Origin of the sequence: Bradyrhizobium sp. 1, assembly GCF_023073315.1 — a bacterium.
GTDB lineage: Bacteria > Pseudomonadota > Alphaproteobacteria > Rhizobiales > Xanthobacteraceae > Bradyrhizobium.
In genome coordinates this window covers 7678-61243 of the sequence record NZ_JADPJH010000029.1, presented here as the reverse complement: position 1 = coordinate 61243, position 53566 = coordinate 7678, and the positions used below count along the sequence as shown (strand labels likewise).

The 53566-nt window shown below is 64.8% G+C and carries 53 protein-coding genes, 1 tRNA gene, 1 pseudogene and 1 riboswitch; of the genes and pseudogenes, 39 read left to right on the top strand and 16 right to left on the bottom strand.

Annotated features, from left to right (window positions below):
- Positions 1–191 precede the first annotated feature (191 nt).
- The 3 genes from IVB29_RS24640 (at position 192) to boxB (ending at position 4422) form a co-directional block, all read left to right on the top strand.
- The gene (locus tag IVB29_RS24640; protein ID WP_247505997.1) at positions 192–1004 is read left to right on the top strand and encodes an alpha/beta hydrolase; all 813 of its coding nucleotides are present in this window, start codon (positions 192–194) and stop codon (positions 1002–1004) included.
- Between the two features lie 138 nt (positions 1005–1142).
- A complete protein-coding gene (gene boxC, locus IVB29_RS24635) occupies positions 1143–2831 on the top strand; it encodes a 2,3-epoxybenzoyl-CoA dihydrolase (RefSeq protein ID WP_247505996.1) in 1689 nt (562 codons plus the stop codon).
- A gap of 154 nt (positions 2832–2985) precedes the next feature.
- Positions 2986–4422, top strand: coding sequence for a benzoyl-CoA 2,3-epoxidase subunit BoxB (gene boxB, locus IVB29_RS24630; RefSeq protein ID WP_247506002.1), 1437 nt, complete (start codon positions 2986–2988; stop codon positions 4420–4422).
- A gap of 120 nt (positions 4423–4542) precedes the next feature.
- Here boxB and IVB29_RS24625 read toward each other — a convergent pair whose 3' ends face one another.
- Both IVB29_RS24625 and IVB29_RS24620 read right to left on the bottom strand, forming a co-directional pair.
- Positions 4543–5343, bottom strand: coding sequence for an SDR family oxidoreductase (locus tag IVB29_RS24625; protein WP_247505995.1), 801 nt, complete (start codon positions 5341–5343; stop codon positions 4543–4545).
- Positions 5344–5436: 93 nt separating this feature from the next.
- Positions 5437–6495: a polysaccharide deacetylase family protein gene (locus tag IVB29_RS24620; protein WP_247505994.1), complete on the bottom strand. Its 1059-nt coding sequence runs from the start codon at positions 6493–6495 to the stop codon at positions 5437–5439.
- 165 nt (positions 6496–6660) lie between these two features.
- Between IVB29_RS24620 and IVB29_RS24615 the strand changes: the two genes are divergently transcribed.
- Entirely contained in the window at positions 6661–8055 is a 1395-nt protein-coding gene (locus IVB29_RS24615; protein ID WP_247505993.1) for an OmpA family protein, read from the top strand.
- Positions 8056–8057: 2 nt separating this feature from the next.
- Complete coding sequence (locus tag IVB29_RS24610) at positions 8058–8354, top strand: hypothetical protein (RefSeq protein WP_247505992.1); 297 nt, start codon at positions 8058–8060, stop codon at positions 8352–8354.
- Between the two features lie 143 nt (positions 8355–8497).
- On the opposite strand, the gene IVB29_RS24605 is transcribed toward IVB29_RS24610, so the two are convergent.
- Positions 8498–8755: a hypothetical protein gene (locus tag IVB29_RS24605; RefSeq protein WP_247505991.1), complete on the bottom strand. Its 258-nt coding sequence runs from the start codon at positions 8753–8755 to the stop codon at positions 8498–8500.
- Positions 8756–9361: 606 nt separating this feature from the next.
- On the opposite strand from IVB29_RS24605, the gene IVB29_RS24600 reads away from it, so the two are divergent.
- The 8 genes from IVB29_RS24600 to phoB all read left to right on the top strand — a co-directional run bounded on the left by IVB29_RS24600 (position 9362) and on the right by phoB (position 17185).
- A complete protein-coding gene (locus IVB29_RS24600; protein WP_247505990.1) occupies positions 9362–10417 on the top strand; it encodes a lysylphosphatidylglycerol synthase domain-containing protein in 1056 nt (351 codons plus the stop codon).
- Positions 10418–10450: 33 nt separating this feature from the next.
- The gene (locus IVB29_RS24595) at positions 10451–11755 is read left to right on the top strand and encodes an ATP-binding protein (RefSeq protein WP_247505989.1); all 1305 of its coding nucleotides are present in this window, start codon (positions 10451–10453) and stop codon (positions 11753–11755) included.
- Between the two features lie 137 nt (positions 11756–11892).
- Positions 11893–12906 carry a phosphate ABC transporter substrate-binding protein PstS gene (gene pstS, locus IVB29_RS24590; RefSeq protein WP_247505988.1) on the top strand — a complete coding sequence of 338 codons (1014 nt, stop codon included), beginning with the start codon at positions 11893–11895 and terminating at the stop codon, positions 12904–12906.
- Positions 12907–13062: 156 nt separating this feature from the next.
- On the top strand, positions 13063–14052 hold the full coding sequence (gene pstC, locus IVB29_RS24585) for a phosphate ABC transporter permease subunit PstC (protein ID WP_247506001.1): 990 nt from the start codon (positions 13063–13065) through the stop codon (positions 14050–14052).
- A gap of 4 nt (positions 14053–14056) precedes the next feature.
- On the top strand, positions 14057–14908 hold the full coding sequence (gene pstA, locus IVB29_RS24580) for a phosphate ABC transporter permease PstA (protein ID WP_247505987.1): 852 nt from the start codon (positions 14057–14059) through the stop codon (positions 14906–14908).
- Entirely contained in the window at positions 14905–15726 is an 822-nt protein-coding gene (pstB, locus tag IVB29_RS24575) for a phosphate ABC transporter ATP-binding protein PstB (RefSeq protein ID WP_247505986.1), read from the top strand. Before pstA ends, pstB begins: the two co-directional genes overlap by 4 nt.
- Positions 15727–15737: 11 nt before the next feature.
- Entirely contained in the window at positions 15738–16454 is a 717-nt protein-coding gene (gene phoU, locus IVB29_RS24570; protein WP_247505985.1) for a phosphate signaling complex protein PhoU, read from the top strand.
- A gap of 23 nt (positions 16455–16477) precedes the next feature.
- Positions 16478–17185, top strand: a complete 708-nt coding sequence (gene phoB / locus IVB29_RS24565; RefSeq protein WP_014491300.1) for a phosphate regulon transcriptional regulator PhoB — start codon at positions 16478–16480, stop codon at positions 17183–17185.
- Positions 17186–17408: 223 nt separating this feature from the next.
- Here phoB and IVB29_RS24560 read toward each other — a convergent pair whose 3' ends face one another.
- Complete coding sequence (locus tag IVB29_RS24560) at positions 17409–17921, bottom strand: GcrA family cell cycle regulator (protein WP_247505984.1); 513 nt, start codon at positions 17919–17921, stop codon at positions 17409–17411.
- Positions 17922–18373: 452 nt separating this feature from the next.
- Here IVB29_RS24560 and IVB29_RS24555 point away from each other — a divergent pair, with 452 nt between their 5' ends.
- The 3 genes from IVB29_RS24555 to IVB29_RS24545 all read left to right on the top strand — a co-directional run bounded on the left by IVB29_RS24555 (position 18374) and on the right by IVB29_RS24545 (position 21643).
- Entirely contained in the window at positions 18374–19582 is a 1209-nt protein-coding gene (locus IVB29_RS24555) for an aspartate aminotransferase family protein (protein ID WP_247505983.1), read from the top strand.
- Positions 19582–20505 (top strand): ornithine carbamoyltransferase, encoded by a 924-nt coding sequence (gene argF / locus IVB29_RS24550; RefSeq protein ID WP_247505982.1) that lies wholly within the window; start codon positions 19582–19584, stop codon positions 20503–20505. Before IVB29_RS24555 ends, argF begins: the two co-directional genes overlap by 1 nt.
- Before the next feature lie 130 nt (positions 20506–20635).
- Positions 20636–21643, top strand: a complete 1008-nt coding sequence (locus IVB29_RS24545; RefSeq protein WP_247505981.1) for an Hsp33 family molecular chaperone — start codon at positions 20636–20638, stop codon at positions 21641–21643.
- A gap of 939 nt (positions 21644–22582) precedes the next feature.
- On the opposite strand, the gene apaG is transcribed toward IVB29_RS24545, so the two are convergent.
- Complete coding sequence (apaG, locus tag IVB29_RS24540; protein ID WP_247506000.1) at positions 22583–22975, bottom strand: Co2+/Mg2+ efflux protein ApaG; 393 nt, start codon at positions 22973–22975, stop codon at positions 22583–22585.
- A 182-nt stretch (positions 22976–23157) separates the two neighbouring features.
- On the opposite strand from apaG, the gene IVB29_RS24535 reads away from it, so the two are divergent.
- The 3 genes from IVB29_RS24535 to IVB29_RS24525 are packed head-to-tail and all read left to right on the top strand — an operon-like array spanning position 23158 to position 26183.
- Positions 23158–24408: an OpgC domain-containing protein gene (locus IVB29_RS24535; protein WP_247505980.1), complete on the top strand. Its 1251-nt coding sequence runs from the start codon at positions 23158–23160 to the stop codon at positions 24406–24408.
- Positions 24408–25187 carry an SGNH/GDSL hydrolase family protein gene (locus IVB29_RS24530; protein ID WP_247505979.1) on the top strand — a complete coding sequence of 260 codons (780 nt, stop codon included), beginning with the start codon at positions 24408–24410 and terminating at the stop codon, positions 25185–25187. Before IVB29_RS24535 ends, IVB29_RS24530 begins: the two co-directional genes overlap by 1 nt.
- A gap of 12 nt (positions 25188–25199) precedes the next feature.
- Positions 25200–26183 (top strand): SGNH/GDSL hydrolase family protein, encoded by a 984-nt coding sequence (locus IVB29_RS24525; RefSeq protein WP_247505978.1) that lies wholly within the window; start codon positions 25200–25202, stop codon positions 26181–26183.
- 140 nt (positions 26184–26323) lie between these two features.
- Here IVB29_RS24525 and IVB29_RS24520 read toward each other — a convergent pair whose 3' ends face one another.
- On the bottom strand, positions 26324–27520 hold the full coding sequence (locus IVB29_RS24520; RefSeq protein ID WP_247505977.1) for an O-succinylhomoserine sulfhydrylase: 1197 nt from the start codon (positions 27518–27520) through the stop codon (positions 26324–26326).
- A 70-nt stretch (positions 27521–27590) separates the two neighbouring features.
- A riboswitch (SAM riboswitch) is annotated at positions 27591–27670 on the bottom strand.
- Positions 27671–27780: 110 nt separating this feature from the next.
- On the opposite strand from IVB29_RS24520, the gene IVB29_RS24515 reads away from it, so the two are divergent.
- The 4 genes and pseudogenes from IVB29_RS24515 (at position 27781) to IVB29_RS24500 (ending at position 32473) form a co-directional block, all read left to right on the top strand.
- Complete coding sequence (locus tag IVB29_RS24515; RefSeq protein WP_247505999.1) at positions 27781–28887, top strand: 2'-deoxycytidine 5'-triphosphate deaminase; 1107 nt, start codon at positions 27781–27783, stop codon at positions 28885–28887.
- A gap of 102 nt (positions 28888–28989) precedes the next feature.
- A complete protein-coding gene (locus IVB29_RS24510) occupies positions 28990–30042 on the top strand; it encodes a hypothetical protein (protein ID WP_247505976.1) in 1053 nt (350 codons plus the stop codon).
- 165 nt (positions 30043–30207) lie between these two features.
- Positions 30208–31652, top strand: a pseudogene (locus tag IVB29_RS24505) (MATE family efflux transporter).
- A gap of 146 nt (positions 31653–31798) precedes the next feature.
- Positions 31799–32473 carry a hypothetical protein gene (locus tag IVB29_RS24500; RefSeq protein ID WP_247505975.1) on the top strand — a complete coding sequence of 225 codons (675 nt, stop codon included), beginning with the start codon at positions 31799–31801 and terminating at the stop codon, positions 32471–32473.
- A 110-nt stretch (positions 32474–32583) separates the two neighbouring features.
- Here the strand turns inward: IVB29_RS24500 and IVB29_RS24495 are convergent, their stop codons facing one another.
- From IVB29_RS24495 to IVB29_RS24475, 5 genes are all read right to left on the bottom strand, one after another.
- Positions 32584–33078: a hypothetical protein gene (locus IVB29_RS24495; protein WP_247505974.1), complete on the bottom strand. Its 495-nt coding sequence runs from the start codon at positions 33076–33078 to the stop codon at positions 32584–32586.
- A gap of 128 nt (positions 33079–33206) precedes the next feature.
- Positions 33207–33608, bottom strand: coding sequence for an SRPBCC family protein (locus IVB29_RS24490; RefSeq protein ID WP_247505973.1), 402 nt, complete (start codon positions 33606–33608; stop codon positions 33207–33209).
- 145 nt (positions 33609–33753) lie between these two features.
- Positions 33754–34113, bottom strand: coding sequence for a VOC family protein (locus IVB29_RS24485; RefSeq protein ID WP_212432735.1), 360 nt, complete (start codon positions 34111–34113; stop codon positions 33754–33756).
- Positions 34114–34169: 56 nt separating this feature from the next.
- Entirely contained in the window at positions 34170–35009 is an 840-nt protein-coding gene (locus tag IVB29_RS24480) for an AraC family transcriptional regulator (protein ID WP_247505972.1), read from the bottom strand.
- A 9-nt stretch (positions 35010–35018) separates the two neighbouring features.
- Positions 35019–35597, bottom strand: coding sequence for a methylated-DNA--[protein]-cysteine S-methyltransferase (locus tag IVB29_RS24475; protein WP_247505971.1), 579 nt, complete (start codon positions 35595–35597; stop codon positions 35019–35021).
- Between the two features lie 172 nt (positions 35598–35769).
- Here IVB29_RS24475 and IVB29_RS24470 point away from each other — a divergent pair.
- The 4 genes from IVB29_RS24470 (at position 35770) to IVB29_RS24455 (ending at position 37584) form a co-directional block, all read left to right on the top strand.
- Positions 35770–35843, top strand: a tRNA-Gly gene (locus IVB29_RS24470).
- Positions 35844–36014: 171 nt separating this feature from the next.
- Positions 36015–36596: an XRE family transcriptional regulator gene (locus IVB29_RS24465; protein WP_247505970.1), complete on the top strand. Its 582-nt coding sequence runs from the start codon at positions 36015–36017 to the stop codon at positions 36594–36596.
- Positions 36596–37108, top strand: a complete 513-nt coding sequence (locus tag IVB29_RS24460; protein ID WP_247505969.1) for a GNAT family N-acetyltransferase — start codon at positions 36596–36598, stop codon at positions 37106–37108. The genes IVB29_RS24465 and IVB29_RS24460 overlap by 1 nt, the downstream gene beginning before the upstream one ends.
- Before the next feature lie 2 nt (positions 37109–37110).
- Positions 37111–37584: a GNAT family N-acetyltransferase gene (locus IVB29_RS24455; RefSeq protein WP_247505968.1), complete on the top strand. Its 474-nt coding sequence runs from the start codon at positions 37111–37113 to the stop codon at positions 37582–37584.
- Between the two features lies 1 nt (position 37585).
- Here the strand turns inward: IVB29_RS24455 and IVB29_RS24450 are convergent, their stop codons facing one another.
- Positions 37586–38113, bottom strand: coding sequence for a DUF1003 domain-containing protein (locus IVB29_RS24450; protein WP_247505967.1), 528 nt, complete (start codon positions 38111–38113; stop codon positions 37586–37588).
- Between the two features lie 112 nt (positions 38114–38225).
- Between IVB29_RS24450 and IVB29_RS24445 the strand changes: the two genes are divergently transcribed.
- The 8 genes from IVB29_RS24445 (at position 38226) to IVB29_RS24410 (ending at position 46938) form a co-directional block, all read left to right on the top strand.
- Positions 38226–39266, top strand: a complete 1041-nt coding sequence (locus IVB29_RS24445) for a LacI family DNA-binding transcriptional regulator (protein WP_247505966.1) — start codon at positions 38226–38228, stop codon at positions 39264–39266.
- A gap of 83 nt (positions 39267–39349) precedes the next feature.
- On the top strand, positions 39350–40807 hold the full coding sequence (xylB, locus tag IVB29_RS24440) for a xylulokinase (RefSeq protein WP_247505965.1): 1458 nt from the start codon (positions 39350–39352) through the stop codon (positions 40805–40807).
- On the top strand, positions 40804–42126 hold the full coding sequence (gene xylA, locus IVB29_RS24435) for a xylose isomerase (RefSeq protein WP_247505964.1): 1323 nt from the start codon (positions 40804–40806) through the stop codon (positions 42124–42126). Before xylB ends, xylA begins: the two co-directional genes overlap by 4 nt.
- A gap of 12 nt (positions 42127–42138) precedes the next feature.
- Complete coding sequence (locus IVB29_RS24430; protein ID WP_247505963.1) at positions 42139–42897, top strand: ATP-binding cassette domain-containing protein; 759 nt, start codon at positions 42139–42141, stop codon at positions 42895–42897.
- Positions 42897–43979, top strand: coding sequence for an ABC transporter permease (locus IVB29_RS24425; protein ID WP_247505962.1), 1083 nt, complete (start codon positions 42897–42899; stop codon positions 43977–43979). Before IVB29_RS24430 ends, IVB29_RS24425 begins: the two co-directional genes overlap by 1 nt.
- Positions 43980–44074: 95 nt before the next feature.
- Entirely contained in the window at positions 44075–45007 is a 933-nt protein-coding gene (locus IVB29_RS24420; protein WP_247505961.1) for a sugar-binding protein, read from the top strand.
- Between the two features lie 101 nt (positions 45008–45108).
- Positions 45109–46086: an aldo/keto reductase gene (locus IVB29_RS24415; protein WP_247505960.1), complete on the top strand. Its 978-nt coding sequence runs from the start codon at positions 45109–45111 to the stop codon at positions 46084–46086.
- A gap of 3 nt (positions 46087–46089) precedes the next feature.
- On the top strand, positions 46090–46938 hold the full coding sequence (locus IVB29_RS24410) for an amidohydrolase family protein (protein ID WP_247505959.1): 849 nt from the start codon (positions 46090–46092) through the stop codon (positions 46936–46938).
- A 197-nt stretch (positions 46939–47135) separates the two neighbouring features.
- Here IVB29_RS24410 and IVB29_RS24405 read toward each other — a convergent pair whose 3' ends face one another.
- The 4 genes from IVB29_RS24405 to IVB29_RS24390 all read right to left on the bottom strand — a co-directional run bounded on the left by IVB29_RS24405 (position 47136) and on the right by IVB29_RS24390 (position 50721).
- Positions 47136–47501 (bottom strand): nuclear transport factor 2 family protein, encoded by a 366-nt coding sequence (locus IVB29_RS24405; protein WP_247505958.1) that lies wholly within the window; start codon positions 47499–47501, stop codon positions 47136–47138.
- A gap of 158 nt (positions 47502–47659) precedes the next feature.
- Entirely contained in the window at positions 47660–48010 is a 351-nt protein-coding gene (locus tag IVB29_RS24400; protein WP_247505957.1) for a RidA family protein, read from the bottom strand.
- A 132-nt stretch (positions 48011–48142) separates the two neighbouring features.
- Positions 48143–49060: a PHB depolymerase family esterase gene (locus IVB29_RS24395; protein WP_247505956.1), complete on the bottom strand. Its 918-nt coding sequence runs from the start codon at positions 49058–49060 to the stop codon at positions 48143–48145.
- 2 nt (positions 49061–49062) lie between these two features.
- Positions 49063–50721: an FAD-binding dehydrogenase gene (locus IVB29_RS24390; RefSeq protein WP_247505955.1), complete on the bottom strand. Its 1659-nt coding sequence runs from the start codon at positions 50719–50721 to the stop codon at positions 49063–49065.
- Positions 50722–50988: 267 nt separating this feature from the next.
- Here IVB29_RS24390 and IVB29_RS24385 point away from each other — a divergent pair, with 267 nt between their 5' ends.
- The 4 genes from IVB29_RS24385 to IVB29_RS24370 all read left to right on the top strand — a co-directional run bounded on the left by IVB29_RS24385 (position 50989) and on the right by IVB29_RS24370 (position 53551).
- Positions 50989–51459 (top strand): hypothetical protein, encoded by a 471-nt coding sequence (locus IVB29_RS24385; protein WP_247505954.1) that lies wholly within the window; start codon positions 50989–50991, stop codon positions 51457–51459.
- Positions 51460–51647: 188 nt separating this feature from the next.
- Positions 51648–51842: a hypothetical protein gene (locus IVB29_RS24380; RefSeq protein ID WP_247505953.1), complete on the top strand. Its 195-nt coding sequence runs from the start codon at positions 51648–51650 to the stop codon at positions 51840–51842.
- 24 nt (positions 51843–51866) lie between these two features.
- Positions 51867–52457, top strand: a complete 591-nt coding sequence (locus tag IVB29_RS24375) for an SCO family protein (protein ID WP_247505952.1) — start codon at positions 51867–51869, stop codon at positions 52455–52457.
- 146 nt (positions 52458–52603) lie between these two features.
- Complete coding sequence (locus tag IVB29_RS24370) at positions 52604–53551, top strand: transporter substrate-binding domain-containing protein (RefSeq protein ID WP_247505998.1); 948 nt, start codon at positions 52604–52606, stop codon at positions 53549–53551.
- Positions 53552–53566: the final 15 nt, after the last annotated feature.

The window sequence follows — 53566 nt, the reverse complement described above, 5'->3', positions numbered from 1 at the left end:
TTGTGGGGGAGGGCGGGGGAGAGGGGTAGCCCAGCAAAGGGTGTTCGCTTTCGCGCGCTAGGTGTTCTTCGTCATACTCAGAGTCCCTGCGTGGCACCCCTCTCCCTAGCCCTCCCCCACAAGGGGGGAGGGAACGACTGAGCCAGCGGCCGCGTCTCGTTCCAAATACGGGCGCGAAGAAGAGTGACAACATGACCAACCTCCTCCCCACAGGCTTCCTCAACGTCAGTGGCGCCAGCCTCGAATACAAATGGCTGGCGCCGCAATCCGCTGACGCCCCCACCATCGTCATGCTGCACGAAGGCCTCGGCTCGGTCGGTCTCTGGAATGATTTTCCGGAAAAGCTGCAGCAAGCCACCGGCGCCGGCATCTTCGTCTATTCCCGCGCAGGCTACGGCCAGTCGAGCAAGGTCGCGCTGCCGCGCCCGCTCGACTACATGCAGCGCGAGGCGCTGGATGTGCTGCCGAAAATTCTCGATGCGATCGGCTTCAGGCGTGGCCTGCTGCTCGGCCATTCCGACGGCGCCTCGATTGCGACGATCTATGCCGGCGCGCATCAGGATCGCCGGCTGCAAGGCCTCGTGCTGATCGCGCCGCATTTCATCGTGGAAGACATTTCCGTGAAGTCCATCGCCGCGATCAAGACCGCCTTCGAGACCGGCGATCTCAAGCCGAAGCTGGCGCGCTGGCACAAGGACGTCGACAACGCCTTCCATGGCTGGAACGGCGCCTGGCTCGATCCTAAATTCCGCGACTGGGACATTTCGGAATATCTCGCCTATATCCGCGTGCCGGTTATCGTCGTGCAGGGCATGGACGACCAGTACGGGACGATGCGCCAGGTCGAGATCGCGCAGGAGGAGTGTTACTGCCCCGTCGACCTGAAAATCATTCCGGGGGCGGGGCATTCTCCGCATCGTGAAGCGCCTGGAGTGACGCTCGAGGCGCTTGAGCAATTTGCAAAAGCCGCCCTGCGCGACGATCGCGGACTTCAGGCGGCATGAAGGGTGGATGGCATCGGTGCGCGGTTGGCATGCCGATGAAGCAAAGTGCATGTTCAGCTTAAATTAGGCTGGACGCGGGCGTAAAGATGCATTATTGTGCATCTAACGGTAAATCCGAAACGAACCCAAGGGTGGCCCATGGCCGGGGAAGATCGGCGCCTCGCAGGCGGCGCGACATTCATCGATTTCCAGACCGAACCGTCCCGCTACCGGCACTGGAAGCTCGCGGTCGACGGCGATGTCGCCACCCTGACCATGGATGTCGACGAGAATGGCGGCCTGTTCGAGGGCTATCTGCTCAAGCTCAATTCCTACGATCTCAGCGTCGACATCGAGCTTGCCGACGTGGTGCAGAGGCTGCGTTTTGAGCATCCCGAGGTGAAAGTCGTGGTGATGCGCTCGGCCAAGAACCGCGTGTTCTGCGCTGGCGCCAACATCCGCATGCTCGCGGGCTCCACCCACGCCCACAAGGTGAACTTCTGCAAGTTCACCAACGAGACCCGCAACGGCATGGAAGACTCCTCGGAGAACTCCGGCCAGCGCTTCATCACGGTGGTGAACGGCTCCGCCGCCGGTGGCGGCTATGAACTGGCGCTGGCGACCGACCACATCATCCTCGCTGACGACGGCGCCTCGGCTGTGTCGCTGCCCGAAGTGCCGCTGCTCGCGGTGCTGCCCGGCACCGGCGGTCTCACGCGCGTCGTCGACAAGCGAAAAGTGCGCCGCGACCACGCAGACTTTTTCTGCACCATCGAGGAAGGCGTGAAGGGCAAGCGCGCCGTGCAATGGCGCCTTGTCGACGAGATCGCGCCGAATTCGAAGCTCGAGGCCAAGGTCGTCGAGCGCGCCAGGGAATTCGCAGCCGCCTCGAAGCGCGCCGGCAACGGCAAGGGCATCGCGCTGACGCCGCTCAAGCGCGTCATCGACGAGACCAGCCTCCGCTATGGCTTCGTCACGGTCGACATTGATCGCACCGCGCGCATCGCCACCATCTCGATCAAGGCGCCGGAAGCCGCAGCACCCGCCGACATCGACGGCATGATGGCGCAGGGGGCCTCGTTCTGGCCGTTGCAAGTGGCGCGCGAGCTGGACGACGCCATCCTGCATCTGCGCATCAATGAGCTCGAGATCGCGATGCTGGTGTTCAAGAGCCATGGCGACCGCGCCCATGTGCTCGCATCCGACGCCTTCCTCGAAGCCAACAAGGCGCACTGGCTGGTCAACGAGATCCGCCACTATTGGAAGCGTGTGCTCAAGCGCATCGATGTCACCTCGCGTACGCTGGTGACGCTGGTCGAGCCCGGCTCCTGCTTTGCCGGCACCTTGGCCGAACTCGTCTTCGCCGCCGACCGCTCCTATATGCTGATCGGCACGCGCCAGGGCGACAACCGCCCCCCGCCGTCGATCGAACTCTCCGCGATGAATTTCGGCCCCTATCCGATGAGCCATGGTCTGACGCGGCTTTCGTCGCGGTTCCAGGCCGACCCGTCCGACGTGGAGCGCGCGGAAACCACGATGGGCACCGCGCTCGATGCCGAGCAGGCGGAAGAACTCGGCCTCGTCACCTTTGCGCTCGACGATATCGATTGGGACGACGAAGTCCGCGTGTTCCTCGAGGAGCGCGCCAGCTTCTCGCCCGACAGTCTCACCGGCATGGAAGCGAGCCTGCGCTTCGTCGGCCCCGAGACGATGGAATCAAAAATCTTTTCGCGCCTGACTGCGTGGCAGAACTGGATCTTCCAGCGCCCCAACGCGGTAGGCGAGGAAGGCGCGCTGCGCCGCTACGGCAGCGGCCAGAAGCCGAAATTCGATATGACGCGAGTCTAGCTATCGTGTCCCGGGCGCGCTGCGGCATGAAATGCCGCTGCGCAGAACCGGGACCCACAGGACCGAACAATGGGTCCCGGCTCTGCAGCGCACCGCTTCGCGCCGCACTGCGTCCGGGACACGAGACGGAGCAAGGAGCACGGCCATGAACATCATGAACGTCGACTACTCGACCAAGATTCCGAACAACGTCAATCTCGCCGAAGACCGCCAGGTGCTGAAGGCGCTGGAAGGCTGGCATCCCGGCTACATGGACTGGTGGAGCGACATGGGGCCGGAAGGCTTCCAGGAATCGCTGGTCTATCTGCGCACCGCCTACTCCGTCGATCCGCGCGGCTGGGCCAAGTTCGATTATGTCCGCATGCCCGACTATCGCTGGGGCATTCTCCTTGCTCCCCAGGAAGAGAATCGCGTCGTGCCGTTCGGCGAGCATCTTGGCGAGCCGGCCTGGCAGGAAGTCCCGGGCGAATATCGCGCCATGTTGCGCCGCCTGATCGTGATCCAGGGCGATACTGAGCCTGCCTCGGTCGAGCAGCAGCGCCACCTCGGCAAGACTGCGCCCTCCCTCTACGACATGCGCAATCTGTTCCAGGTCAATGTCGAGGAAGGCCGTCATCTCTGGGCGATGGTCTACCTGCTCCAGAAGTATTTTGGCCGCGACGGTCGTGAAGAAGCCGATGATTTGCTGCGTCGTCGCTCCGGCGATGCCGATGCGCCGCGCATGCTCGGCGCCTTCAACGAGGCGACGCCGGATTGGCTGTCCTTCTTCATGTTCACCTACTTCACCGACCGCGACGGCAAGATGCAGCTGCACAGCCTCGCGCAGTCGGGCTTTGATCCGCTGTCGCGCACCTGCCGCTTCATGCTGACCGAAGAAGCGCACCACATGTTCGTCGGCGAGACCGGCATCACCCGCGTCGTGCAGCGCACTTGCGATGCCATGCGCGAAGCCGGCATCACCGATCCCTCGGATATCGCCAAGGTCCGTGCGCTCGGCGTGATCGATCTTCCGACCATCCAGAAGAAGCTGAACCTGCACTACACGCTGTCGCTTGATCTCTTCGGCTCGGAAGTCTCCACCAACGCGGCCAATGCCTTCAACACCGGCATCAAGGGCCGCTATCACGAGACCCAGATCGACGACGATCACCAGCTCAAGAACGCGACCTATCCGGTGCTCAAGTTCATCGACGGCGAGATCAAGCTGGTCGATGAGCCGGCGCTGACCGCGCTCAACATGCGCCTGCGCGACGATTACAGCCAGGATTGCGTCAAGGGCATGCTGCGCTGGAACAAGGTGATCTCGACCTCGGGCTACGACTTCCAGCTCAAGCTGCCCAACGTCGCCTTCCATCGCCACATCGGCGAGTTCAAGAACATCCACGCGACGCCGGATGGTCTTTTGATCGACGATGCCTCCTGGGCGAAGCGCAAGGATGATTGGCTGCCCTCGACCGCGGACGGCGACTTCATCACCTCGCTGATGCAGCCCGTCACCGAGACCGGCGTGTTCGCCTCCTGGATCTCGCCGCCGAAAGTCGGCATCGACAACAAGCCGGGTGACTTCGAGTACGTGAAGATCGAGTCGTAAGCGTCTTCTTCACCTCTCCCCGCTTGCGGGGAGAGGTCGGATCGCTCTTGCGATCCGGGTGAGGGGGTACAGGTCTCTCGGAAATCTCACGTGTGGGGAGAGGCCCCTAGCCAGCGATCCCTACCCCGCGATCTCCAGCCCCGCGTTCGCGTACACCACGCCGCCATCCACCGCGATGGTGTTGCCGACCACGTAATCGCCCGCACGCGAGGCGAGATAGATCGCGACCCCTGCCATGTCCTCTTCGGTTCCGATGCGCCGCGCCGGAATGCGCTTTGCGACCTCGTCAGAGTGATCGCGCGCGGCGCGGTTCATGTCGGACTTGAATGCGCCCGGCGCGATCGCGGTGACGTTGATGTTGTCCTTGATCAGTTTCGTCGCCATGCGCCGCGTCAGATGGATCACGGCGGCCTTGCTGGCGGCGTAGGAATAGGTCTCGCCCGGATTGACGAAGATGCCGTCGACCGAGGCGATGTTGATCACCTTCGCCGGACGTTCTGCGCTTGCGCCCGCGCGCAGCGGTTTCGCCAGCGCCTTGGTCAGGAAGAACAGCGACTTGACGTTGAGGTCCATCACCTTGTCCCAGCCGCTCTCCGGGAATTCGTCGAACTCCGCGCCCCAGGCAGCGCCCGCATTGTTGACGAGGATGTCGAGCTTCGGCTCCAGCTTGATGAGTTCGCCGGCGAGCTTGTCGCAGCCTTCGACGGTCGAGATGTCGATCGGCAGCGCGATGCATTCGCCGCCATATTGGGCTGACAGCTCTTTCGCCGTCGCCTCGCAGGGACCTGCCTTGCGCGCGGTGATGTAGACCTTCGCCGCGCCAGCGCTGAGGAAGCCCGCCGCGATCATCTTGCCGATGCCGCGCGAGCCGCCGGTCACGAGTGCGACGCGGCCTTTGAGCGAGAACAGATCGTTGAACATGGTGCCTCCCTTGATTTGGCGCCCGTTGTGAGCGGGGCGGGCAGGGGAGTCAAGGAATGCGCCGGTGTGCGGCGCGGCAGCGGAGATCAGGGCTTACGCCGCCGCGATTCGGCGAAAGCCGTTCCACATCGCGGTCGCGGCGCCCGAGGTCAGCACCGGCAAAATCCGCGCATCCTGATAATTGCCGTTGAGCGAGACGCGCGGCAGCGCGGTCATGTGGCGCCCGTTCTCGGCGAACAGCATGCCGGGCCTTGTCGTCACCGCGGTCTTGAAGCCGGCGGCTGCGGCGAGCTTGAATTCGCGCTCCCCCGCCGCCTCGCGGTCGCCATAGGGGTAGGCGAAATGCTGCACCTTGCGCCCGAGCGCCTGCTCGATCCGTGCGCGGCTGACCGCCATCTCCTGCGCGGCGATCTCCTCGCTTTGCCTCGCGAGATTGCAATGGCTGATGGTGTGCGCGCCGATCGTCACCAGCGGATCTGCGGCGAACTGCTTCACCCCGTCCCAGGACAGGCAGAGGCTTCGGCACAGCGCTTCCATGTCGACGCCGTGCCTCGTGCAAAGCGCGGCGATCTCGCGCATCAGATCATGCTCGCCCGGCAGCGCGCGCAGCCAGTCGTGCAGGCGGTCGAAAGCCGCCTGTTTTGCGGCCGGCGTCGTCGCATCGAGCCGCAGCGCGGAATTCCCGATGCTGACCTCGATCTGCTCGGCCCCGGCGATCACGGCCTCCAGTGCCGCCCACCACAGCCGTCCGGTGCCTTCGGCAAAATCGCTGGCGACATAGACCGTCAAAGGCGCGTCAAATTCGCGCAGCACCGGCAGCGCAAACTCGAAATTATCGCGATAGCCGTCGTCGAGCGTGAAGGCGGCGAGGCGGCGCTCGAACCGGCCCTGCACCAGCCGCTCATGCAGCTCATCCATGCTGACGATGTCGATGTCGCGCGAGCGCAGATGGCTCAGCGTCGCGCGCAGGAAATCGGGGGTGACTTCGAGGTGCCGGTTTGGCTGGAACGCGCCCTCGCGGGCCGGCCGCACGTGATGCAGCATGAAAATAGCGCCCACGCCCGACAAAAGCGGGCGCAGCAGGTGGTGCGCCCCGCTGAAATAGAGTGCTCCCAGCCCGGCGCGGATGACGTTGTTACGGAGTTGTTTCATGACCGGCTGGCCGACCCCTGGCATTCCGCCCTCAACTTAGGGTGTGACCCTTGAAGAAAAAGTTATTCCAATTGTCCAGGTGAGGGGCCCGTATGGGCCCCATTTCCGGTTTGACAGCCTGCCAAGGGTTTGTTTTGTCTCCGGTTCCAGAGTTCGGGTCGTCGGATGCAAAAGCTTTTCAGGTGGGCCAGCAAATGGTGGCCGGGGTTGATCCCCCTGGCCGTCATGTGGGGATTTGCGGTCTGGAATAACACCTTGCCGGTCGAGGCCGACCTGTCGGCCCGCAGTTCGGCCGCCCTCAAGGACACCGTCCTGGACAAGACCCGGATCGCGGTGGACGGCCGCGACGTCAGCCTGGCCGCGGACGCCTTTTCCGAGGAGGGGCGCCGCGATGCGGTCATGACAGTCGAGCTGGTCCCCGGCGTGCGCCTGGTCGACGACCGCACCCGGCTGGTTCCCGAGGCAAAGCCCTTCGTCTGGAACGCCGAACGCGACGTGGTCCGGGTAACGCTATCAGGCTCCGCGCCCCTGCCGTCGATGAAGACCCGCCTGACCGAGGCGGCCCGCAAGGAGGTCGGCGGCGTCGAGGTGGCCGATCAGATGGGGCTGGCGCGTGGCGCGCCGCCGCGCTTCGAAGCGGCCGCGACGCTGTTGCTGGACCAGATCGGCAAGCTCAAGGACGGCAAGATCACGATCACAGACACCCAGGTCAATCTGTCGGGCATGGCGCGCGACCTCGGCGGCCGGGAGGCGATTGCTGCCGCGCTGAAGAATTTGCCTGAGGGTTTCTCGATCGCCGCCAACGACGTCAAGGCGCCGCCCTACATCTTCCAGGCTTACAAGGATCCGGTTGCCGCGACGGTGACGCTGACCGGCTACGTTCCCGACAACAATGTCCATGCGGCGGTCGTGACCAGCGCGTCGCGAAAATTCTTCACCGAGAAGGTCGTGGACAATCTCAAGGCCAGCATCGGCGCGCCGGCCTCCTTCAACACGGCCGCGGTCGCAGCGCTCGGGGCGCTGTCGCGGCTGTCGACCGGCACGCTCGTGGTGTCCGACCGCGAGGTGAAGCTGTCGGGCGATGCGCTCTATGAAGGCGCCGCCAACGACATTCGCGCAGGCCTCGGCAAGGACTTCCCGAAAAACTGGCAATACAAGCCGGAGATCACGGTGAAGCCCGCGGCAGGCCCGGTTGACGGCACGGTCTGCCAGCAATTGTTCTCCGAGCTCCTGACCAAGGGCAAGATCCGCTTCGCCACCAAGCGCGCCGACATCGATCCGGATTCCGCAGGCATTCTCGATCATCTGATCGAGACGGCGCTGCGTTGCCCCACCTCCGATATCGAGGTTGCAGGCCACACCGACGCCGACGGCGAGGACTCCTTCAACCAGGCTCTGTCGGAGAAGCGCGCGCAGGCAGTGATCGACTATCTGGTCAAGGCGGGCCTGCCCGCCAGCCGCTTCACCGCGGTCGGCTATGGCGCCACGCAGCCCGTTGCCGGCAACGACACTGACGACGGCAAGGCGCAAAACCGCCGCATCGAATTTCTGGTGAGGTGACGATGCCTTATCTCGTCTCGTTTCATATGGGTTGGTTGATCGGCTCGCTGCTGCTGGGCTTTTGCATGGGCTGGATTTCGGTGGTCCAACGCGGCAACGGCACCTCGAAAGTGACCGCATACTGGCTCGCGGCGCTCGCCGCCGCTCTGGTCGCAGCTTCGTTCGCGCACGTGGTTCCCGGCCGCTTCGGCTACTGGCTCGACCTCGGCCTCATCATGTTCGCCTGCTATCTCGTCGGCTGCACCATCGGCGCCTGGCTGCGTGATCGGGTGGTCGCGCGGAGCATGCCGGCGGCTTGAAGCTTGGTCCGCTTTGTCGAGCCTCGATCCGGTATCGCGATAAGGGAGCTGGCAAGCCGGAACGGTCTGGCCGCCGGGCCCTGGTAGCCAGACGACGAGATGTCCCGGACCTTGCGGCCGGGACATCTCGCAATGCGATGGGCTCAGCGAAAGCCGGCGCTCAAATTGTGGTCCCGAATGCCGATGGCCTTGGCCTGCGCCGCGGACACGCCATCCCGGCACTGGATATAGCGCAGCACCTGCGCATCGGTGCCCGCGGAGTGCGCCCGCCACATGTCAAGATTGAAGCCGCTCTTGGCCATGCACGCCTCCGAATGAGGGCTGTCGTTGCGCTCTCTGGCGCTGGCCGGAGCGGCGGCGAGAACGGTCATGGTCATCATGGCGCTGAGCAGTATCTTCATGGTTTCCCCTCTTTCATAATGGCATTCTTGTTTAAAGCGACGGCCGCCGAAATCGGCATCGACGGGCGACCCGCCTTAGTTCTCCGAGAATCGCGTCCATTGAAAGTGGCTCACCACGGCTCGTGGGAGATAACCACAAGTAGCTATCGCGGCTACGCTCAACGGGCCAGCGTCCTCGTTTGACCGCGCCCCGGACCGTCCAGGCGCTCTGCCCCTTGGAAAATCCGCCGGCTACGGCCCGCTCGCCCCTCTTTCAACCGGCGGGCGCGACCCATAGATTGATTTCGGCTTAAGGCGTGGCGGAACATTGTGCGGCCGAAATCATCAAAACTTCACGGCGCCTGCGCAGGATTGCCATGGAGATTCGCGTCAGTCCTGCCGCCGAAAGCGCCAAATCGTGCATCCGGAGCCCGCAACCTGCCTAAAACATTGAAGGCACGAGTATTTGTTCGAATTGCCGAATTCCACTCCGCCCCAAAACGCGCTAGTGGAAGGGCGGGGGGCATGCGCGATGCCGGAGCCGACGGTGAAGGTTCGTTGAGTGCCAGTGCGTCGTCCGCCTGTTCGCCGGCCACCCCGGCCGCTGAAGCGTTGTTTGAGGTCTAGATGCTGGAAGCCATACGCAGGGCGATGACGATTCTGCGCCAGAAGCAAATCCTGCATAAGCTTGGAGTTGTGATCAGCGTCGCGGTCATCGGCATCGCTTGCTATGTGCTCTACCACATGCTGCGCGGCATCGACACGAACGAGGTGATCGAGGCGATCAAGAGCACCGAGCCGCGCCAGATTGCGATGGCGGCGCTGTTCGTCGCCGCGGGCTATTTCACCCTGACCTTCTACGATCTGTTCGCCGTGCGCGCGATCGGTCACTCCCATGTGCCCTACCGCGTCAACGCGCTCGCCTCCTTCACCAGCTATTCGATCGGCCACAATGTCGGCGCCAGCGTCTTCACCGGCGGCGCGGTGCGCTACCGCATCTATTCGGCCTATGGGCTGAACGCGATCGACGTCGCAAAGATCTGTTTCCTCGCCGGCCTCACCTTCTGGCTCGGCAATGCCGCCGTGCTGGGCCTCGGCATCGCCTATCATCCGGAGGCGGCGGCCTCGATCGACATGCTTCCGGCCTGGATGAACCGGACGCTGGCGCTGATGATCATCGTGGCGCTGGTTGGCTATGTGGTCTGGGTCTGGACCCAGCCGCGGGTGGTCGGCCGCGGTCCCTGGACCGTGGTGCTGCCGGGCGGACCGCTGACGCTGCTGCAGATCGCGATCGGCATCGTCGATCTCGGCTTCTGCGCGCTGGCGATGTACGTGCTGGTGCCGGACGAGCCCAATCTCGGCTTCGTCGTGGTCGCGGTGATTTTCGTCTCGGCGACGCTGCTCGGGTTTGCCAGCCACTCGCCCGGAGGCTTAGGGGTGTTCGACGCCGCCATGCTGGTCGGCCTCTGGCAGATGGACCGGGAGGAACTGCTCGGCGGTATGTTGTTGTTCCGCGTCCTCTATTATCTGTCCCCCTTCGTCATTTCTGTAATCTTGCTGACGTTTCGCGAAGTTATAATCGGCGCCCGATCAAAGCGTTTGCAGCAGGCGGCGCTCAAGCTCGACCCCGGTCCGGCGCCAAAAGCCGCCTTTGTGAGAGAGCGCAGCGACAGCGGCGCCTGACCGGCGCAAGCCCTTAAGGAGAAGCCCGCTCCGATGGCGATCGACGCCCCATCGTCTCCCTCCGCCCAGCCCTGGTCCGACCGGCTGCGGCATTCGACCGTCATCCTGATCGCCGCGGCATTGGCGCTGTCGGTGGTGGTTTCGCTCGGCGAATTGTCGGTGATGCGGGCGGCGACGGTGTTCCTCTGCATTGCGGCCGCGGCGCTGATTCCCTGGCGCCTGCACGACAATGCCGCCTCGCGCGACGACACCCGCCGCGTCAATCCGGTCGAGAGCGCGGCGGTGGCCGCGGTCGTCGCCGGCATGCCGGATCCGGCCGTGCTGCTCGACCGCGCCGGCCGCGTCATCCATCTCAATGCCGCCGCCGCCCAGCTTGCGCCGGCGCTGCGCCGGAACGAGCTGGCCCAGTTCGCGCTGCGCTCGCCTGAGATTATCACGGCGCTACGCGAGTCGATCGCAACCACCGAGCCGCGGCGCACGACCTATCTCGACCATGTCCCGGTCGACCGCTGGATGGAGCTGACGATCACGCCGGTACCGGTGCCGACCTCGTTCGGCGGCGCCGACAAATGCATGCTGATGACCTTTCACGACCAGACGCCGCTGCGCCGGGTCGAGGAGATGCGCGCCGACTTCGTCGCCAACGCCAGCCATGAATTGCGCACGCCGCTGGCGGCGCTGTCGGGCTTCATCGACACGCTCCAGGGCCAGGCCAAGGACGATCCCAAGGCGCGCGAGCGCTTTCTCGGCATCATGCACAATCAGGCCACCCGCATGGCGCGCCTGATCGACGATCTGCTCTCGCTGTCGCGGGTCGAGCTGTCGGCCCACGTACGACCCGACACCCTGGTGGACCTGCTGCCGATCATCCGCCAGGTCGCCGACGGGCTCGAGCCGCTCGCGCGCGAGCGTCAGGTCGAGGTCGAGATCCATCTGCCGGAACAGCAGGTGATGATCGCGGGCGACCGCGAGGAGCTGCTCCGCCTGTTCGAGAATCTGATCGAGAACGCGCTCAAATACGGCGCCGCGGGCGGACGCGTCATCGTGACGCTGACCCCCGGCGCGGCCCCTGATGGAACTCAGGAAATCCGGGTCTTGGTGCGCGATTTCGGCCCAGGCATCGCGCCCGAGCACCTGCCGCGGCTGACCGAGCGGTTCTACCGGGTCGACGTCGGCGACAGCCGCTCGCAGGGCGGCACCGGGCTTGGATTATCGCTGGTGAAACATATTCTTAACCGTCATCGCGGCCGGCTGGTGATCGAAAGCGTGCCCAAGCAAGGCGCTACTTTTGCCGCCTGTTTTCCCCAGGTCAGGACGCCGGGGCGACCCGAAACTTAAGTGATTTCAATCACTTCGGTATGTCATCCAGCTGTCACGAAACCTTCGTAAAAGCACAGCCGACCGCTCCTAAAGGGGCGGCACGGGGAGCGCGATCGGGCGCTGATGGCGCTTCGCTCCCCTGTATGGAGACCAGCATGAATTTCATCAAAACTATCGTCGCTGCTGGCTTGGTCGCCGCAACGACGACGGCGGCCTTTGCCGCCGACATCACGGGTGCAGGTGCAACCTTCCCGTTCCCGATCTATTCGAAGTGGGCTGACGCCTACAAGAAGGAGACCGGCAACGGTCTGAACTACCAGTCGATCGGTTCGGGCGGTGGCATCAAGCAGATCCAGGCCAAGACCGTGACCTTCGGCGCGACCGACGCGCCGCTCAAGGCCGAGCAGCTCGAGAAGGACGGCCTCGCGCAGTGGCCGATGGTGATGGGCGCCATCGTTCCCGTCGTCAACGTCGAGGGGGTCAAGGCCGGCGAGCTGGTGTTCGACGGCGAGACCCTCGCCAGCATCTATCTCGGCAAGATCACCAAGTGGGACGACGCCGCGATCAAGAAGCTCAATCCGAACGTGAAGCTGCCCTCGGAGGCCATCACCGTGGTTCGCCGTTCGGACGGTTCGGGCACCACCTTCAACTTCACCAACTACCTCGCCAAGGCCAGCGCGGAGTGGAAGAGCAAGATCGGTGAGGGCACCGCGGTCGAGTGGCCGGTCGGCGTCGGCGCCAAGGGCAACGAAGGCGTGTCGGGCAACATCAGCCAGACCAAGAACTCGATCGGCTATGTCGAGTACGCTTATGCCAAGCAGAACAAGCTGACCTACACCGGTCTCGTCAACAAGGCCGGCAAGACGGTGCAGCCGACCGTCGAGGCCTTCCAGGCGGCCGCTTCCAACGCCGACTGGGCCAAGGCTCCCGGCTACTACGTCATCCTGACCGACCAGCCCGGCGAGAAGTCCTGGCCGATCACCGCGGCGACCTTCATCCTCATGCACAAGGAAGCCACCGACAAGGCGGCCTCGCAGGAAGCCATCAAGTTCTTCCGCTGGGCCTTCAAGAACGGCGGGAAGGCGGCTGAAGAGCTCGACTACATCCCGATGCCCGCGGGCGTCGTGACCCTGATCGAGAAGACCTGGGCTGCCGAGATCAAGAGCTAAGCGCTCTCGTCCCGGACGGCTGCGCCGGGATTTCAAGACCTTCGCTCCGGATCGGCCCAGTGCCGCATCCGGAGCGCAAGACCGACAATCAGATCTAGAAAACAAGACTTGCAACAAGCGTATATAAAACGGGTACAGGGGATCGGCGTGGCTGAGATGGCTGTCGAGAGCGATGTAATTGATGCCACCGGACCGTATGATCGCGCCAAGGCGTTGGGCGCGTTCAAGCTCGGGGATGTGACCTTCTACTGGATCACGCGGCTCAGCGCGATCTCGGTGCTCCTGATCCTCGGCGGCATCATCATTTCGCTGATCGTCGGGGCCTTCCCGGCGATGAAGGAATACGGCTTCGCCTTCCTGTGGACGCAGCGCTGGGCGCCGTCGGCAGATCCTCCCGTCCTCGGTGCGCTCGGCCCGATGTACGGCACGCTCGTGACCTCCTTCATCGCGATGCTGATCGCCATTCCGGTCGGTCTCGGCATTGCGATCTTCCTGACCGAGCTCTGCCCGCAATGGCTGCGCCGCCCGATCGGCATGGCGATCGAGCTGCTCGCCGGCATCCCCTCGATCATCTACGGCATGTGGGGCTTCTTCGTGCTTGGACCGTTCCTGGCCAACACCTTCCAGCCCTTCATGATCAAGATCTTCGACGGCGTCCCCGTTCTCGGCGCGATCTTCGCGGGACCCCCGTCCTATCTCAGCCTGTTCAACGCCGCGCTGATCCTCTCGATCATGGTGCTGCCCTTCATCACCTCGATCTCGGTCGACGTGTTCAAGACGGTGCCGCCGGTGCTGAAGGAGGCCGCTTACGGCGTCGGCTGCACCACCTGGGAAGTCGTCCGCAGCGTGGTGATCCCCTACACCCGCGTCGGCATCATCGGCGGCGTCATGCTGGCGCTGGGCCGCGCGCTCGGCGAGACCATGGCGGTGACCTTCATCATCGGTAACTCGTTCCGTATCTCCTCATCGATCTTCGCCCCGGGCACCACGATCTCGGCGGCCATCGCATCCGAGTTCGCCGAGAGCGACGGCCTGCACCAGTCGGGCCTGATCCTGCTCGGCCTCCTGCTGTTCGTGCTGACGTTCTTCGTGCTGTCCGGCGCGCGGCTGATGCTGATGCGGCTGGACAAGAAGGCGGGGAAGTAACGTCATGGCCCTCAATCCGATCTATTCGCGCCGTCGCCGCAAGGACATCGTCATCCGTGGGCTCTGCTTCGCAGCGGCCGCGTTCGGCGTCACCTGGCTTGCGCTGATCCTGATGACGCTGCTCATCAACGGCCTGGCCGGCCTCAATCTCGAGCTCTTCGTCGCGGATACTCCGCCTCCGGGCTCGACCGAAGGCGGCCTCCGCAACGCCATCGTCGGTTCGGTCATCATGACCGTGATCGGCGTCGGCATCGGCGCACCGCTCGGCCTGTTCGCCGGCACCTACCTCGCCGAATACGGCCGCAACGACAAGCTGACCTCGGTGATCCGCTTCATCAACGACATCCTGCTCTCGGCGCCCTCGATCATCATCGGACTGTTCATCTACGGCGCGGTGGTGGTGCCGATGCGCGGCTTCTCGGCGATCGCCGGTGCGCTCGCGCTCGCCGTCATCGTCATCCCGGTGGTGCTGCGCACGACCGAGGACATGCTGCTGCTGGTGCCGAATCCGTTGCGTGAGGCGGCTTCCGCGCTCGGCCTGCCGCGCTCGCTGGTGATCAAGCGGATCGCTTATCGTGCGGCCCGATCGGGTCTCATCACCGGCGTGCTGCTCGCCACCGCCCGCGTCGCCGGCGAAACCGCGCCGCTGCTCTTCACCGCGCTGTCGAACCAGTTCTTCAGCCTCGGCCTGAACAAGACGATGGCGAACCTGCCTGTGACCATCAACAACTTCGTCCAGAGCCCCTACGCCTATTGGAAGCAGCTCGCCTGGAGCGGCGCGCTGCTCATCACCCTGACAGTGCTTGCCCTGAACATTGGCGCGCGCATTCTTGGCGCCGAGAGGACCGCAAAATGAGTGAACTTTCCGTATCGATGAGCGCCGCCGGCGGTCTTCCGCAGGCGCCGGTGCTGCCGGACGCCCCGGCCAAGGTGACGGTGCGTAACCTCAACTTCTATTACGGCGAGCACCACGCGCTGAAGAACATCAATCTGGCGCTCGGCACCAACCGCGTCACCGCGTTCATCGGCCCGTCCGGTTGCGGCAAGTCGACCCTGCTGCGCATCTTCAACCGGATGTACGACCTCTATCCGGGCCAGCGCGCCACCGGTCAGCTCATGCTCGACCAGACCAACATCCTCGACCCCAAGCTGGACCTCAACCTGCTGCGCGCTCGCGTCGGCATGGTGTTCCAGAAGCCGACGCCGTTTCCGATGACGATCTACGAGAACATCGCCTTCGGCATCCGTCTCTATGAGAAGATCTCGAAGTCCGAGATGGACGGCCGCGTCGAGAAGGCGCTGCGCGGCGGCGCGCTCTGGAACGAGGTCAAGGACAAGCTCAACGCCTCCGGCCTGTCGCTCTCCGGCGGCCAGCAGCAGCGCCTCTGCATCGCCCGCACGGTTGCGGTGCGGCCTGAGGTGATCCTGTTCGACGAGCCCTGCTCGGCGCTCGATCCGATCTCGACCGCTAAGGTCGAGGAGCTGATCCAGGAGCTGTCCGAGGACTACACGATCGCGATCGTCACCCACAACATGCAGCAGGCGGCCCGCGTCTCCGACAAGACCGCCTTCATGTATCTCGGCGAGCTGATCGAGTTCGACGACACCAGCAAGATCTTCACGTCGCCGACCGACCGGCGCACGCAGGATTACATCACCGGCCGGTTCGGCTGAGGAGACGGGACATGGGTTCTGAACATACCGCAAAGGCGTTCGACACCGACCTCCAGGAGCTCACGCGTCTGGTCGCGGAAATGGGCGGCATCGCCGAGCGCATGATCGTCGATTCCGTCGACGCGCTGATCCGCCGCGACGTCGCGCTCGGCCAGCGTGTCGTCGTCATCGACGCCGAGCTCGATGCGCTCCAGAAGAAGATCGAGGAGCGCGCCGTGCTCACCATCGCGCGCCGGCAGCCGATGGCGGTCGATCTGCGCGAGATCGTCGGCGCCATGCGCGTCGCCACCGATCTCGAGCGCATCGGCGACCTCGCCAAGAACATGGGCAAGCGCGTCGCGGCGCTGGAGACGGATTTCCATCCGCTCAAACTGTTCCGCGGCCTCGAGCACATGACCGATCTCGTGCAGCAGCAGGTCAAGTCGGTGCTGGACGCCTACGCCGCCCACGATCTGCCGGCGGCGATGGCAGTGTGGAAGGGCGACGAGGAAGTCGACGCCATCTGCACCTCGCTGTTCCGCGAGCTCCTCACCTACATGATGGAGGATCCGCGCAACATCTCGTTCTGCATCCACCTCATGTTCTGCGCCAAGAACATCGAGCGGATCGGCGACCACGCCACGAACGTCGCCGAGACGGTGTTCTACATGATCGAGGGCCAGGCGATCACCGACAAGCGGCCGAAGGGCGACATGACGAATTTCGCCACGACGGTCCCGAATACCTGAATCCTTTAAGGAGCGACGACCCGATGGGCGCACGCATTATGGTGGTTGAGGACGAGGAAGCTCTCACAGAGCTGCTTCGCTACAACCTCGAAGGCGACGGTTATGACGTCGAGACGGTGATGCGCGGCGACGATGCCGACACCCGTCTCAAGGAGCACATCCCCGATCTGATCGTGCTCGACTGGATGCTGCCGGGGCTTTCCGGCATCGAACTGTGCCGGCGGCTTCGCACCCGTCCCGAGACCAAGCAGCTGCCGATCATCATGCTCACCGCCCGCGGTGAGGAGAGCGAGCGGGTGCGGGGTCTTGCGACCGGCGCCGACGATTACATCGTCAAGCCGTTCTCGGTGCCGGAACTATTGGCACGCGTGAAGGGCCTGCTGCGGCGCGCAAGCCCGGAGCGGCTCGCCACTGTGCTGGCTTACGGCGACATTGAGCTCGACCGCGACAAGCGCCGCGTGGCGCGTTCGGGCCGGCCGATCGATCTCGGTCCGACCGAATACCGCCTGCTGGAGTTCTTCCTGGAGCATCCCGGCCGCGTGTTCTCGCGCGAGCAGCTGCTCGACAGCGTCTGGGGTCGCGACATCTATATCGACGAACGCACCGTCGACGTGCATATCGGCCGCCTGCGCAAGCTGCTCAATCTCGGCCGTGAGCAGGACCCGATCCGCACCGTTCGCGGCGCGGGTTATGCACTCGATGATCGCTTTGCGAAGGCTGAGCAGGCGTAAGGCTGCTGCAAACACGCAAATAAAAAAGCGCGCCCGGTGGCGCGCTTTTCTCTTTCTCGATCCGTCCCAGGCCCCGTGCGCAATTGCGCATTAAAGCATGATCCGGAAAAGTGCGAAGCGGTTTTCCGAAAAGATCATGCGCAAACAACAACCTAAAGCGCGATGACGATTCATCCCAATCTCATCGCGCTTTAGGCCGGGACGATGTCGTTTGGGGCTGACCTCAGCGCGGACCCGGCTTCACCGGAGCACGCCGGCGATCCGAAGCCGGTTGATAGGCCACACGCGAGTGCTGGGCGCAGTAGGGGAGGCCCGAGAGCGCCTTGCCGCCGCAGAAGAAGAAATCCGGGCTCGAGGGATCGCCGACCGGCCAGTGGCAGGTCGCTTCGTTCAATTCCAGCAGCGAGAGCCGCTGGCTCATCGGTACCACGTTGTCGTAGGTGAGCGGTTCGGCCTCGACCTCGACCTCGAAGGCCTGCGCCAGCGCGGTGTTGCCACGCGCGATCGGGCGGGTCACCCGCATCATGTGCTGCGCGGGACGCGCCTTGCGCGGCCGGGGAGCTGCCGATGAGGGACTCTTGGCGCGACCGGACAGGCCGAGCCTGTGCACCTTGCCGATCACGGCATTACGGGTCACGTTGCCGAGCTCAGCCGCGATCTGGCTAGCCGACAATCCGGCCTCCCAGAGCTTTTTCAGCTGCTCGACGCGATCATCCGACCAGGTCAAAACGGTCATTGCACCCTTTCCCTCGCCGTGCGGCTGCCATGCTGGCGCCTTGCGGCGAATGCCTAAGCTTCGAAAAACCCGTGCTGCCAGAATCCCTTAAGGCTCGCCGGGCGCAACTGAACGCCCGAACGTTTACGCCGGTACATGAGGCTCTTGGGATCAGAAACACTGCACGAGATGTCGTATCTGACAAGTCAAACGCTACAATATGGCGTGACTCACGCGCAAGAGTCCGCCGACTCGCTTCCACATGTTCCGTGGCCAAAACCCGCAAATTCGGCACCGCAAGACTACGGATTCAGCATTTCGCGAGGCTTTCGGGCGGCATTGACAGCCGGTTCACCAAGCCTAAGATAGTGTCACGTGCCGCCCTTAAAAGGCGGCACGTTTCGTTTTCCGGGCCGGTTGATGGTGCGTTGCGCAATGCACGCTCACGCCGTCCGCAACATCAAGTGACCGTCATGACTAACAGCGCAGCGCCGCATTTGCTCCCCGTTTTCGCCAGGTCCGACCTCGGTTTCGAGCGCGGCGAAGGCTGCTGGCTGATTGCGACCAATGGCGATCGCTATCTCGATTTCACCTCCGGCGTCGCCGTGAACGCGCTTGGTCACGCCCATCCCGCGCTGGTCAAGGCGTTGCAGGAGCAGGCGACGAAACTCTGGCACATGTCGAACCTGTTCCAGAGCCCGGACGGCGAGAAGCTCGCCGCGCGCCTTTGCAATGAGAGTTTTGCGGACTTCGTGTTCTTCTGTAATTCCGGCGCCGAAGCGCTGGAAGGTGTGATCAAGCTGGTCCGGCATCATCACTTCTCCAAGGGGCATCCGGAGCGCTATCGCATCATCACCTTCGAAGGCGCCTTCCACGGCCGCACGCTGGCGACGCTGGCTGCGACCGGGTCTGCAAAATATCTCGAAGGTTTTGGTCCGCCGATGGACGGTTTCGACCAGATCCCGCATGGCGACATCGAGGCCGTGAAGAAGGCGATCGGTCCGCAGACCGCCGGCATCCTGATCGAGCCGATCCAGGGCGAGGGCGGAGTGCGTTCGGCAACGCCTGCGTTCCTGAGGGCGTTGCGCCAGCTCTGCGACGAGAAGGGCCTCCTGCTCGCGTTCGACGAAGTCCAGACCGGCATGGGCCGTACCGGCGATCTGTTCGCGCATCGGCGCACCGGCGTCACGCCCGACGTGATGTCGCTGGCCAAGGCGCTCGGCGGCGGCTTCCCGATCGGCGCGGTGCTGGCGACCGCGGATGCGGCCTCCGGCATGGGCCCCGGCTCGCACGGTTCGACCTTCGGCGGCAATCCGCTGGCGATCGCGGCTGCGAACGCCGTGCTCGACGTCATGCTCAAGCCCGGCTTCTTCGATCACGTGCAGAGGATGTCGCTGCTGCTCAAGCAGAAGCTCGCTTCCGTGATCGACCGTCATTCCGATGTCGTCAGCGAAGTGCGCGGCGAGGGGCTCCTGATCGGCATCAAGGCCGTGGTGCCCTCCGGCGATCTCGTCGCGGCGCTGCGTCACGAAAAACTGCTCACGGTCGGCGCCGGCGACAATGTCGTGCGTTTCCTGCCGCCCTTGATCGTCACCGAAGCCGAGATCGAGGACAGCGTCGAGCGGCTGGAGCGCGCCTGCACCGCGATCTCGTCCAGTCAGACCAAGCGGGCGGCAAGCTGATGAGCAAGTCGCCGAAGCACTTTCTGGACATCAACGAGCTCCCGCTGTCGGAGCTCAAGAGCATGCTCGACGCCTCCTCAGCCATGAAGGCGAAGCAGAAGGCGCATCAGCCGGTCAGGCCGCTCGAAGGCAAGACGCTGGCGATGATTTTTGAGCGTCCCTCGACCCGCACACGCGTCTCGTTCGACGTCGCCATGCGCCAGCTCGGCGGCGAGCCGATCATGCTCACCGGCGCAGAGATGCAGCTCGGCCGCGGCGAGACCATCGCCGACACCGCGCGCGTGCTGTCGCGCTATGTCGATGCCATCATGATCCGCATCCTCAACCACGATGCGCTGCTCGAGCTTGCGGCCAACGCGACCGTTCCCGTCATCAACGGCCTGACACGGCGTTCGCATCCCTGCCAGGTGATGGCCGATCTCCTGACTTATCAGGAGCATCGCGGCCCGATCGAGGGCCGGACGGTGGCCTGGACCGGCGACGACAACAATGTTCTCGCCTCGTGGGCACACGCAGCCGAGCGCTTCAAGTTTCAGCTCAACATCGCAACCCCGCCGGAGCTTGCACCGAAGAAGGTGATGCGCGACTTCATCAAGGCCACCGGCGCGCCGATCATGATCGGCACCGACCCCGAGGTCGCCGTGAAGGGCGCCGATTGCGTCGTCACCGACACCTGGGTGTCGATGGGCGACAAGGAAGGCGAGCACCGCCACAACGTGCTCAAGCCCTACCAGGTCAATGCCCAGCTGATGTCGCTGGCCAAGCCCGACGCGCTGTTCATGCACTGCCTGCCGGCCCATCGCGGCGAGGAGGTCACCGACGAGGTGATCGACGGCCCGCAATCGGTCGTGTTCGACGAGGCCGAAAACCGGCTGCACGCGCAGAAGGGCATTCTGGCCTGGTGCTTTGACGCGGTGAAGTAGTCTTTATCGCCGTCCCGGCGCACGCCGGGACGGCGATGAATTTGCAGTATCGGTGCGCGCTTATGAGTGCGCTGGAACACGCGGGTTCGCGCCCCTTCCATTTTCGCTCTCCGACCCCAGATAAAGCGCCATGGTTTCCCAATCCCCTGACATGAAAGCCGAGCCGGAAGGCCCGGTTCGCGCGCCATCCCCGGTTCCGATCGATGACGCCGTGCTGCCCTACGAGGTCGACGCGCTCGACGTGCGCGGGCGCCTGGTGCGGCTCGGGCCGGCGCTCGACGAAATCCTGACCAAGCACGATTATCCCGCGCCCGTCGGCAAGCTGCTCGGCGAGGCCATCGTGCTGACGACGCTGCTCGGCTCGGCGCTGAAATTCGAGGGCCGCTTCATCCTCCAGGCCCAGACCGACGGTCCGGTGTCGTTCCTGGTGGTGGACTATCAGGCACCGGATCACCTGCGCGCCTATGCGCGCTTCGATGCCGCGCGTCTGGGCGATGCCAAAGACTCCGGCACGCTGCTCGGCCATGGTCATCTCGCCATGACGATCGACCAGGGCCCCGACATGAGCCGCTACCAGGGCCTGGTGGCGCTCGACGGCGGCAGCCTGGAAGACGCCGCCCACGAATATTTCCTGCGCTCCGAGCAGATCCCGACGCGCGTGCGCCTCGCGGTCGGCGAGGAGTGGCGTTCGAGCGACGGCGGCAAGCATCGCTGGCGCGCCGGCGGCATGTTGATGCAGTTTTTGCCGAAGGCGCCGGAGCGCGCGCGTCAGGCTGATCTGCATCCCGGCGACGCGCCCCACGGCGTCGAGGTGCATGCCGTCGCGGAAGACGACGCCTGGGTCGAGGCGCGTTCGCTGATCGAGACCGTCGAGGACGTCGAGCTGATCGATCCCGAACTCTCCGGCGAGCGGCTGCTCTATCGTCTCTTCCACGAGCGCGGCGTGCGCGTGTTCAATCCGCTGTCCTTGAAGGCGCAGTGCTCCTGCTCGCGCGATGCGGTCGCCTCGATGCTGAAGAGCTTCTCGCCCGACGACCGCGCCGCCATGGTCAAGGACGACAAGGTCGTCGTGACCTGCGAGTTCTGCAGCTCGGTGTACCAGTTCACGCCGGATGAGGCGGGCGTGGAAGGCGCGTAGGTGCAGACTTCGTAGGGTGGGTTAGCGGAGCGTAACCCATCTCTTTTGTTTCTATGGATCCGGACAGTGGTGGGTTACGCCTTCGGCTAACCCACCCTACGACGTCGCGTGACCCGACGGGCAAAACACCTGCGAAGCTGTCAATCCACGACGCCAAAAATATTCCACTTTACCGAAATTCGGAAATGGCGTATGTGTTGCCCATTCCCGCTCATCCTTGAGGGGCGATCGTACGTCGTCACGATATGCGAGCGGGGTTGCGGTGGACGCGGTAGCGTCGTGCGCGAGAGGTTAAGGGCAGGGCGGGTAGTCCCTGTGAGCCCGAAACCGCGTGCGGACGAGCGGCGCTGATGCGTACGGCAAAACCGTGTGGTCCTGGCCGTCGTTGCTACGGTCAAGCTTTCGCGGAGGTGTGTGCGAGCCCAACCGGGCGGACAGCATCGTCAATTCGCGGGGCGAGGGAGGCCAGAAGGAAAGTTCGGCTCCCGGGAGAGCACGGCATAAGCCGTCCGACCATCGCGCAGGGAAGGCCGAGTGATCGGCGACACCTGTATGCTGCTGTGCGGTCTTTTTGCGCTACACTTCGCGCAGCGGACCGCGGGTGCCAGTCGGCACCCGGTCTTCCCTGCGCCCTCTTGGCTTAAACAGGGGCGAGTGATGAAGCAAAGCTCGGGCGAAATCCGCCGCGAGGACGCGAAGGCATGTCTGAAGTCTGAAGACGAATGCAACGTCGGATTCCGCTCTCGTGCCCCGGACGCAGCGCGGCGTCCCTTCGACGATGCGCTGCAGAGCCGGGGCCCATCCATCCGCGTCGTACCGTGTCGCCATCTGGGTCCCGGCTCTGCGCAGCAACGCTCGCGCGTTGCAGCGCGTCCGGGACACGAGAGTAATGACGCTGTCGGGGAAGCCGCGCCCCAAAAGGTCGCGCCGCCGCCTACCCTAATTCAACACCCGCTTGTTATCCGGGCTGTCCAGCGAGAATGTCGGCACGTCGATCTCAAAACGCTCGCCGGTTGCGCTGACCATCTGGTAGCGGCCGGTCATGAAGCCGGAGGCGGTCGTGAGCGGGACGCCGGAGGTGTATTCGAAGCGCTCGCCGGGGGCGAGCGTCGGCTGCTCGCCGACCACGCCCTCGCCCTTGACCTCCTGCTGGCGGCCGGTGGCGTCGGTGATGATCCAGTGCCGCGTCTTGAGCTGCACGGTCTCCTCGCCCGAATTGGTGATGACGATGGTGTAGGACCAGAAAAAGCGGGAACGGTCGGCCGAGGATTGCTCCGGAACAAAATTCGGCTCGACGGTCACTTCGATCTGGCGGGTCACGGCGCGGTACATGGCTGCCATCATAACGAAAACCCGGCCGGGAACCAAACGCCGCAAGCCGCTTTCACGACATCGTCCCGCCAGAATTGGCAGAGAAGTACACCCGGATGTGATCCGGCCGCTTTGCGAGGGGCCGTCCGGATCGGTACACTCCTCATCAACGGCGCGATTTGCGGAAGGGTTTTTAGGCCCCGATGACCATTGCCGACCAAGTGACGGGAACGCCAATCGCGGGAGCCGCCAAGCCCGCCGATGTCAAGCCGCGCACGGCCGCGCCCGCCATCTCGCTGCCCGCGATCGGCGAGCGCGAGCTCCGGCTCGACCTGTTCCGCGGCCTCGCGCTGTGGCTGATCTTCATCGACCATCTGCCGCCGAGCCTGCTGACCTGGTTCACGATCCGCAATTACGGCTTCAGCGACGCCACCGAGATCTTCATCTTCATCTCCGGCTACACCGCCGCCTTCGTCTACGGCCGCGCGATGCTGGAGAGCGGCGTCGTCATCGCCACCGCGCGCATCATGCGGCGCGTCTGGCAAATCTATGTCGCGCACGTCTTCCTGTTCACGATCTTCCTCGCCGAGATCTCCTATGTGGCGACCAGCTTCGAGAACCCGCTCTACACCGAAGAGATGGGCATCATGGATTTCCTCAAGCAGCCCGACGTCACCATTGTGCAGGCGCTGCTGCTGCGCTTCCGTCCCGTCAACATGGACGTGCTGCCGCTGTATATCGTCTTGATGCTGGCACTGCCCGTGATCCTGTGGTCGATGAAGTGGAAGCCCGACCTCACGCTCGCTTTGTCCGCAGTGCTCTACGCGGTGACCTGGGAGTACGACCTCTATCTGTCGGCCTATCCGAACGGATTCTGGGCGTTCAATCCGTTTGCCTGGCAATTGCTGTTCGTGTTCGGCGCATGGTGCGCGCTCGGAGGTGCGCGGCGCATGTCGCGTATTCTGGCGTCACCGGTGACGATGTGGATCGCGATCGCCTATATCGTGGGGGCGTTCTATGTGACGTTGACTTGGTATGCGCCGCAGGTGCCCCATGTGATGCCGAAGTTGCTCGAGCAGTGGATGTATCCGATCGACAAGACCAACCTCGACGTGCTGCGTTTCACGCATTTCCTCGCGCTGGCTGCCCTGACCGTGCGCTTCCTGCCGCGCGACTGGGCGGGCCTGAAATCGCCCTGGCTGCGGCCGCTGATCCTGTGCGGTTCGCATTCCCTCGAGATCTTCTGCCTCGGCGTCTTTCTCGCTTTCGCCGGCCATTTCATCCTGGCCGAAGTCTCCGGCGGCGCAGCGATGCATGCGGTGATTAGTCTCTCGGGAATCCTGATCATGTGGGGCGTGGCCTGGGTGATTTCGTGGTACAAACGCGTGGCTGACAAGAGTGGTGCGAAGACCAAAAACGCCGTCGGCAGCGCCGATCTGGCGGGAGGGGGTTGATGAAGGCGAAGGTTCTCCTGAGCCTGGTCCTGTTATGCGGTTGCCTCGCCGCGCCTGCGGCGCGCGCGGGTGATGCTGCGCCTGCCGATCCAGCTACGCCTCCGGCCTGCGAATTGCCGTCCTATCTGCTCAGCAGCGAAAGCCAGCTTCCCAAGGTCGGCGAGGTCATCAAATCGGGCAAACCGCTCGAAATCCTGGTCATCGGCAGCCGTTCGACCACGATTCCGGCCTCCGAGGACGCGTCCTATCCGGCGCGCATGCAGGCTATTTTGAAGGACAAGCTGCCGCCGTCCGAGGCGGTGCACGTCTCCGTAGAAATACAGAGCAAGAAGACGGCCGAGGAGGCGGCCGCCACCTTCGTTAAGCTGATGGAAGCAAAAAGGCCTACTTTGGTCATCTGGCAGACCGGGACCGTGGATGCTATCCGAGCTATCGATCCCGATGATTTTCGCGGCGCAGTAACCGAAGGGGTTGCCGCGCTGCAAAACGCAGGGGCTGACGTCGTGTTGATGAACTTGCAGTACAGCCCGCGCACCGAAACCATGATCTCGGTGCCGCCTTACCTCGACAATATGAAGGTGGTGGCGCAGGAGCATGACGTCCCGCTGTTCGACCGTTTCGCGATCATGCGGCAGTGGAATGATCAGGGGCAGTTCGACCTGTTCAGCCCGTCCCGCGGGCCCGAGCTTGCGAAACAGGTCCATGATTGCCTTGGCCGGGCATTGGCACAGTTCGTGATTGATGCCGCCCATCTGGGACCGGCCCAGCAGCAAAATTGAGGTCTAGCGTTAATGAGTTCTCTCCGCCCTTTTTGCCTGACGGCCTGGCTGGCCGCGCCCGCGCTGGCGGCGCTGCTGTCGCTGTCGCCGGTATCGCAGTCGCGCGCGCAGGCACAGGCCGCGCAGGCGACGCCCGCGCCGTCCGCCAATCCCTCGTCGTCCCAGACCACCGTTGCTGCCACGCACCCCTCGGCCGAACAGCGCGGCATCACCGCGCGCGCCATCGACAAGGTGAAGCAGGTCGCCAAATCCGCCGGCGACATCTTCAGCCGCGTGCCGTGTCTCTCGCCGAAGGGCGGCTCCAAGACGATGGGCTCGCTGCCGCATGTCGCGGGCAAGCTCGTGGCCGGCAAGCCCGTCGTGATCGTCGCGTTCGGCTCGTCGTCGACCGCCGGCTATGGCGCAAGCTCGCCCGATTTCAATTATCCGAATCGTCTCGCCGCGCAGCTGCGCCGGCACTATCCGGGCGCCAATATCACCGTCATCAATGCCGGCGTCGGCGGCGAGGATGCGCCCGAGATGATGAAGCGCCTTCAGACCCAGGTGATCGACGTGCATCCGGATCTCGTGATCTGGCAGGTCGGCACCAACGCGGTGCTGCGCAACCTCGATCCCGGCGACACCGCCAAGCTGGTCGAGGACGGCATCTCGCGCATCCAGGCGGCGGACGAAGCCGACATCGTGCTGGTCGATCCGCAATACTCGCCGGCCGTCAACCAGCGCAAGGAGAGCGCCGGCAGGATGGTGAAGCTGCTCGGCAAGGTCGCCGAGCTCCGTCACGTCGGCATTTTCCCGCGCTTCGAGGTGATGCGCGACTGGCACGAGAACCAATCGATCCCGGTCGAAAGCTTCGTGATCGCCGACGGCCTGCACATGAACGATTGGGGCTATGCCTGCTTCGCCCAGCTGCTCGGCGACGACATCATCCGCTCCGTCGGCCAGATCAAGATCGGCGTGAACGTGCCCGCGGACGTGCGGACGTATCGGCCGATGTAAGCGAGGTGCCGTAGGGTGGGTTAGCCGAAGGCGTAACCCACCATGCATCAACGATTACCGAACGAAGTTGGTGGGTTACGCTAGCGGACTGCGCTTCGCTCAGCCGCGAGCTAACCCACCCTACGACTCCGAGTGTGTGGCTACGCCTTCTCCAGCGCCGCCGTCAGATCCTCGATCAGATCATCCGGATGCTCGAGCCCTGCCGAGAAGCGGATGAATCCCTCGCTGATACCGAGCGCGGCGCGATCCTCCGGCTTCAGGCGCTGATGCGTCGTGGTGGCCGGATGCGTGACGAGGCTCTTGGCGTCGCCGAGATTGTTCGAGATTTTTGCAAGCTTGAGCTCGTTGAGCACGCGGAACGCGCCCTGCTTGCCGCCCTTGACCTCGAACCCGACCAGCGTCGAGCCGCCGCGCATCTGCTTTTTGACGAGTGCCGCCTGCGGATGGTCGGCGCGACCGGGAAACACCAGCCGCGAAATTTTGGGATGGCTCGCCAGCACGTCGGCGATGCGTGCCGCCGTGTCGGTCTGCGCACGCACGCGCACGCCCAGCGTCTCCAGGCCCTTGAGCAGAACCCAGGCGTTGAACGGCGAGATCGACGGCCCGGTCTGGCGCATGAAATTGTGGATGTGCTCGGCGATGAAGGCTTCCGACGACAGGATGATGCCGCCGAGACAACGGCCCTGGCCGTCGATGTGCTTGGTCGCGGAATAAACAACGACGTCCGCGCCGAGCGCGAGCGGGCTCTGCCAGATCGGCGTTGCGAACACGTTGTCGACGACCAGCCGCGCGCCGCCGCTGTGCGCAATCTCGGCAATCCCGGGAATGTCGAGCACGTCGAGCGTCGGGTTGGTCGGGCTCTCCAGGAAGAACGTCTTGGTGTTCGGCTTGAGCGCACGCTGCCACTGGTCGAGATCGGCTCCGTCGACCAGCGTGGTCTCGATGCCGTAGCGCGGCAACAAATCCTGAATGACGTAGAGACACGAGCCGAACAGCGCGCGGGATGCGACCACATGATCGCCGGCCTTGAGCGGCGCCAGGATCGCCGTCGTCACCGCGGCCATGCCGGTTGCCGCCGAGCGGGCGGCTTCGGCGCCTTCGAGCTCGATCATGCGGCGCTCGAACATCGCGATGGTCGGGTTGGAGTAGCGCGAATAGATGAAGCCGGGGTCCTCGCCCTTGAACCGCGCCTCGCACTCCTCGGCGCTGTTGTAAACGTAGCCCTGGGTCAGGAACAGCGCCTCCGACGTCTCGCCATATTGCGAGCGCAGGGTGCCGGAATGGACCAGGCGGGTTTCGGGACGATATTGCGCGGTGGGCGCCGGGGACTTCGACATAGGACCTCCTCTGCGTGACCATCGAAAATGGTCACAAAAAAACCGGCCTGGATAAAACCACGGGCCGGGATCACAGAGGTCCCCGGCCTGTTTAGCGACTTATTTAACGTGGCTGCAAGCCGGCCGGCTCAAATCACCACGGGATAAGTCATGCTCATATTCCGCAATGCCCTTTCCGTCAAGACGTCCATCGGATAGCCGTAAAACGCTCGTATTTCCCGCATCTCGGGATGCGTTTGACCCCTGACGAGGACCCCCGGTTGAGTTTTACGGTTGCCGCCGACGCCAATGGTATCCTGCCCGACCGCATGATCGCGGCGATGGCGGAGGCAGGGCTCATCCTGCCTGCCTATGACTTCGTCGAAAGCCAGATCCAGCCGGCAAGCCTCGACCTCCGCCTTGGCGACATCGCCTATCGCGTTCGCGCCAGCTTCCTGCCGGGACCCGGCGCGACCGTTGCCGAGCGCATCGACGAATTGAAGCTGCACGAATTCAGCCTCGCCGACGGCGCGGTGCTGGAGACCAACTGCGTCTACATCGTGCCGCTGCTCGAAAGCCTTGCGCTGCCGCCGGAGATCGTCGCTGCCGCGAACCCCAAAAGTTCGACCGGCCGGCTCGACGTCTTCACCCGGGTGATCGCCGACGGCACGCGCCGCTTCGACATGATCGGCGCCGGCTATCACGGTCCGCTGTATGCCGAGATCAGTCCGAAGACATTTCCCGTGCTGGTCAGCGAGGGCTCGCGCCTGAGCCAGGTGCGCTTCCGCACCGGCGACGCCATCCTCAACATCGACGATCTCGAGGCGCTGCACGCGGCTGAGCGTCTCGTCGACGTCGACGATGCCGATCTCACCGGCGGTGTCGCCGTATCGGTCGATCTCTCCGGTGAGAAGAGTGGTGGCTTCGTCGGCTATCGCGCCAAGCGCCACACTGGCGTCGTCGATGTCGACCGCCGCTCCGGCTATTCGGTCGAAGAATTCTGGGAGCCGATCTCGGCCCGTCCCGACGGCAGGCTGATCCTCGATCCCGGGGAGTTCTATATCCTCGCCTCGAAAGAAGCCGTGCAGGTGCCGCCCGATTACGCCGCGGAGATGGTGCCGTTCGATCCCTTGGTCGGTGAATTCCGCGTGCACTATGCCGGCTTCTTCGATCCCGGCTTCGGCTATGCCGGTGCGGGTGGGCTGGGATCGCGCGCCGTGCTGGAAGTGCGCTCGCGCGAAGTGCCCTTCATCCTCGAGCACGGCCAGATCGTCGGCCGTCTCGTCTACGAGAAGATGCTGTCGCGCCCCGACGCGATGTACGGCCAGCGCATCGGCTCCAACTACCAGGCGCAGGGGCTGAAGCTCAGCAAGCATTTTAGGGTGTAGCGCTAACCTCACGCTCCGCTGTCATTCCCCGGGAAAGCGGGCGTGTTGCGTCACCCCACCCGCGATGACACACTCCTGCAAAACAACAAGCCGGGAGTGAACATGTCCGCCGCAACTGACTCCGCGCAGGAAGCCCAATGGAAGCGCTGGCGCGCGGTCGCCGATCTCTATCACGCTTACTTCACGGGCCTCATCCTCACCGTCGTCACGCGGCGCGGCACGGCGGATGCCGCCGAGTTCGTCTTCCGCGTGTTTCGCCGCCAGCAGCAGGAGCGCTTCCTGCCGGGGCTGGAAAAGCTCGGCCTCAGCCATCTGCCGCCGGCGGTGGCCGCTGCGCAATATCACTACCTCTCCAACTGGATCGGCGGCGTGCACGTCGAATACATGTACGAGAGCGATACCAAGGCCTGGATCCGCTATCCGCCGCCGCGCTGGATCTGGAAGGGCACTGCGATCTGCGGCGTGCCGGGCGAAGTCTCGCGCGCGATGCTGCGCGGCTGGCACGCCAACAACGGCGTCGCGCTCGGCGATACCAGGGTCGGTTTCGTCTGCACCAAGCAGAGCGTCGACGGCCAGGACGGGCTCGAAGGCTATTATCATCAATACGACCATCCGCTCGAGCTCGATCAGCGCCTCGTCTTCGCGCGGCATCTGGAAGCGCCGCTGTTCGATGCGAAGACCGCGCCGGCCTTGCCTGTTGCAAGCTGGCCAAAGCCGCGGCTCGAAAAAGCCTATCGCAACTACGCGATGGAATATGTCCGCACCGCCGCGCCCGTGATGGTGCAATTGTTCGGCCCCGAGGATGCCGGCTATCTCCTGCACCTCACCGGCAAGCTGATCGGCATGCAATATTTCGACGAGGTCGCAGCAGCGCTCGCGACGAGTCGCGGTGGCGCCAGTGAATTTTCATTGTTCCTCAACGCGCTGTTCGCCGCGCAGGATGATGCTGTCGAGACCACGCAGTCCGAAGGCACCTTTGAAATCCGCCAGCAGAGCTGGAAGCTGATGGATGATGTCGCTGATTATCATCGCGCCTGCGCAAAAGTGCTGGAGGGCTTGTTCGAAGGACTGGCCGCGGGATGCGGCCGCCATATCGCGGTGCACCTGCGTCCGACGGCAGGCGGCCGCCCGCCGCTGGTCTGGAGCATCGGGTAATTCCACCCGTTGAAATGCGCTGCCGCAGGGCACGCCTGCACGTGGCGCAGGAGGAATCAGCGCGCACCGTGCTAACAAGCTCCTCGCTGCGCCTTCTGCGCGAAAAATTGATTGGCACACCTACTCATTGCGACGCTGTAAATGCGCTTGTGCCCGGGAGAGGACATGTCCGACATCGCCGAAATCCCGGTCGATGAACAAGAGCGCCCGCTGCCGCCGCCTCCGCGTCCCGTGCGAAGCGCGCTGACGGACGGGCCGATCCTGCGCACGCTGCTGGGGCTTGCCTGGCCGAACGTCATCGCGCTCTCGGCCGGCACCTGCGTGGTGATCGCGGAGACCTCCTATATCGGACGTCTTGGTGTGGAAGCGCTGGCTGCGATGGCGCTGGTGTTTCCGACGGTGATCCTGACCATGACGATGTCGGGCGGCGCCATGGGCGGCGCGGTGGCCTCCGCCATCGCCGCGCGCTCGGTGCCGGCGATCGCGAGCGCGCGGGCACGCTCGCCGCGCATGCGCTGCTGATCGGCATCACCTTCGGCCTCGTCTTCATGCTGGGCATGCTGATCTTTGGACCCAAGGTGCTCGAGATGCTCGGCGGCCGCGGCGACGTGCTGACCCATGCGATCGCCTACACGCAGGTGTTTTTCGGCGGCGCGGTGCTGCCCTGGCTGCTCAACACCATGGCGGGGGTGCTGCGCGGCACCGGCAACATGAAGCTGCCGTCGCTGCTGATCCTCAACTCTGCGGTCTGGCAGATCATGCTCGGCGGCACGCTCGGCCTCGGGCTCGGCCCCGTGCCGCAGTTCGGCATGCGCGGCGTCGCGGCGGGCTCGCTGATCGCCTATTCCATGAACATCTGCGTGATGGGCTGGTATCTGTTCTCCGGCCGCGCCCGTGTCGTGCCGAAGCTGCGCGGATTGCGCATCCAATGGGCGATGTTCTTCGACATCCTCAAGGTCGGCGCCATCGCCTGCTTCTCGCCGCTGCAATCGGTGCTGACGATCTCGATCTTCACCCACATGCTGGCGAAGTTCGGCACCGCGATCCTCGCGGGCTACGGCATCGGTGCGCGGCTCGAATTCCTGTTGACCTCGATCGCGTTCTCGTTCGGCATTGCCTCGGTGCCGATGGTCGGCATGGCGATCGGCGCCGGCCGCATCGCGCGCGCCCGGCGCATTGCCTGGATCGCCGGCGCGTCCGCCTTCGTTGCCGTCGGCGCACCGGCGTGCCTGGTTGCGACCTTCCCCGACATCTGGGTCAACATTTTCACCGACAGCGCAACCGTGCGCGCCACCAGCCACCAATATCTGTCGACCGTGGCGCCGTTCTACGCCTTCATTGGCCTCGCCTCGACGATGTATTTCTCCTCGCAAGGTGCCGCCAAGGTGATCGGCCCGGTGCTGGCGCAGACCGCGCGTCTGATCTACATCGCCACGATCGGCTGGTGGCTGTCGACGCATGAGGCGACCGCGCAAAGCTTCTTCTGGCTGGCCGCGAGCTCCATGGTCGTGCTCGGCCTGCTCTCCTCGTCCAGCGTGGTGCTGACCCGCTGGGGGCCGCGCGAGAGCAAGCCCGCGGTCAGACCGGCCCTTTCGGCCGCGGCCGACTAACGCCAGCATTGCCGGATTTTTGTTTCTGAATATTTCCAGACGTTGCCTGGCAATATCGAGCAACCGGGCATGCGCTCTGCCGAAGGCTCCGCGCCAGCTCCTGGGGACAATTTCGCCGCGAGTCCACCAGAAGCACGGAAGGCCACATGACCTCGATTTCGTCGCTCTCCCCCCATCATCACCACGCGTCACCTTTGCAAAAGCTGCAAGACGAGCTGCAGTCGGAAGTCAGTTCCGGCGCGATCAGCTCGACCGACCAGTCGGCGCTGTCGTCCGCGCTCGACGATATCGATTCCGCCCTGCAATCAAGTAGCGCGAGCGATCAATCCAGCGGCAGCAACTCGTCGTCCGACGGGTTCAAGTCCAGGATCGACGATCTCATCCAGCAGGAAGTGTCGAACGGCAAGTTGACCGACCAGCAGGCTACCGAGCTGCAAGGCGTGTTCAAGGCGGCGCTCTCGCATGGTCCGGGCGGACCGGGCGGAGCAGGTGGACCGCCGCCCGGGCCGCCGTCGTTTGGCAGGCCTTCGGCCGGTGGCACGGATAGTTCGTCGAGCGGCAATCCGCTGGTGGATTTGCTTCAGCAATTCCTTCAGTCGCTGACGAACTCGTCCACCGATTCGACCTCGTCCAGCACGACGGGATCGAGCGACACGACGACCGGGAGCAGCACGGATAGTTCGTCAAGCAGCACGTCGGCGACGGAGATGCTGCAACAATTCCTTCAGTCGCTGAAGAACTCGCTCACGGATTCGACCTACAGCGCGACGCAATCGAGCGACTCTTCCGTGTCCGGCGTCCTGCTCAACGACCGGGTCTGATACCGGCGGCGCCCCATCCGCCAATCCGGCGCAACCATCCTTCGTCGCCCCGCGAGGGGTGGTTGCCTCGTTGCCAGAGTTGCCACGCAGCGGCGATAGACCGACCCGCCTTAGCGATGCTTGTGTCGGCGATGGCCGCCACCGCCGCCGACATTGGCAAGCCGCATCAATTGCGGGATCATCGACATCATGTCGCCGCCGCCGGAACCACCCAGCATGCCCATGATGTCGCCGCCGCCCATGCCGCCGATTCCGGTCGGCATGTAGCCGCCACCGCCCATCGGCATGTAGCCGCCGTAATTGGGCGCACCGAAACCGCCGCCGGCCATGCCGCTGATGCCGCCGCCGCCCATCATGCCGCCGAGCCCGCCGCCTCCGTTCTCCATCATGCGGCTCATCATCGGGCCCATGGTTTGCATCAGCATGGCGAAGCGGCGCTTGCCCATCTTCGCTTTCATCATCTCCAGCATTGGCGCCATCTGGGTCATCATGTCCTCGCCGCCGGCGCCGCCGCCGAGGAATTGCGCCTTGGCCGGCGTGCTCGCGACCGAAAACAGCAGCAGCACGGCGGCTGCCTGGCAGATCACCTTGTCCGCACCTCTCATGGCATGCTCCTCGCGTGCGTGGCGCCGCCGGGAGAGCGGAGCCAATCGGACGCACGCGGCCATGGTTACGGTCAGGGAGGAGAGGGCTCTGTGAGAAAAATCACAGAGCCGCGGTGCATGAGCTCCGGCTACGCCGCGGCCGGCGGAAACGCCCGGTGTATCGCGGCCACCGCGTCCCCGGTCTGCCCTTGCACGTAAGCCGCAAGCTCGCTCGGCAGCATGTCGATGATCCAGACCAAGCGGCACCTCGTCTCGCCCTCGGCGATCACCTGCACTGAGGCGCTGTAGTGCCTCAGCCGCTCGCTGTTGATGGCATAGACGAGCCGCTGCCGCGCGTCGTCGCAATCCACCAGCACCTCGCGCGCCACCGAACCGTTGGCGAAGGTGACGATGCGCGCATCGCCGTCGAGCGTGCAAGCAGTGACGAACCCCGGCACTAGCCGCAGATGCAGCGCGCCGAAATCGCGCACTGCGTCCCAGACGTCGCGCGCAGGGACGGGGAGAGGAATGTCGTTGTGGATAGAGGCCATGAGGGTGTCCTTGATTACGATAAGTGGTCGTCACAAACACCGTCATTGCGAGCGCAGCGAAGCAATCCAGAGATGTTTCCGCGGAGGCAGTCTGAATTGCTTCGTCGCAACAGTTCCTCGCAATGACGGAGCGAGCGGCTAAAGCTCAGCTACAAACCGCCTCGACATTGTTGCCGTCAGGATCGATCAGGAACGCCGCGTAGTAGGTCGGGCTGTAATCCTTGCGCGGCCCGGCGCCGCCATTGTCGCGGCCGCCGCTCTTCAGGCCCTCGCTGTGAAACGCCTTCACCGCATCGTGGTCCTTGGCGCGAAACGCGATGTGCGCGCCGTCGGCCTTCCGCCCCTTATTGAGGTGCAGCCACAGCGCCGGCTCGCCCTTCGGCCCGAAGCCGGCATAGCCGTCGCCGCTGGAACACAGGACATAGCCGAGCGGCGCCAGCACGGCGGTGTAGAAGCGCGTGGCGGCGTCGAGGTCGGCAACACGCAGTCCGATGTGGTCGTACATGATCGTCTCCATTCGCAAAGCGCGCCGCAACTGGCGCGCGCCGGAGACGAATCTAGTCAGTTGAGGGCAAGCCGCTCTTGGAGAATCTTGCGCTCTCCGCGCGAGGCCTGCCGGAACCTGGTCGGCGACACGCCGGCGGCGCGATGAAACGTGCGGACGAAGTTGGAGAGGTCGCCGAAGCCGACGTCATAGGCGATGTCGGTGACCGCGATGGCGTCATCTGTCAGCAGCCGCGCCGCATGCCGCAGCCGCGATCGCACCAGATATTGATGCGGCGTGACGCCGAGCACGGCCGAGAACAGCCGCAGGAAATGGAACGGGCTGAGGCCCGCCTGCTTTGCGGCCTGTTCGAGATTGACCTCGGCATGCGAATTATCGTCGATCCACAGCGCGGCCTCCACCGCGCGGCGGCGGTCGCGCGCGGTCGGCGTTGCCGGCTTGCGCGCCTTGCCTGAGACGACATCGACGAAACGGCCCGCAAGGATCTGGCCGATCTCGTCGAGGCCGAGGTCGCTGTTGCCGTCTGCCGCCGTCTGGGCGAGCTCGCCCAGCACCATCAGCTCGGGCAGCGGCGGCGTCGCGCCGACCTGCCACGCCTCGCGCCGCCCGCCGAGGGCATCGACGAGGTCCTCGCTGAGGAAGAACGACAGGCAGACATCGCCAGACACATGCTCGTGCGTGCAGGTGTATTCGTCGCCGGGCGCGCCGACCAGCATCGCGCCCGCCACCAGCTCGAAGAAGCCGGCGCGGCAATGGCAGCCAAAACTGCCGGAGCGGACATAGGCGATGGAGTGGCCGCTGCGGCACTCCGCAAACGGCTCGTCGCCCGGTCCCGCATCGCAGCGAAACTCGGAGACGGTCATCGACGGCGTGGTCAGCAGCGTGGTTGCATCCATTCCGCCTATCTAGGTAGGCGCTCGCGGCGGAGCAACGGGCAGCAGCACCTCGAACAGCGTCTTGCTGGCGACCGGATGAGCGCCCTCCAGCGACAACAATCGCCGCTTGGAGATCACCCCGCCGTAAGGCGAGAGCCGGTCGGCGTAATTGCCGGCCTCCAGCACCCGGTGACAGGGCACGATCAGCATGTAGGGATTTTTCGCGATCGCCTGCGCCACCGAATACGCGGCGCCGGAGGCACCCAGCGCCCTGGCGATCTCGTGATAGGTGCGCGTCTCCCCGCGCGGGATGGTGCAGGTGTATTCGTAGACCCGCCGGTTGAAGGCGAGCACGCCGCCGGCATCCAGGCTGACGTCGGAAAAATCGGGATCGCTGCCCTGCAGCAGGCCCGCGATACCCTCGATCGCAAGCTCGGCATTGAGCGGAGGCTGCTGCTCGCGCGCCTCGGGGTGAACCTGGAAAATCCGGCGGCGGGTGTCGATCTCCCGCGCCTCCGGCAATTGCACGGCTACGACGCCAGTGCTGCTCCAGATGATGCCGCAGCGGCCTATCGCCGTGTCGAATATCGTGTAAGCACGCCCCACCATGCACACGCCCCACTCAGTACACGTCTCCCCAGACACGTTGATCATAACACCGCCACAATCCGGCGCACCCAAAATCTTACTGAAACGTTAAGAAGCGTCGGGCCGGACGCGCCAAACCGCTTGGCGGGCGGCGCCGGCTCGGCTAATCAGAACGGGCGTGAGCCACGCATCCGCGGGCGTAGTTCAATGGTAGAACGGCAGCTTCCCAAGCTGCATACGAGGGTTCGATTCCCTTCGCCCGCTCCAAAACCCCGACGGCATCGCCATCCGATCTGACCGCGCTGTCGCGCTCGCGCGCAGGCCGAAGATTCTAATATATTAGCTCTTCGCTCCCGGCACGCGCGCCTCGCCAGCCTTAAGCTTCTTCCGCCCCGATCGGTGCGGTCCTCGTGTCGGGCAATGTTCGGATCAGAGACCATGGACCAGCAAAAACTCGACCGTGCGATCGGTCGTCGCTTGAAGACGTTGAGAACGCAGGCGGGCATGACGTTGAACGAACTCGCAACGCGCTCCGGCGTCAGCCGGGCCATGATCGGACGGGTCGAGCGGGCGCAGAGCAGCGCGACGGCTGCGCTGCTCAACAAGCTCTGCGCGGCGCTCGATGTCACGCTGAGCGACGTCGTCGCGCTTTCGGAGAAGCCGCCGGAGCGGTTGACGCGGCTTGCCGACCAGCCGCATTGGCGCGATCCCGACAGCGGCTATCGCCGCCGGCACGCCTCGCCGCCGGATGCGGCAAGCGGCATCGAGATCATCGTCGTCGACCTGCCGGCCGGCGCGCGCGTGTCCTACAGCCCCTGGGGCCGCAACGCCTTCACCCAGCAGCTGTTGATGCTGGAGGGCGCGGTCTGCGTGCATATCGATGCCAAGACGGTGCGCCTGCGTGACGGCGACTGTCTCGATTTCGACGTGATGCGCGCGGTGACGTTCGAGAATGAAACCAAACAGGATGCGCGCTACGTCATCATTACGCGGCGCGGAACGTCATACGGGAAAATGTGATGTCGCTGATCGTGCGGGACGCCATGTTAGAGGATGCCGAAGATATTTTGGCCATCTACAATTACGCCGCGGTCAACACCACCGCGGTCTGGACCGACGGCCCGGTTGATCTCGCTTCCCGGCGCGAGTGGATCCGCGCGCGGCGGGACGCCGGCTATCCCGTTCTGGTCGCCATGAAGGGCCGGGATGTGGTCGGCTTCGCGTCCTTTGGCGATTTCCGTCCCTGGCCCGGCTATCGACACACGGTCGAGAATTCCGTCTATGTCGACGAGCGGCATCATCGCGCGGGCATCGGCCGCGGCCTGATGATTGCGTTGATCGAGCGTGCCACGGCGCTGAGCAAGCACACGATGGTGGCCGCGATCGAGGCCTCGAATTCCGCTTCCATCGCGCTGCACGCGTCATTCGGCTTTGCCGAGGTCGGCCGAATGCCCGAGGTCGGCTGCAAGTTCGGCCGCTGGCTTGATATGGTCCTCATGCAGAAGCGTCTTGCAGGCGCTGTGAGGCCCTGATCATGCAGATCCGGACCGGCGACACCTCCGATCCCCGCGTGATCGAGTTGCTCGATCATCACGTCACGGCGGCGCGGGCGCAGACCGCGCCGGGCAGCGCCCATGCGCTCGATCTGGCGGGGCTTCGCGCACGCGACGTCGCGTTCTGGACCGGCTGGGACGGCGACACGCTGGTCGCCACCGGCGCGCTAAAGATGCTCTCGGCTCATCATGGCGAGGTGAAATCGATGCACACACTGCAAACGACGCGGCGGCGTGGCTTCGGTGGCCAGATGCTCCGCCACATCGTCACGGAGGCACGTGCGCGCAGCTTGACGCGGCTCAGCCTCGAGACCGGCTCGTGGGATTATTTCAAGCCCGCGCATGCGCTGTACCGGGCGCACGGTTTTGTCGATTGCGGCCCGTTCGAGGGGTATGCCGAGGATCCCAACAGCCTGTTCCTGACGCTGGACCTGTCAGTGCCGGCGGGCCGATAGCTCAGGGGCGCGTCTCCTCGATCTTGTCGAGCACGCGCTCCGGCGCGATGTCCCGGGCCGCTTCCTCCAGGTCGCGCTTCGCGTCCGGCTTGACGTCGAGCCGTTCGGCGATCTGGGTGAGCAGGCGGGCAACCTTGGTCAGTTCGTGTTCCGCGAGCAGGCTGATCTGGAGATCGAGGTCGGCGCGCTTGTCGGCGGCCGCCGTCATGCGGTTCTGCGAGATCAGGACGAAGGTGGAGAGGAAGATCGCCTCGACCGAAGCGATCATCGCCAGTACCACGAAGCTCTCGTCCCAGGCCGGGATCCCCGGCAGCCAATGCAAATTGGCGATGATCCAGAAGCCGAACACGGCGAGGTGGAGGAAGACGAAAGTCATGCTGCCGGTGAAGGCCGTGACGGCGTCCGCGACCTTGTCCTGGCCCCTTGCCGCTTGTTGCTCGCGGCGGCGGCGCTCCACCAGCGCCTGAATGTTACGCTCCAGCGTCGGGCTCAGTCCCTCGCTGGGATCATGGGTGATGTCGTTACGCACGCGGCGGCAACGGCCGACCGGAACAGCTGTTCCTAACAGCGGCAGAACGAAAATCGCCGCCGCCCCTCAAAATGAGTTGCGTACCTCAAAACACCTCTGCTAGCCTTCGGCCATGGCCGATACCCTCACCGCGACCGCGCTGACGCTGAAGGACATCGCCCGCCAGGCGGGTGTCAGCCTCGCGACCGTGGACCGCGTCCTGCACAACCGCCCCGGCGTCCGGCCGGATACGGTCCGGCGCGTCCAAGAGGCGATCGAGCGCAACGCCTTCCAGCCGCATGTGGCCGCGGCCGAGCTCGCCCGCGGCCGGGCCCGCCGTTTCGCCTTCGTGATGCCGTCGGGGCCGAACCCGTTCATGCAGCAGATCGAGGCCTATCTCGGCGAGATGTCGGCCTGGCTCTCGGCGCGCCGGCTCAACGTCGAGATGATTGCGACTGACGTGTTCGATCCGTCCGTGCTCGCGGCCTCGCTGGAGGCGCTGTCGGCCGATTACGACGGCGTCGCCGTGGTCGCGCTGGACCATCCCCGCGTCCGAGCCGCCGTCAACGATCTCGTCGATGCCGGCACCAGGGTCGTCACGCTGGTCTCGGACGTGCCGTCATCGCGCCGCCACCATTATGTCGGCATCGACAACATCGCGGCGGGGCGCACCGCGGGTGCGCTGGTCGGGCGGCTGGCTGGCGGGCGGTCCGGCAAGGTCGCAATCGTCGCGGGATCGCAGGGCTTGCGCGATCACGCCGAGCGCATTTTTGGCTTCAACCAGGTGATGGCGTCGGAATTTCCGGAGCTGAGCGTGCTGCCGGTGCTGGAAGGGCGCGACGAGGACGACCGTTCCGGACAGCTGCTGGCGCGGCTGTTGGGCAGGCATGCTGACATTGTCGGCCTTTATAACGTCGGTGCCGGCACACAAGGCGTCGCGAAAGCGTTGAGCGATGCCGGCCGCGACAAGGTCGTGTTCGTCGGGCATGACGTCACCGCGCTGACGCGCCGGCTGCTGCTCCAGGGCGTGATGGATGCCGCGATCTCGCAGAATCCGGGACATGAGGCACGCGCCGCCGTGCGCGTGCTGCTCGCGCTCGCCCGCGGCGAGCCGATCCTGCGCGAACAGGAGAAGATCAGGATCGACATCGTGATGCGGGACAATCTGCCCTAGCGGCGGCGCGAATTTCGAGAAGGCCCGTTGCGGGGAAGGCGACTTGAAGTTCGCAGAGCGCATTGGGCGACAGGGAGGACGGCGTGTATCTCGGACTGGACATCGGCACGTCAGGTGTGAAGGCGGTGCTCACGAGCGAAGCCGGCGCGATTGTCGCGACGGCCGCACGTGAGCTTGCGCTGTCGCATCCCGCGCCGCTGTGGTCCGAGCAGGATCCCGACGCCTGGGTCGATGCGGCGATCGGCGCGGTCGATGATCTCGCAAGCCGCCATCCGCGCGATCTCGCGCGGGTAGCGGGCATCGGGCTGTCGGGCCAGATGCATGGCGCGACGCTGCTGGGCGAGAACAACCGCCCGCTGCGCCCCGCGATCCTCTGGAACGACGGCCGTTCGCAGGCTGAATGCGGCGAGCTGGAGCGGCGCTGTCCGTCGCTGCACACGATCGCCGGAAATCTCGCGATGCCCGGCTTCACCGCGCCGAAGCTGCTGTGGGTCGCGCGGCATGAGCCTGAGATATTCGCGCGGGTTGCAAAAGTGCTGCTGCCGAAGGCCTATGTTCGTTATCGCCTCACCGGCGAGATGGTCGAGGACATGTCGGACGCGGCCGGCACGCTGTGGCTCGACGTCGGCGGCCGCCGCTGGTCGGAAGCGCTGCTGCATGCGACCGGGCTCGATCTGAATCACATGCCGCGCCTCGTCGAGGGCAGCGAGGTGAGCGCGGTGCTTGCGCCGGACTTCGCGCGGCGTTGGGGCATGGCCAAAGACGTCGTGGTCGCGGGTGGCGCCGGCGATAATGCCGCGAGCGCGATCGGGCTCGGCGCGATCGCGCCCGGCGATGCGTTTCTGTCACTGGGAACCTCAGGTGTGGTGTTCCGCGTCACCGATCGCTTCGCGCCGGCGCCGGCCTCCGCCGTTCATGCGTTCTGCCACGCACTGCCCGGCCTCTGGCACCAGATGGGCGTGATGCTGTCGGCGGCGGCCTCGCTCGCCTGGCTCGCGGGTGTGATGGAGACATCGGCCGCAGCCCTGCTGGCGCCGCTCGGCGAGCGCGTCGATGGGCCAAGCCCGATCAAATTCCTGCCCTATCTCGACGGCGAACGCACACCGCACAACGATGCCGCCGCCAGCGGCGCCTTCGTCGGCTTGCGAGGCGCGACCGGCCGCGGCCAGATCGTGCAGGCCGTGCTCGAAGGTGTCGCCTTCGCCGCGCGCGACAATCTGGCAGCACTGAGCGCGGCGAGCGGGCCTATCACTGAAGTCGATCTCGTCGGCGGCGGTTCGCGTTCGCCGCTATGGGCGCAGATCTGCGCCGACGTGCTCGGGATTCCCGTCCACCGCGTCGAGGAGGGCGAGGTCGGCGCAGCGCTGGGCGCCGCGCGGCTCGGGCGCCTTGCCGCCACCGGTGAAGATCCGGCCGAAATCTGCGTCCGCCCGCGCCGGCTCGCAAGCTTTGTGCCCCGCGCATCCGTCGCATCCGTCTATGACGATGCCTATCGCCGCTGGCGCGCGCTTTATCCCGCGTTGAAGGAGAGCCTCAAGTGAACGCGTCAGCCAAATTCTTCGATGCAAGCACGCCTGTCGCCTTTGCCGGCAAGGATGCGGCAAGCACGCATGCCTTCCGCTGGTACGACAAGGACCGGCTCGTGCATGGCCGCAGGCTCGAGGATCATTTGCGCTTTGCAGTCTGTTATTGGCATTCGCTGTGCTGGCCGGGCGGCGATCCCTTCGGTGGCGAGACCTTTTTGCGGCCCTGGCATCGCGGCTCAGATGCGATGGCAATGGCGCGCGCCAAGGCCGATGCCGCCTTCGAATTGTTTCGTCTGCTCGACGTGCCCTTCTTCACCTTTCACGACGTCGATGCCGCACCGGAAGGCGCTTCGCTCCGCGAATCCGTCGCCAATCTCAACGCGATCGCGGATGTGTTCGAAGAAAAGATGGCTTCCGCAAAAGTCCGCCTGCTCTGGGGCACCGCAAACCTGTTCACGCATCGCCGTTACATGGCGGGCGCCGCAACCAATCCGGACCCCGAGATCTTCACCTATGCGGCCGGCCAGGTCCGCGCCGCGCTCGAGGTGACGCACCGGCTCGGTGGCCAGAATTACGTGATGTGGGGCGGCCGCGAGGGCTACGAGACGCTGCTCAACACCGATCTCAAGCGCGAGCTCGACCAGCTCGGCCGCTTCGTCGCGCTCGTGGTCGAGCACAAGCACAAGATCGGCTTCAAGGGTCCGATCCTGATCGAGCCCAAGCCGAAGGAGCCGACCAAGCATCAGTATGATTTCGACGTCGCCACCTGCTACGGCTTCCTGGAACGCTACGATCTCCTCAAGGACGTCAAGCTCAACATCGAGCAGAACCACGCCATCCTCGCAGGCCATTCCTTCCATCACGAGGTCGCGCTGGCCGAGGCGCTGGGCGTGTTTGGTTCGCTCGATATCAACCGCGGCGACGATCTGCTCGGCTGGGATACCGACCAGTTCGCGATGAACGTCGGCGAACTGGCACTGGTGTTCCACGAGATGCTGAATCGCGGCGGCTTCACTTCGGGCGGGCTGAATTTCGACGCCAAGATCCGCCGCCAGTCGATCGATCCCGACGACCTCATCCATGCCCATGTCGGCTCGATGGACGCCTGCGCGCGCGCCTTCCTGGCCGCCGCCGACATGATCGATGCCGGCGCCCTCACGACGCCACTCGCCACGCGCTACGAGGGATGGGCCGGCCCCGAGGGCCGGGCCATTCTCGGCGGCCAGCGTTCGCTCGCCGATCTCGCCGACCATGCGATGAGCCCCGGCTTCGACCCGCAGCCGCGCTCGGGGCGGCAGGAATATCTGGAATCCCTGGTCAACCGCCATCTCTGAGCGAGGCCGCCGATGACAAGTGCTGACGTAACACCGGTCCTGGAGCTCTCCGGCATCGGCAAGGAGTTCGGCGCGATCCGCGCGCTGCATGGCGTCGACATGCATGTGTTGCCGGGCGAAGTGGTCGGCCTGATGGGCGACAACGGTGCCGGCAAGTCGACGCTGGTCAAGATCATCGCCGGCAATTTCCGCCCCAGCCATGGCGAGATCCGCTTTGCCGGCGATGCGGTCCATTTCAGCCGGCCAATCGATGCCCGAGCAATCGGCATCGAGGTCGTCTATCAGGACCTCGCGCTCGCCGACAATCTGACGGCCGCCGCCAACGTCTTCCTCGGCCGCGAGCTGAAGCGCAGATTTGGGCCGCTTGCCTTGCTCGACCACAAGGCGATGGCGGCGCGCGCGCTGGAGCTGTTCGGCGAGCTGCGCTCGGAGACGCGGCCCGATGACCTCGTCAAGCAGATGTCGGGCGGCCAGCGCCAGGCGGTCGCGATCGCGCGGACGCGGCTCTCCAACGCAAGGCTGGTGATGATGGACGAGCCGACCGCCGCGATCTCGGTCCGCCAGGTCGAGCAGGTGCTGGGCCTGATCCACCGGCTGAAGGAGCAGGGCGTCGCCGTGATGCTGATCTCGCACCGCATGCCCGACGTGTTCGCGGTGTGCGACCGCGTCATCGTCATGCGCCGCGGCGAGAAGCGGGCCGACAAGCCGATCCACCAGACCTCCCCCGAGGAAGTCACCGCCCTCATCACCGGCGCGAAGGAGGCGGCGTGATGGCCATGCCCCTGGAATCTCCCGTCACGTTCTCGAATGTCGGCAAGATCAAATGGTGGCAGCGCGGCATCTTCGCCTCGCAGACCGGCTACGTGCTGCTCGCACTCGCCGTGCTGCTGGTGATCATGCATTTCGCCAGCCCGTATTTCTTCACCGAAGGCAACATGCAGAACGTGGCGAAGAATTTTTCCTTCATCGCCATCGCTACCCTCGGCGTCACCTTCGTGATCATCACCGGCGGCATCGATCTGTCGGTCGGATCGATGATGTGCTTCTCGGCCATGATCACCTCGATGGTGATGACCGAGTTGTCGACGCCCGGCTCGCCCGCGGGCGCGCTGTTCGTGCATATGGCGGCCGACGGCAAGACGGTGCTGGCCAACGTACCGGGCCTGATCTTGCTGGTCTCGATCCTCGCCGGCCTCGGCGTCGCGCTGATCGGAGGTCTCGTCAACGGCTTCTGCATCGCGGTGCTGGGCTTGTCGCCGTTCGTGACCACGCTCGGCATGCTCTCGATCGTGCGCGGGCTCGGCTATGTCGTGTCCAATGGGCGCGGCAGTTTTCCGGGCGGGCCGGATGCCGATTATTTCTACGCACTGACCTCGGGTGACATACTCGGCCTGCCCGTGCCTTTCATCTATCTGGTGGTCCTCGCGCTGGCGATGGCGGTGGTGCTGCACCACACTTCGTTTGGTCGCCACGTCTTCGCGCTCGGCGGCAACGAGAAGGCGGCCGAACTCACCGGAATCCCGGTGGTGCGGGTGAAGATCGAGGTCTACGTGATCTGCGCGCTCGCGGCCGGACTCCAGGGCATCATCATCTCCGGCTGGCTTGGATCTGCGCCGGCCAACATGGCGACGTCCTACGAGCTCAACGTGATCGCGGCGGCCGTGATCGGCGGCGCCAATCTGGCCGGCGGCATCGGTGGCCCGCTGGGGGCCATCGTCGGCTGCGTGCTGCTCGAAGTGATCCGCAACGGTCTCGTGCTGGCGCAGGTCAGCTCCTACTGGCAGCAGACGCTGGTGGGCGTGATCATCATCCTGGCCGTGCTGGTCGACCGCATCCGCTCGCGGATGATTTGACGTGACGAACGTTCCGGGAGGGCAACTAAAATGCCGCCTGTCCGCTTCCCGGACGTTATCGAGAGGATAGGCGCTAAATAAGGGTGGAGGAGACAATGAGGAAACTTCTTCTTGCCGGCATCGCCGTCGCGCTGATGGCGACGCCGGCGCTTGCGGCGAACTACCGCTTCGTGATCGTGCCCAAGGCGATGAACAATCCGTTCTTCGATTTTGCGCGCGACGGCTGCCTGAAACGGGCCAAGGAGCTCGGCAATATCGAGTGCATCTACAAGGGACCGGTGGAGCACGAGCCGGCGACGCAGGCGCAGATCATCCAGGACTTCGTCACCCAGAAGGTCGACGGCCTCGCCATCTCGGTTGCCGACGTCGCGGCCATGACCAAGTCGATCGAGGCGGCGACCGCGGCCGGCATACCCGTCATCACCTTCGATGCCGATGCACCGGGCTCCAAGCGCATCGCCTATATCGGCACCAACAACAAGGAATTCGGCGTCGCGCTCGGCAAGCAATTGCTCAAGCTTCGGCCTGACGGCGGCAAATACGCGATGGTCTCGGGCGGTCCGGGTGCCAAGAACCTCGCGGAGCGTGTCGACGGCGTCCGCGAAGCGCTGAAGGGCTCGAAATGGGCCGAGGTTGCGGGCTCGCCGACGTTCTGCAACGACGATCCCGCGCTCGCGGTCCAGCAGATGACGGACATGCGCACCGCAACGCCCGACCTTGCCGCGATTGTTCCCGTCGGCGGCTGGCCGATGTTCGCCCCCGAAGGCTTCAAGGCCTTCGCCTCGAGGTCCAAGAAGGAGATCGATTCCGGCAAGTTCACGCTGGTGGTCGCCGATACGCTGAAGATGCAGCTTGAACTGTTGCGCGATGGCTATGCCAACGCGCTGGTCGGCCAGCGTCCGTTCGAGATGGGCGAGAAGGCGATGGACACGCTGCTCGCCATCAAGAAGGGCGAGAAGGTGCCGGAGATCGTCTATACCGGCCTCGATCTCGTCACCAAGGACAACGTCGCGCAGATGTTGAAGTAACGGAATCAAAATAGGAGTGTCGCCAGCCCCACACTCCTATGCTCTCTCCCGCTTGCGGTCCCCGCAGGCGGGAGAGATATTGGCGTTTGGAAGGAATTGGAATGCAGCGTTCGCGACTGGGCTCACTTGACGTCACCTCGATCGGCCTCGGCACCGCGCCGCTCGGCGGATTGTTTGCTCCAGTCAGCGATGCCGACGCGGAAGCGACGTTCGCAGCCGGCTGGTCGGCCGGCATCCGCTTCTACGATACCGCGCCGCTCTACGGCTTTGGCTTGGCGGAACGGCGGCTCGGCGCATTCCTGCGGCAACAGCCGCGCGGGTCCTACGCCATCTCGACCAAGGTCGGTCGCCTGCTGCGTGCGCCCAATGGCGCTGCCGCCGAGGACGAGCATTACAAGGGCGCGCCGCGCGAGCGGCCGGTGTTCGATTTCTCTTATGACGGCGTGATGCGCTCGGTCGAGGAGAGCCTGGCACGTCTCGGGCTCGACCGCGTCGACGTTCTGCTCGTGCATGACCCCGACGATCATTATGACGCGGCCGTCGCCGGCGCGTTCCGCGCGCTCCAGCGCCTGCGCAGCGAGGGGACGGTCAAGGCGATCGGCGCCGGCATGAACCAGTCGGAGATGCCGGTCCGTTTCGCCGAGGCCGTGCCGGTCGACTGCTTCCTGCTTGCCGGACGCTACACGCTGCTCGACCAGGGCGCGCTGGATGCGCTGTTTCCGGTCTGCGCGGCCAAAAACATCGGCATCCTGCTCGGCGGCATCTACAACAGCGGAATCCTTGCCAACCCGGGGGCGGGCGCGAAGTTCAACTATGAGGATGCCGATGCGGCGCTGATCGCACGAGCAATCGAACTGGACGAGCTCTGCCGCAAGCACGGCACCGAGTTGAAGGCGGCCGCGCTTCAGTTCTGCATGGCGCATCCGGCGGTGACGGTCGCCGTGCTCGGCGCGCGCAACGCCGGCGAGGTCGCCGACAACATTGCGATGTCGCAGGCGCCGGTGCCGCCTGCCTTCTGGCAGGAACTGCGCGCACAAAATCTCGTCGATGCCCGCGCGCCGCTGCCGGGCGGAGCGTGAGCCATGATCATCGACGGCCACCAGCACTTCTGGGATCCCGCACGCGCCGACTATCCCTGGATGGATGCGCCCGAGCTAGCGCCGATCCGCCGTGCCTTCGGTCCCGCCGATCTCGCGCCATTGCTGAAAACCAACGGCATCGATGCGAGCATCGTGGTGCAGTGCCGCTCCGCGCTGGAAGAGACCGAGGAATTTTTGCGCATTGCGCATGCGACGCCCCAGGTGATTGGCGTCGTCGGCTGGGCCGATCTGACGGATGGCGCGCTTGGCGACACGCTCGACCGGTTGTGCGCTTCACCCGGCGGCGACAAGCTCGTCGGCATCCGCCACCAGGTCCATGACGAGGCCGATCCTGACTGGCTGCTGCGCGAGGACGTCCAGCGCGGCCTCACCGCAGTGTTCGCCCACGATCTCACCTATGATTTTCTCGTCCGCACCCGCGAGCTCCCCGCTGCGATCGGAACGGCGCAGGCGTTTCCGCAGGCGCGTTTCGTGCTCGACCACGCCGCAAAGCCGCCGATCGTCGATGGTGGCAGCGCCGAATGGTCCGATCGCATCAAGGCGCTCGCGGTGTGCGGCAATGTCTGGTGCAAGATCTCGGGGCTCGCGACGGAAGCGAAGTGGGACGACTGGAATGCTGAGCGGCTGCTTCCGTTTGTCGAGCATGCCGCGAAATGTTTCGGCGAGGATCGCCTGATCTTCGGCTCGGACTGGCCGGTGTGTCTGCTTGCCGGGAGCTATGGCGAGATCAAGAGCGCGCTGGAGGCGTGTCTGGCGAAGGTCGGGCCAAAGGTGCGCGAGAAGGCGTTTGGGGCGAATGCGAAAGCGGCGTATCGGTTGTCGATTAGTTGAAGTCGCCGCGCTCTCCTCTTCCTTCTCCCCTTGTGGGAGAAGGTGGCGCGAAGCGCCGGATGAGGGGTCTCTCTCCACGCGTTCAACTCGCGAGATTCATGCGCTGAGAGAAACCCCTCACCCCAGTGAGCCTGTGTCTGCGAGTGGAGATGCCCTCTCCCGCAAGGGGAGAGGGCGCAGCAACGAGCAGCGTATCCTCATGCGCCCGCCGGCACCTGGTCCAGAAATCCCGTGATGCTCCTGATCCGCCCATCCTTCAGCACCGCAAAATCCGTTCCCTTGATCGGGCTGTCGATGCCATCGGGGCCAAGTCCCCAGCTGAAGCGGATATGGTCGCCGAAGCCATTGGGCTCGCCGATCAGCGTGAACTTGAAATCGGGAAAGCGCTGCTGCACGCCTGATATCAGCGCGTCGATGCCGTCCTGGCCGTCGCCCTTCATCAGCGGATCGACATAGCTCGCATCCGCCGTCCAGTTCTGGCTCAACAATTCCCGCCGGCGGCTTGTCGTGCGCTCGTTCCAGAGATCGATGTAGCGGCGGGCGATGATGACGGGGTCGGTCATGGGGTGCTCCTTCGATGGCGCCGGGGTCGGCTGTCCCGACTATCGAAGGTTCGCGTGCGCTAATCGATTACCTCGGAGGTCATCGTCACGCGCAAAAAAAGAAGCGCGATGATGCTCTCATCGCGCTTCAGACGTTCGCAACAATTTCAGCGCGAGGATTACTTCGCAGCCGTCACCATGATCTCGACGGTGTATTGCGCCGCCGCGAGCTTGGCCTCGACGGTGGCGCGGGCCGGGGTGTTGCCGGGCGAGACCCAGGCGTCCCACGCGGCGTTCATCTCGCCAAACGTCTTCATGTCGGTGATGTAGATCGTGGCCGAGAGCAGTTTTGACTTGTCGGTGCCCGCCTTGGCGAGATGGCTGTCGATGGTCTTCAGGATGTCCTGGGTCTGCTTGGTCACGCTCTCGCCGGCCGCGTTGCTGGCGACGACGCCGGCAAGATAGACGGTGTTGCCGTGCACGACGACCTGGCTCATGCGCGGGCCGGTTTCAAAACGCTGAATGCTCATTTGGGATCTCCTGCTGGAATGGCGGCCCTGTCTAGCCCAGCGACCCGCGCTCTGCCACCCCCGGCACGCATGCGTTGCCGAGCACGCATGCGTTGCCAGGCACGTATGCGTCGCCGGCCAGCATGCGCGGCCTCAGGGAAATTGACTGAAGAACGTCCAGATCGCCTCGGCGCCGTCGATGTCGCCGTTTTGCGGCCCGAGCAGGCCGGCGGCGAGCTTCGGGAAGTGGGCGTCTGGAAAAAGTCCGGGCATGCGATGGCCGCCGTTGTTGACACGATAAAGCAGGACATCGTGCCCGATCGGGCAGCGCGAGGTGATCCGCGTGACGGTGGACTGGTCCGCGGGGTTCTTGTCGGGCAGGTCGGCGGTCGTGGCGTCGTTCGCATCGCAGCCATTGAGCTTGCGCCAGAATGCCACGGTCTTGCTGGTCGGCCAAAATCCGTCGGCGGCAAAATAGCTCGAGCCGCGGCCGCCTTCGTAGGGGATCAGCGGATCGACCGTGCCGTTCATGATCAGCATCGGCAGGCCGCGCGAGGGATGGCAGGCGGCGGCCGATTCGTCGGTGAGGTTCATGATCACGCTTGCCCCGGCCGCGAACAGATCGGGACGCGCGCAGACCAGCGTCATCGTCATCGCGCCGCCATTGGAGATGCCGGTGACATAGACGCGCCTGCCATCGGCGGTGCCGTCGGCCACCAGCTTCTCGACCAGCCTGGTGATGAAAGCGACGTCGTCGGTCCCCTCAGGCGGGCCGCGGCCGGCGCGCCGCTCCTCGGGCCGTGCATCGGCCCACGCGTTGTTCAGCCCGTCGGGATAGGCCACCGAGAAGCCGTCGCGCTTCGCGATCAGTGGCCACGCCGTCCGCGTGATCATGTCGGCGCCGCGCTGGGTCTTGCCATGCAGCACGATCACGAGCGGTGCCGGCCGTTTCGCCGGCAGTTGCGCAGTGTAGGATCGCATCACGCCGTTGACGTCGATCGTCTCGGCGGACGCAGCCGGGGCGGCGGCGAGACCGGCAAGAAGCGCCCAGATGTGCGTCCACCGCCGCATGATCAGCCCACGGCCTTCGCCGCGGCGCGGCCCGCATTGCGGCCCGAGAACAGGCAGCCGCCGAGGAAGGTGCCTTCCAGCGAGCGATAGCCGTGCACGCCGCCGCCGCCGAAGCCGGCGGCTTCGCCGACCGCATAGAGGCCGGGAATGACGCTGCCCTCGCTGCCGAATACGCGGGAGTCCAGGTCGGTCTCGAAGCCGCCGAGCGTCTTGCGTGTCAGGATGTTGAGCTTGACGGCGATCAGCGGCCCCTGCGCGGGATCGAGGATCCGGTGCGGCGACGCCGTGCGGATCAGCTTGTCGCCGATGTAGCGCCGCGCGTTGTGGATGTTCATCACCTGCGCATCCTTGACGTAGGGATTGGCGATCTCGCGGTCGCGCGCCTCGATCTGCATCCTGATGTGCTCGAGCTTGAGGAGGTCGCCGCCGGCGAGCTTGTTCATGGCGGCGACGAGATCCTCGATCTTGTCGCGTACGATGAAGTCGACACCATGGCTTTTGAACGCTTCCACCGGCGCCGGCGCGCCCTTGTTGGTGGCGCGTTTGATCGTCATGCGCCAGCTCTTGCCGGTGAGATCAGGGTTCTGCTCCGAGCCCGACAGCGCAAACTCCTTCTTGATGATGCTCTGGGTCAGGATGAACCAGGAATAATCGTATCCGGTGGACATGATGTATTGGAGCTGGCCGAGCGTGTCGGACCCCGGGAAGAGCGGCGGCGGCAGTCGCGTGCCGGTGGCGTCGAACCACATCGAGGAGGGGCCGGGCAGGATGCGGATGCCGTGGCGCGGCCAGATCGGATTCCAGTTCTGGATGCCCTCCACATAATGCCACATGCGATCCCGGTTGATCAGACGGGCGCCTGATTTCTCGGTGATGCCGATCATGCGGCCGTCGACATGCTCGGGCACGCCGGAGATCATGAACTTTGGCGGCTCGCCGAGCCGCTCTGGCCAGTTCTGCCGCACCAGTTCGTGATTGCCGCCGATGCCGCCGGACGCCACGATCACGGCCTGCGCCTTCAGCGAAAATTCGCCGACGATAGTGCGCGAGGAGCTTTTTCCCCGCTCGACGTGATCAGGCGCGAGCACCGCGCCGCTGATGCCATCCACGGTGCCATTGGTGATGGAGAGCGCATCGACGCGATGGCGGAACTTGAAAGTCAGCCGTCCGCTTTTGACTGCTTCGCGTGCGCGGCGCTCGAACGGTTCGACGATGCCCGGACCGGTGCCCCAGGTGACGTGAAAGCGCGGCACCGAATTGCCGTGGCCCATCGCGTCATAGCCGCCGCGTTCGGCCCAGCCGACCACGGGGAAGATGCGATGGCCCATCGCTCGCAGCCAGTCGCGCTTCTCGCCGGCCGCGAATGCCACATAGGCCTCGGCCCATTGGCGCGGCCAAAAGTCCTCGTCGCGGTCGAAGCCGGCGGTGCCGAGCCAGTCCTGCATGGCGAGCTCTTGGGAGTCCTTGATGCCCAGCCGGCGCTGCTCCGGCGAATTGACCAGAAACAATCCGCCGAACGACCAGAACGCCTGGCCGCCGAGCGACTGCTCGCCCTCCTGGTCGACCACGATCACCCGCTTGCCGGCGTCGGCAATCTCGGTTGCGGCAACCAGTCCCGACAGTCCTGCACCGACAACGATGACATCAGTCTCTTCAGCCATGTGTTTCCCCCACCATCGGTTCCCCCCTGTAGTTGCCCGGGATTGAAGCCAGCGGTTGCAACTGAGATCAAGGGCCAGGCGCGTAAGAGTTCGTTAACTTGTTCCACTTTGGGATTGAAACGGGCCTGAGTGCAGCGCGGACGCAACACTGGATTTGAATTTGTTTTGAGCGAGCCGGCGTGCCTAGACAAAACCTTGGTTACGACAGACGCTAGCGACGCATCACCACCTGACACGAAGATTCGAATTCGACTGGGGCGGGGGACAATGAAGTTTCTGACGGGGTTGCTGGCGGCGGTCCTCCTGATCGGTTGCATGGGGGCTTCTCACGCGGTGGTTCGCATCGCGGATGACCGTGGTGGACGGATCGGAACTTATGTCGACAAATACCAGGACCTGCGCCAGTCCGGTGACACCGTGATCATTGACGGCCTCTGCGCTTCGGCCTGTACCATCGTCCTCGGCGCCATCCCGCACGACCGCATCTGTGTGACCTCGCACGCGACGCTGGGCTTCCACGCCGCCTGGGATTTCGGCACCAACGGCCGCGCCGTGACCAACTCCGAAGCGACCCAGATGCTCTATGCGATGTATCCCTCGCAGGTGAGGCGCTGGATCAACCAACGCGGCGGCCTCACCCCGCACATGCTGTTCCTGAAGGGCAAGCAGCTCCAGGCCATGTACAAGCCCTGCTACCTGGACGCACAGGCCTCGGCGCTCAAGCCGTCGTCGCGATAAGCGGAAGTCGGTCGTTTCCACGCCGATCTTTATCTTTCGTCATGGCCGGGCTTGTCCCGGCCATGACGAGTATGGGGTGACCGCCGAGCACCTCATCACCAATTGATCTCCGCCATCCCCGCCACGCTTGCCCGGCCCCGCCCGAGCGCCTATTTCAAAGGCAGGGAACCCTCCACCCGATCGTTGTCATGGCTCAACCGCTGCACCCGGCGCATCCTGTATCGGACAATTCGCCCACTGCCGGCCGGCTGCCGTTCGTGCTGCTGTTGGCAGGCACAGGCATCGGCGGGCTGGTCGTGGCCGGCGCGCTCGCGCTCTGGTTCCACTACGGCTCCCAAATGTTCTTCGAAATGATCAGGGCCGGCTTCGCCGCCTGCTTCTGACGCCCGACAGGAAGTTTTCCGCTCATGAGCTCCGCCGCCCGCCCGCTGGTGATCGCGACCGCCTTTGCCGCAAGCCTCGTCCTCGGGCTGCTGATCGTGTTCTGGGCCATGGGCGGGGTCAGCAAGGTGGCGCAGCCGGCCGCGATCGGCGGGCCGTTCCAGCTCACCGACCAGCACGGCGCGGCCGTCACCGACAAGAACCTGAAGGGCAAGCCGACCCTGATCTTCTTCGGCTACACCCATTGCCCCGACGTCTGCCCGACCTCGCTGTTCGAGATCTCGGAAGTGCTGCGCGCGATGGGCAAGGACGCCGACAAGGTCAATGCCGTCTTCATCTCGGTCGATCCCGAGCGCGATACGACAGCGACGATGAAGGACTATCTGGCGAGCTTCGACCCGCATCTCGAAGGCCTCAGCGGCGACCCCGCCGAGACCGCCAAGGTGATCACCTCCTACCGGGTTTATGCCAAGAAGGTCCCGACCAAGGACGGCGACTACACCATGGACCACACCGCGCTGATCTATCTGATGGACCGCGACGGCCGCTTCGTCTCGCCGTTCAACCTGAAGCGGACCCCGGAAGAGGCGGCTGCGGATTTGAAGCGGTATCTCTGAGGGCTCGTCTGTCTGCCGCGAGCTCCGCTGCAACCTCTCCCGCTTGCCGGGGAGGGAGCGCACCTCCCCGCAATCCGCGCTCGCGTTCCCGGCCGGATGGTCTATAAGGCCCTCCGATCCCAATGAAATTCGTTCATTTCCGGCCGATGGCTCCATCGCAACAGGCGAAATCGTCCAAATCTGCCCGTGGCTTGCTGAAAGGCCTCGCCGTCGGCGCGTGCCTGCTCGCAGGCCTGCCGTACGCGAACGCGCAGGCACCAGCCAAGCAGCCTCCGGCGGCGCCCCAGGGGACGCAGCAGGCCACGCCGCAAACCGCACCCCAGGCGGCCCCCCAAGCCGTCCCCGGCTTCTGGGACCCAAGGCGGCGGCCGGAGCGGCCGGACCTGTCGCGCCTGACCGTGATCCGCTTCCTGACCGAGACGGACTATCCGCCGTTCAACTACACCGGCGCCGACGGCAACCCGGCCGGCTTCAACGTCGATTTGGCCCGCGCGCTGTGCGAGGAGATCAAGGTCACCTGCACGGTGCAGATGCGCCGGTTCGAGACGCTGGTCGACGCGCTCTCCTCCAACCGGGGCGACGCCATCATCGCCTCGATGGCGGTCAGCCCGCAGCTGCGCGCCCGCGTCGACTTCACCGATCCCTATTACCGGGTGCCCGCGCGTTTCGTTTCGCGCAAGGATGCGGTGATGCCGGAGATCCGCCCCGAATATCTCGAGGGCAAGAAGGTCGGCGTGGTCGGCGGCTCCGCGCACGAGGCGTATCTGAAGGCGATGTTCACCGACGCCGAGCTGCACGCCTATCCCAATGACGATGCGCTTCGCGGTGCTTTGCGCAAAGGCGAGGTCGATTTCATCTTCGGCGACGCCATCTCGTTCGCGTTCTGGATCAACGGCACGGATTCCGGCGATTGCTGCGCGTTCTCAGGCGGCCCCTTCGTCGAGAGCCGCTTCTTCGGCGAGGGCATCGGCATCGCCGTGCGCAAGGGCAATGACGTGCTGCGCCAAGCCCTGAACTGGGCCCTGTTCCGCGTCTGGGAAAAAGGCCGCTACACGGATTTATGGCTGCGGTATTTTTCGGTGAGCCCGTTTTAGTCTCTTCGCCTCTCC

Excerpts from the sequence above, each read along its gene's own strand:
- IVB29_RS24640 (WP_247505997.1), top strand. The coding sequence starts at position 192 with ATGACCAACCTCCTCCCCACAGGCTTCCTCAACGTCAGTGGCGCCAGC.
- boxC (WP_247505996.1), top strand. The coding sequence starts at position 1,143 with ATGGCCGGGGAAGATCGGCGCCTCGCAGGCGGCGCGACATTCATCGAT.
- boxB (WP_247506002.1), top strand. The coding sequence starts at position 2,986 with ATGAACGTCGACTACTCGACCAAGATTCCGAACAACGTCAATCTCGCC.
- IVB29_RS24625 (WP_247505995.1), bottom strand. The coding sequence starts at position 5,343 with ATGTTCAACGATCTGTTCTCGCTCAAAGGCCGCGTCGCACTCGTGACC.
- IVB29_RS24620 (WP_247505994.1), bottom strand. The coding sequence starts at position 6,495 with ATGAAACAACTCCGTAACAACGTCATCCGCGCCGGGCTGGGAGCACTC.
- IVB29_RS24615 (WP_247505993.1), top strand. The coding sequence starts at position 6,661 with ATGCAAAAGCTTTTCAGGTGGGCCAGCAAATGGTGGCCGGGGTTGATC.
- IVB29_RS24610 (WP_247505992.1), top strand. The coding sequence starts at position 8,058 with ATGCCTTATCTCGTCTCGTTTCATATGGGTTGGTTGATCGGCTCGCTG.
- IVB29_RS24605 (WP_247505991.1), bottom strand. The coding sequence starts at position 8,755 with ATGAAGATACTGCTCAGCGCCATGATGACCATGACCGTTCTCGCCGCC.
- IVB29_RS24600 (WP_247505990.1), top strand. The coding sequence starts at position 9,362 with ATGCTGGAAGCCATACGCAGGGCGATGACGATTCTGCGCCAGAAGCAA.
- IVB29_RS24595 (WP_247505989.1), top strand. The coding sequence starts at position 10,451 with ATGGCGATCGACGCCCCATCGTCTCCCTCCGCCCAGCCCTGGTCCGAC.
- pstS (WP_247505988.1), top strand. The coding sequence starts at position 11,893 with ATGAATTTCATCAAAACTATCGTCGCTGCTGGCTTGGTCGCCGCAACG.
- pstC (WP_247506001.1), top strand. The coding sequence starts at position 13,063 with ATGGCTGTCGAGAGCGATGTAATTGATGCCACCGGACCGTATGATCGC.
- pstA (WP_247505987.1), top strand. The coding sequence starts at position 14,057 with ATGGCCCTCAATCCGATCTATTCGCGCCGTCGCCGCAAGGACATCGTC.
- pstB (WP_247505986.1), top strand. The coding sequence starts at position 14,905 with ATGAGTGAACTTTCCGTATCGATGAGCGCCGCCGGCGGTCTTCCGCAG.
- phoU (WP_247505985.1), top strand. The coding sequence starts at position 15,738 with ATGGGTTCTGAACATACCGCAAAGGCGTTCGACACCGACCTCCAGGAG.
- phoB (WP_014491300.1), top strand. The coding sequence starts at position 16,478 with ATGGGCGCACGCATTATGGTGGTTGAGGACGAGGAAGCTCTCACAGAG.
- IVB29_RS24560 (WP_247505984.1), bottom strand. The coding sequence starts at position 17,921 with ATGACCGTTTTGACCTGGTCGGATGATCGCGTCGAGCAGCTGAAAAAG.
- IVB29_RS24555 (WP_247505983.1), top strand. The coding sequence starts at position 18,374 with ATGACTAACAGCGCAGCGCCGCATTTGCTCCCCGTTTTCGCCAGGTCC.
- argF (WP_247505982.1), top strand. The coding sequence starts at position 19,582 with ATGAGCAAGTCGCCGAAGCACTTTCTGGACATCAACGAGCTCCCGCTG.
- IVB29_RS24545 (WP_247505981.1), top strand. The coding sequence starts at position 20,636 with ATGGTTTCCCAATCCCCTGACATGAAAGCCGAGCCGGAAGGCCCGGTT.
- apaG (WP_247506000.1), bottom strand. The coding sequence starts at position 22,975 with ATGTACCGCGCCGTGACCCGCCAGATCGAAGTGACCGTCGAGCCGAAT.
- IVB29_RS24535 (WP_247505980.1), top strand. The coding sequence starts at position 23,158 with ATGACCATTGCCGACCAAGTGACGGGAACGCCAATCGCGGGAGCCGCC.
- IVB29_RS24530 (WP_247505979.1), top strand. The coding sequence starts at position 24,408 with ATGAAGGCGAAGGTTCTCCTGAGCCTGGTCCTGTTATGCGGTTGCCTC.
- IVB29_RS24525 (WP_247505978.1), top strand. The coding sequence starts at position 25,200 with ATGAGTTCTCTCCGCCCTTTTTGCCTGACGGCCTGGCTGGCCGCGCCC.
- IVB29_RS24520 (WP_247505977.1), bottom strand. The coding sequence starts at position 27,520 with ATGTCGAAGTCCCCGGCGCCCACCGCGCAATATCGTCCCGAAACCCGC.
- IVB29_RS24510 (WP_247505976.1), top strand. The coding sequence starts at position 28,990 with ATGTCCGCCGCAACTGACTCCGCGCAGGAAGCCCAATGGAAGCGCTGG.
- IVB29_RS24500 (WP_247505975.1), top strand. The coding sequence starts at position 31,799 with ATGACCTCGATTTCGTCGCTCTCCCCCCATCATCACCACGCGTCACCT.
- IVB29_RS24495 (WP_247505974.1), bottom strand. The coding sequence starts at position 33,078 with ATGAGAGGTGCGGACAAGGTGATCTGCCAGGCAGCCGCCGTGCTGCTG.
- IVB29_RS24490 (WP_247505973.1), bottom strand. The coding sequence starts at position 33,608 with ATGGCCTCTATCCACAACGACATTCCTCTCCCCGTCCCTGCGCGCGAC.
- IVB29_RS24485 (WP_212432735.1), bottom strand. The coding sequence starts at position 34,113 with ATGTACGACCACATCGGACTGCGTGTTGCCGACCTCGACGCCGCCACG.
- IVB29_RS24480 (WP_247505972.1), bottom strand. The coding sequence starts at position 35,009 with ATGGATGCAACCACGCTGCTGACCACGCCGTCGATGACCGTCTCCGAG.
- IVB29_RS24475 (WP_247505971.1), bottom strand. The coding sequence starts at position 35,597 with ATGGTGGGGCGTGCTTACACGATATTCGACACGGCGATAGGCCGCTGC.
- IVB29_RS24465 (WP_247505970.1), top strand. The coding sequence starts at position 36,015 with ATGGACCAGCAAAAACTCGACCGTGCGATCGGTCGTCGCTTGAAGACG.
- IVB29_RS24460 (WP_247505969.1), top strand. The coding sequence starts at position 36,596 with ATGTCGCTGATCGTGCGGGACGCCATGTTAGAGGATGCCGAAGATATT.
- IVB29_RS24455 (WP_247505968.1), top strand. The coding sequence starts at position 37,111 with ATGCAGATCCGGACCGGCGACACCTCCGATCCCCGCGTGATCGAGTTG.
- IVB29_RS24445 (WP_247505966.1), top strand. The coding sequence starts at position 38,226 with ATGGCCGATACCCTCACCGCGACCGCGCTGACGCTGAAGGACATCGCC.
- IVB29_RS24430 (WP_247505963.1), top strand. The coding sequence starts at position 42,139 with ATGACAAGTGCTGACGTAACACCGGTCCTGGAGCTCTCCGGCATCGGC.
- IVB29_RS24425 (WP_247505962.1), top strand. The coding sequence starts at position 42,897 with ATGGCCATGCCCCTGGAATCTCCCGTCACGTTCTCGAATGTCGGCAAG.
- IVB29_RS24420 (WP_247505961.1), top strand. The coding sequence starts at position 44,075 with ATGAGGAAACTTCTTCTTGCCGGCATCGCCGTCGCGCTGATGGCGACG.
- IVB29_RS24415 (WP_247505960.1), top strand. The coding sequence starts at position 45,109 with ATGCAGCGTTCGCGACTGGGCTCACTTGACGTCACCTCGATCGGCCTC.
- IVB29_RS24410 (WP_247505959.1), top strand. The coding sequence starts at position 46,090 with ATGATCATCGACGGCCACCAGCACTTCTGGGATCCCGCACGCGCCGAC.
- IVB29_RS24405 (WP_247505958.1), bottom strand. The coding sequence starts at position 47,501 with ATGACCGACCCCGTCATCATCGCCCGCCGCTACATCGATCTCTGGAAC.
- IVB29_RS24400 (WP_247505957.1), bottom strand. The coding sequence starts at position 48,010 with ATGAGCATTCAGCGTTTTGAAACCGGCCCGCGCATGAGCCAGGTCGTC.
- IVB29_RS24395 (WP_247505956.1), bottom strand. The coding sequence starts at position 49,060 with ATGCGGCGGTGGACGCACATCTGGGCGCTTCTTGCCGGTCTCGCCGCC.
- IVB29_RS24390 (WP_247505955.1), bottom strand. The coding sequence starts at position 50,721 with ATGGCTGAAGAGACTGATGTCATCGTTGTCGGTGCAGGACTGTCGGGA.
- IVB29_RS24385 (WP_247505954.1), top strand. The coding sequence starts at position 50,989 with ATGAAGTTTCTGACGGGGTTGCTGGCGGCGGTCCTCCTGATCGGTTGC.
- IVB29_RS24380 (WP_247505953.1), top strand. The coding sequence starts at position 51,648 with ATGGCTCAACCGCTGCACCCGGCGCATCCTGTATCGGACAATTCGCCC.
- IVB29_RS24375 (WP_247505952.1), top strand. The coding sequence starts at position 51,867 with ATGAGCTCCGCCGCCCGCCCGCTGGTGATCGCGACCGCCTTTGCCGCA.
- IVB29_RS24370 (WP_247505998.1), top strand. The coding sequence starts at position 52,604 with ATGGCTCCATCGCAACAGGCGAAATCGTCCAAATCTGCCCGTGGCTTG.